54 protein-coding genes and 1 pseudogene (2 of these 55 only partly in view) are annotated in these 56,482 nt (G+C 68.6%); 30 read left to right on the forward strand and 25 right to left on the reverse strand.

The window, feature by feature from the left end; translation table 11 throughout:
• The 3 genes from ABD210_RS31200 to ABD210_RS31210 form a co-directional block, all read left to right on the forward strand.
• Positions 1-828, forward strand: partial view of a sugar-binding transcriptional regulator gene (locus ABD210_RS31200; protein ID WP_344116504.1) — the 3' portion only. The gene continues 150 nt to the left of window position 1, outside the view; the window shows 828 of its 978 coding nt (coding positions 151-978); its start codon lies off the left edge, out of view; its stop codon occupies positions 826-828.
• A gap of 2 nt (positions 829-830) precedes the next feature.
• The gene (gene xylB / locus ABD210_RS31205; protein WP_344116505.1) at positions 831-2,264 is read left to right on the forward strand and encodes a xylulokinase; all 1,434 of its coding nucleotides are present in this window, start codon (positions 831-833) and stop codon (positions 2,262-2,264) included.
• Positions 2,265-2,362: 98 nt separating this feature from the next.
• Positions 2,363-2,734, forward strand: coding sequence for a DUF5335 family protein (locus tag ABD210_RS31210; protein ID WP_344116506.1), 372 nt, complete (start codon positions 2,363-2,365; stop codon positions 2,732-2,734).
• Between the two features lie 172 nt (positions 2,735-2,906).
• Here ABD210_RS31210 and ABD210_RS31215 read toward each other — a convergent pair whose 3' ends face one another.
• Entirely contained in the window at positions 2,907-3,785 is an 879-nt protein-coding gene (locus ABD210_RS31215) for a Gfo/Idh/MocA family protein (protein ID WP_344116508.1), read from the reverse strand.
• Between the two features lie 489 nt (positions 3,786-4,274).
• Between ABD210_RS31215 and ABD210_RS31220 the strand changes: the two genes are divergently transcribed.
• Together ABD210_RS31220 and ABD210_RS31225 are read left to right on the forward strand one after the other, a co-directional pair.
• Entirely contained in the window at positions 4,275-4,841 is a 567-nt protein-coding gene (locus tag ABD210_RS31220; RefSeq protein ID WP_344116510.1) for a GAF domain-containing protein, read from the forward strand.
• 83 nt (positions 4,842-4,924) lie between these two features.
• Positions 4,925-5,305 (forward strand): S1C family serine protease, encoded by a 381-nt coding sequence (locus ABD210_RS31225; RefSeq protein WP_344116512.1) that lies wholly within the window; start codon positions 4,925-4,927, stop codon positions 5,303-5,305.
• A gap of 90 nt (positions 5,306-5,395) precedes the next feature.
• Here ABD210_RS31225 and ABD210_RS31230 read toward each other — a convergent pair whose 3' ends face one another.
• The gene (locus ABD210_RS31230; protein ID WP_344116514.1) at positions 5,396-5,992 is read right to left on the reverse strand and encodes an RNA polymerase sigma factor; all 597 of its coding nucleotides are present in this window, start codon (positions 5,990-5,992) and stop codon (positions 5,396-5,398) included.
• A gap of 14 nt (positions 5,993-6,006) precedes the next feature.
• Here ABD210_RS31230 and ABD210_RS31235 point away from each other — a divergent pair, with 14 nt between their 5' ends.
• The 3 genes from ABD210_RS31235 to ABD210_RS31245 all read left to right on the forward strand — a co-directional run bounded on the left by ABD210_RS31235 (position 6,007) and on the right by ABD210_RS31245 (position 8,525).
• Positions 6,007-7,008 (forward strand): serine/threonine-protein kinase, encoded by a 1,002-nt coding sequence (locus tag ABD210_RS31235; protein WP_344116515.1) that lies wholly within the window; start codon positions 6,007-6,009, stop codon positions 7,006-7,008.
• Positions 7,009-7,080: 72 nt separating this feature from the next.
• Entirely contained in the window at positions 7,081-7,842 is a 762-nt protein-coding gene (locus ABD210_RS31240) for a class I SAM-dependent methyltransferase (protein WP_344116516.1), read from the forward strand.
• A 65-nt stretch (positions 7,843-7,907) separates the two neighbouring features.
• Positions 7,908-8,525 (forward strand): hypothetical protein, encoded by a 618-nt coding sequence (locus tag ABD210_RS31245; protein ID WP_344116517.1) that lies wholly within the window; start codon positions 7,908-7,910, stop codon positions 8,523-8,525.
• Positions 8,526-8,542: 17 nt separating this feature from the next.
• Here ABD210_RS31245 and ABD210_RS31250 read toward each other — a convergent pair whose 3' ends face one another.
• The 6 genes and pseudogenes from ABD210_RS31250 to ABD210_RS31275 form a co-directional block, all read right to left on the reverse strand.
• Positions 8,543-8,956: a hypothetical protein gene (locus tag ABD210_RS31250; RefSeq protein WP_344116620.1), complete on the reverse strand. Its 414-nt coding sequence runs from the start codon at positions 8,954-8,956 to the stop codon at positions 8,543-8,545.
• 21 nt (positions 8,957-8,977) lie between these two features.
• Positions 8,978-9,064: pseudogene (locus ABD210_RS31255) on the reverse strand (LD-carboxypeptidase); the annotation flags it as partial.
• A gap of 24 nt (positions 9,065-9,088) precedes the next feature.
• The gene (locus tag ABD210_RS31260; RefSeq protein WP_344116518.1) at positions 9,089-9,964 is read right to left on the reverse strand and encodes an aldehyde dehydrogenase family protein; all 876 of its coding nucleotides are present in this window, start codon (positions 9,962-9,964) and stop codon (positions 9,089-9,091) included.
• On the reverse strand, positions 9,954-11,390 hold the full coding sequence (locus tag ABD210_RS31265; protein WP_344116519.1) for an aldehyde dehydrogenase family protein: 1,437 nt from the start codon (positions 11,388-11,390) through the stop codon (positions 9,954-9,956). Before ABD210_RS31265 ends, ABD210_RS31260 begins: the two co-directional genes overlap by 11 nt.
• A gap of 3 nt (positions 11,391-11,393) precedes the next feature.
• The gene (deoC, locus tag ABD210_RS31270; protein WP_344116521.1) at positions 11,394-12,350 is read right to left on the reverse strand and encodes a deoxyribose-phosphate aldolase; all 957 of its coding nucleotides are present in this window, start codon (positions 12,348-12,350) and stop codon (positions 11,394-11,396) included.
• Positions 12,351-12,452: 102 nt separating this feature from the next.
• Complete coding sequence (locus ABD210_RS31275; protein ID WP_344116523.1) at positions 12,453-13,358, reverse strand: alpha/beta fold hydrolase; 906 nt, start codon at positions 13,356-13,358, stop codon at positions 12,453-12,455.
• A 540-nt stretch (positions 13,359-13,898) separates the two neighbouring features.
• Between ABD210_RS31275 and ABD210_RS31280 the strand changes: the two genes are divergently transcribed.
• The 4 genes from ABD210_RS31280 (at position 13,899) to ABD210_RS31295 (ending at position 17,031) form a co-directional block, all read left to right on the forward strand.
• Positions 13,899-14,459, forward strand: a complete 561-nt coding sequence (locus tag ABD210_RS31280) for a PH domain-containing protein (protein WP_344116524.1) — start codon at positions 13,899-13,901, stop codon at positions 14,457-14,459.
• Complete coding sequence (locus ABD210_RS31285) at positions 14,459-15,340, forward strand: alpha/beta hydrolase (protein ID WP_344116525.1); 882 nt, start codon at positions 14,459-14,461, stop codon at positions 15,338-15,340. The genes ABD210_RS31280 and ABD210_RS31285 overlap by 1 nt, the downstream gene beginning before the upstream one ends.
• A gap of 129 nt (positions 15,341-15,469) precedes the next feature.
• Positions 15,470-16,387 carry a neutral zinc metallopeptidase gene (locus tag ABD210_RS31290; protein WP_344116526.1) on the forward strand — a complete coding sequence of 306 codons (918 nt, stop codon included), beginning with the start codon at positions 15,470-15,472 and terminating at the stop codon, positions 16,385-16,387.
• A 191-nt stretch (positions 16,388-16,578) separates the two neighbouring features.
• Complete coding sequence (locus ABD210_RS31295) at positions 16,579-17,031, forward strand: hypothetical protein (RefSeq protein WP_344116528.1); 453 nt, start codon at positions 16,579-16,581, stop codon at positions 17,029-17,031.
• Positions 17,032-17,090: 59 nt separating this feature from the next.
• On the opposite strand, the gene ABD210_RS31300 is transcribed toward ABD210_RS31295, so the two are convergent.
• Together ABD210_RS31300 and ABD210_RS31305 are read right to left on the reverse strand one after the other, a co-directional pair.
• Positions 17,091-18,743 (reverse strand): phospho-sugar mutase, encoded by a 1,653-nt coding sequence (locus ABD210_RS31300; protein WP_344116530.1) that lies wholly within the window; start codon positions 18,741-18,743, stop codon positions 17,091-17,093.
• A gap of 24 nt (positions 18,744-18,767) precedes the next feature.
• Entirely contained in the window at positions 18,768-19,229 is a 462-nt protein-coding gene (locus ABD210_RS31305) for a gamma-glutamylcyclotransferase family protein (protein ID WP_344116531.1), read from the reverse strand.
• Between the two features lie 31 nt (positions 19,230-19,260).
• On the opposite strand from ABD210_RS31305, the gene ABD210_RS31310 reads away from it, so the two are divergent.
• From ABD210_RS31310 to ABD210_RS31335, 6 genes are read left to right on the forward strand one after another with little or no spacing between them, the layout of a single operon-like run.
• Complete coding sequence (locus ABD210_RS31310) at positions 19,261-20,652, forward strand: NAD(P)H-quinone dehydrogenase (protein WP_344116533.1); 1,392 nt, start codon at positions 19,261-19,263, stop codon at positions 20,650-20,652.
• On the forward strand, positions 20,649-20,921 hold the full coding sequence (locus ABD210_RS31315) for a muconolactone Delta-isomerase family protein (protein ID WP_344116535.1): 273 nt from the start codon (positions 20,649-20,651) through the stop codon (positions 20,919-20,921). Before ABD210_RS31310 ends, ABD210_RS31315 begins: the two co-directional genes overlap by 4 nt.
• A 56-nt stretch (positions 20,922-20,977) precedes the next feature.
• Positions 20,978-21,358 carry a helix-turn-helix domain-containing protein gene (locus tag ABD210_RS31320; protein WP_344116537.1) on the forward strand — a complete coding sequence of 127 codons (381 nt, stop codon included), beginning with the start codon at positions 20,978-20,980 and terminating at the stop codon, positions 21,356-21,358.
• Positions 21,355-22,335: an extracellular solute-binding protein gene (locus ABD210_RS31325; protein ID WP_344116538.1), complete on the forward strand. Its 981-nt coding sequence runs from the start codon at positions 21,355-21,357 to the stop codon at positions 22,333-22,335. The genes ABD210_RS31320 and ABD210_RS31325 overlap by 4 nt, the downstream gene beginning before the upstream one ends.
• Positions 22,336-22,367: 32 nt before the next feature.
• Entirely contained in the window at positions 22,368-24,017 is a 1,650-nt protein-coding gene (locus tag ABD210_RS31330) for an ABC transporter permease (RefSeq protein ID WP_344116540.1), read from the forward strand.
• Entirely contained in the window at positions 24,010-25,092 is a 1,083-nt protein-coding gene (locus ABD210_RS31335; protein ID WP_344116542.1) for an ABC transporter ATP-binding protein, read from the forward strand. Before ABD210_RS31330 ends, ABD210_RS31335 begins: the two co-directional genes overlap by 8 nt.
• On the opposite strand, the gene ABD210_RS31340 is transcribed toward ABD210_RS31335, so the two are convergent.
• From ABD210_RS31340 to ABD210_RS31380, 9 genes are all read right to left on the reverse strand, one after another.
• Positions 25,058-25,861 carry a DUF6390 family protein gene (locus tag ABD210_RS31340; protein ID WP_344116544.1) on the reverse strand — a complete coding sequence of 268 codons (804 nt, stop codon included), beginning with the start codon at positions 25,859-25,861 and terminating at the stop codon, positions 25,058-25,060. The two genes, ABD210_RS31335 and ABD210_RS31340, sit on opposite strands and share 35 nt — an antisense overlap.
• Positions 25,858-26,106 (reverse strand): HypC/HybG/HupF family hydrogenase formation chaperone, encoded by a 249-nt coding sequence (locus ABD210_RS31345; RefSeq protein WP_344116545.1) that lies wholly within the window; start codon positions 26,104-26,106, stop codon positions 25,858-25,860. The genes ABD210_RS31340 and ABD210_RS31345 overlap by 4 nt, the downstream gene beginning before the upstream one ends.
• Before the next feature lie 107 nt (positions 26,107-26,213).
• Complete coding sequence (locus ABD210_RS31350) at positions 26,214-26,723, reverse strand: hydrogenase maturation protease (protein WP_344116546.1); 510 nt, start codon at positions 26,721-26,723, stop codon at positions 26,214-26,216.
• Positions 26,720-28,012 (reverse strand): hypothetical protein, encoded by a 1,293-nt coding sequence (locus tag ABD210_RS31355; RefSeq protein WP_344116547.1) that lies wholly within the window; start codon positions 28,010-28,012, stop codon positions 26,720-26,722. Before ABD210_RS31355 ends, ABD210_RS31350 begins: the two co-directional genes overlap by 4 nt.
• The gene (locus tag ABD210_RS31360) at positions 28,009-28,641 is read right to left on the reverse strand and encodes a DUF6084 family protein (protein WP_344116548.1); all 633 of its coding nucleotides are present in this window, start codon (positions 28,639-28,641) and stop codon (positions 28,009-28,011) included. The genes ABD210_RS31355 and ABD210_RS31360 overlap by 4 nt, the downstream gene beginning before the upstream one ends.
• On the reverse strand, positions 28,634-29,308 hold the full coding sequence (locus ABD210_RS31365; RefSeq protein ID WP_344116550.1) for a DUF5947 family protein: 675 nt from the start codon (positions 29,306-29,308) through the stop codon (positions 28,634-28,636). The genes ABD210_RS31360 and ABD210_RS31365 overlap by 8 nt, the downstream gene beginning before the upstream one ends.
• Positions 29,305-30,153, reverse strand: a complete 849-nt coding sequence (locus ABD210_RS31370) for a NifU family protein (protein WP_344116551.1) — start codon at positions 30,151-30,153, stop codon at positions 29,305-29,307. The genes ABD210_RS31365 and ABD210_RS31370 overlap by 4 nt, the downstream gene beginning before the upstream one ends.
• A gap of 1 nt (position 30,154) precedes the next feature.
• On the reverse strand, positions 30,155-31,960 hold the full coding sequence (locus ABD210_RS31375; protein WP_344116552.1) for a nickel-dependent hydrogenase large subunit: 1,806 nt from the start codon (positions 31,958-31,960) through the stop codon (positions 30,155-30,157).
• Positions 31,957-33,033, reverse strand: coding sequence for an NADH-quinone oxidoreductase subunit B family protein (locus tag ABD210_RS31380; RefSeq protein ID WP_344116553.1), 1,077 nt, complete (start codon positions 33,031-33,033; stop codon positions 31,957-31,959). Before ABD210_RS31380 ends, ABD210_RS31375 begins: the two co-directional genes overlap by 4 nt.
• 243 nt (positions 33,034-33,276) lie before the next feature.
• On the opposite strand from ABD210_RS31380, the gene ABD210_RS31385 reads away from it, so the two are divergent.
• Genes ABD210_RS31385 through ABD210_RS31395 form a run of 3 tightly spaced genes read left to right on the forward strand, consistent with a single transcriptional unit; the run spans position 33,277 to position 36,246 of the window.
• A complete protein-coding gene (locus ABD210_RS31385; protein ID WP_344116554.1) occupies positions 33,277-33,783 on the forward strand; it encodes a helix-turn-helix domain-containing protein in 507 nt (168 codons plus the stop codon).
• Positions 33,784-33,824: 41 nt separating this feature from the next.
• On the forward strand, positions 33,825-34,970 hold the full coding sequence (locus ABD210_RS31390) for a glycosyltransferase 87 family protein (protein WP_344116555.1): 1,146 nt from the start codon (positions 33,825-33,827) through the stop codon (positions 34,968-34,970).
• 37 nt (positions 34,971-35,007) lie between these two features.
• Complete coding sequence (locus tag ABD210_RS31395) at positions 35,008-36,246, forward strand: glycosyltransferase 87 family protein (protein ID WP_344116556.1); 1,239 nt, start codon at positions 35,008-35,010, stop codon at positions 36,244-36,246.
• Here ABD210_RS31395 and hypB read toward each other — a convergent pair.
• From hypB to ABD210_RS31410, 3 genes are all read right to left on the reverse strand, one after another.
• Entirely contained in the window at positions 36,136-36,945 is an 810-nt protein-coding gene (hypB, locus tag ABD210_RS31400) for a hydrogenase nickel incorporation protein HypB (RefSeq protein WP_344116557.1), read from the reverse strand. The genes ABD210_RS31395 and hypB overlap by 111 nt on opposite strands.
• 1 nt (position 36,946) lies before the next feature.
• Complete coding sequence (locus tag ABD210_RS31405; protein ID WP_344116558.1) at positions 36,947-37,276, reverse strand: hydrogenase maturation nickel metallochaperone HypA/HybF; 330 nt, start codon at positions 37,274-37,276, stop codon at positions 36,947-36,949.
• A gap of 100 nt (positions 37,277-37,376) precedes the next feature.
• Positions 37,377-38,249 carry a hypothetical protein gene (locus tag ABD210_RS31410; RefSeq protein ID WP_344116559.1) on the reverse strand — a complete coding sequence of 291 codons (873 nt, stop codon included), beginning with the start codon at positions 38,247-38,249 and terminating at the stop codon, positions 37,377-37,379.
• Between the two features lie 185 nt (positions 38,250-38,434).
• Between ABD210_RS31410 and ABD210_RS31415 the strand changes: the two genes are divergently transcribed.
• From ABD210_RS31415 to ABD210_RS31425, 3 genes are all read left to right on the forward strand, one after another.
• Complete coding sequence (locus ABD210_RS31415; protein ID WP_344116560.1) at positions 38,435-40,024, forward strand: N-acetylmuramoyl-L-alanine amidase; 1,590 nt, start codon at positions 38,435-38,437, stop codon at positions 40,022-40,024.
• Positions 40,021-41,232: a SpoIID/LytB domain-containing protein gene (locus tag ABD210_RS31420; protein ID WP_344116562.1), complete on the forward strand. Its 1,212-nt coding sequence runs from the start codon at positions 40,021-40,023 to the stop codon at positions 41,230-41,232. Before ABD210_RS31415 ends, ABD210_RS31420 begins: the two co-directional genes overlap by 4 nt.
• Positions 41,233-41,325: 93 nt before the next feature.
• On the forward strand, positions 41,326-42,480 hold the full coding sequence (locus tag ABD210_RS31425; RefSeq protein ID WP_344116563.1) for a glycoside hydrolase family 76 protein: 1,155 nt from the start codon (positions 41,326-41,328) through the stop codon (positions 42,478-42,480).
• A 9-nt stretch (positions 42,481-42,489) separates the two neighbouring features.
• Here ABD210_RS31425 and ABD210_RS31430 read toward each other — a convergent pair whose 3' ends face one another.
• Together ABD210_RS31430 and ABD210_RS31435 are read right to left on the reverse strand one after the other, a co-directional pair.
• Complete coding sequence (locus ABD210_RS31430) at positions 42,490-43,374, reverse strand: peptidylprolyl isomerase (protein ID WP_344116565.1); 885 nt, start codon at positions 43,372-43,374, stop codon at positions 42,490-42,492.
• A gap of 96 nt (positions 43,375-43,470) precedes the next feature.
• The gene (locus ABD210_RS31435; protein WP_344116566.1) at positions 43,471-45,243 is read right to left on the reverse strand and encodes an acetyl/propionyl/methylcrotonyl-CoA carboxylase subunit alpha; all 1,773 of its coding nucleotides are present in this window, start codon (positions 45,241-45,243) and stop codon (positions 43,471-43,473) included.
• 128 nt (positions 45,244-45,371) lie between these two features.
• On the opposite strand from ABD210_RS31435, the gene ABD210_RS31440 reads away from it, so the two are divergent.
• Positions 45,372-46,295, forward strand: a complete 924-nt coding sequence (locus tag ABD210_RS31440) for an SMP-30/gluconolactonase/LRE family protein (RefSeq protein ID WP_344116568.1) — start codon at positions 45,372-45,374, stop codon at positions 46,293-46,295.
• Here the strand turns inward: ABD210_RS31440 and ABD210_RS31445 are convergent.
• Entirely contained in the window at positions 46,282-47,721 is a 1,440-nt protein-coding gene (locus ABD210_RS31445; protein ID WP_344116570.1) for an Nramp family divalent metal transporter, read from the reverse strand. The genes ABD210_RS31440 and ABD210_RS31445 overlap by 14 nt on opposite strands.
• 252 nt (positions 47,722-47,973) lie before the next feature.
• Here ABD210_RS31445 and ABD210_RS31450 point away from each other — a divergent pair, with 252 nt between their 5' ends.
• The 5 genes in view from ABD210_RS31450 to ABD210_RS31470 are tightly spaced (each overlapping or abutting the next) and all read left to right on the forward strand, a layout consistent with a single transcriptional unit that may run on beyond the window.
• Entirely contained in the window at positions 47,974-49,356 is a 1,383-nt protein-coding gene (locus ABD210_RS31450; protein WP_344116572.1) for an MFS transporter, read from the forward strand.
• Positions 49,353-51,464, forward strand: coding sequence for a molybdopterin oxidoreductase family protein (locus ABD210_RS31455; protein WP_344116574.1), 2,112 nt, complete (start codon positions 49,353-49,355; stop codon positions 51,462-51,464). The genes ABD210_RS31450 and ABD210_RS31455 overlap by 4 nt, the downstream gene beginning before the upstream one ends.
• The gene (gene nirB, locus ABD210_RS31460) at positions 51,461-55,381 is read left to right on the forward strand and encodes a nitrite reductase large subunit NirB (RefSeq protein ID WP_344116576.1); all 3,921 of its coding nucleotides are present in this window, start codon (positions 51,461-51,463) and stop codon (positions 55,379-55,381) included. Before ABD210_RS31455 ends, nirB begins: the two co-directional genes overlap by 4 nt.
• A complete protein-coding gene (gene nirD, locus ABD210_RS31465) occupies positions 55,378-55,722 on the forward strand; it encodes a nitrite reductase small subunit NirD (protein ID WP_344116578.1) in 345 nt (114 codons plus the stop codon). The genes nirB and nirD overlap by 4 nt, the downstream gene beginning before the upstream one ends.
• Positions 55,715-56,482, forward strand: partial view of a uroporphyrinogen-III synthase gene (locus ABD210_RS31470; protein WP_344116580.1) — the 5' portion only. It continues 357 nt past the right edge of the window; the window shows 768 of its 1,125 coding nt (coding positions 1-768); it begins with the start codon at positions 55,715-55,717; its stop codon lies off the right edge, out of view. The genes nirD and ABD210_RS31470 overlap by 8 nt, the downstream gene beginning before the upstream one ends.

Consider the following 56,482-nt stretch of genomic DNA (forward strand, 5'->3'; position numbering starts at 1 on the left):
GCGAGGGGGATCGTCCAGATCCAGATCAAGAGTCCGAGCCCGATCGACCACACCCTCTCGGAGCAGCTGGCCGAGGCTCTCGTCGTCCGGCGTTGCGTGGTCACCCACGCCTCGGGATCACCCGAGCAGGTCCGGGACCAGGTCGCCGAGGCGGCCGCCCGGACGGTCGCTCCGCTGATCCATGACGGCGACCTGCTGGGCCTGACGTGGAGTCGGGCTGTCGACGCGATGGTGGATCACCTGGGGTCGTTGCCCGCGTGCACGGTCGTGCAGATGGCGGGCTCGTTGCATTCGCCCGCCGGCGGCGGCAGCACGATGGACCTGGTCCGCCGGGCCGCGGCACTCGCCGGCGGTACGGCGCACGCAGTACATGCGCCGTTGGTCGTCGACGACATCGCGGCGGTGACCGCATTGCGCCGGCAGCCCGGGATCGCTGACACCTTGGCGCTGGCGGATGGCCTGGACGTCTCCGTGATCGCGATCGGCGCGTGGCGGGCGGGTTGCTCCACGGTCTGGGACGCGGTGTCCCAGCAGGTCCGGGACGACGGTCTCGCCGGGGGAGCGATCGCGGAGGTCAGCGGGCATCTTCTCGACCTGGACGGCAAACTGGTCGAGTCACCCTTGGAGCAGATGATCATCGCGGTGTCCATGGACCAGTTGCGCCGGCCGGCCGAACGGGTGGCGCTCGCGGCCGGGGTCCACCGGGCCCCGGCGGTGATCGCAGCGGTGCGGGCCGGCCTGGTCAGCACGCTGGTCACGACTACCGACCTGGCCCGCGAAATGCTCCGCCTGCTTGCGTCACCTGACCGGATCGAGAGGAACTACTAGCTATGAGTCAGCCCAGACTGGTTGCCGGAGTGGACTGTTCCACCCAGGCGACCAAGGTCGTGGTGTGCGATGCGGCCACCGGAGAGGTGTTGCGCGAGGGTCGGGCGCCGCACCCCGACGCCACCCAGGTGGATCCCGCCGAGTGGTGGACCGCCTGGCAGACGGCGTCGGAGGGTCTGCTTGACGGCGTCGAAGCAGTCTCGGTCGGCGGCCAGCAGCACGGCATGGTCCTGCTCGACGGCGCCGGGGAGGTCGTCCACCCGGCCGTGCTGTGGAACGACACCAGTTCGGCTGACGCAACTGCCGAACTCGTTTCCGAGCTGGGCGGTCCAGAGGCCTGGGCGGCCGCCACCGGCTCGGTGCCGGTGCCGAGCTTCACCGTCACCAAGCTGCGTTGGGTTCGAACGGCGGCACCCGGTGCGGCCGCCCGCGCCGAGGCCGTGGCACTGCCCCACGACTGGCTGACCCACCGGCTGGCCGCGGATCGCGCCGGTATCGAGGACCTCACCACCGACCGTGGTGACGCGTCCGGCACCGGCTGGTGGTCCCCGACGACGAACTCCTACCGACCTGACCTGGTGGAACTCGCCTTCGGTCGCTCGCTCGCCTTGCCGCGCGTTGCCGGGCCGGCCGAGATCGTCGGCCAGACCTCCTTCGGCGCGGCTCTCGCGGCCGGCACCGGCGACAACATGGCCGCCGCACTCGGGCTCGACCTGCAGCCTGGCGACGTCGCCGTCTCATTGGGAACCAGCGGTACCGCGTTCGCGAGGTCGGCAGCACCAACGACGGACCCGAGCGGGTTCGTGGCCGGATTCGCGGACGCCACCGGTGGATATCTGCCGCTGGTGTGCACGTTGAACGCCGCCCGGGTGATGTCCGCGACGGCCCAGCTGCTCGGGATCGACCTCGCGGCGCTGGACGAGGCGGCGCTGGAGTCAGAGGGCAGTAAGGGGCTCGTGCTGCTGCCGTATCTCGACGGCGAACGGACTCCCGATCTGCCGCACTCGACCGGGCTGATCTACGGACTCACCCGGGCGACTTCGCAGCCGTCCACGATGGCCCGGGCCGCGGTGGAAGGCATGCTCTGCGGTCTCGCCGACGCCGTGGACGCGCTGCGAGCGCAGGGCCTGCCGGTCCAGCGGGTGCTCCTGCTGGGCGGAGCTGCCCGCTCCCGCGCAGTACAGGCACTTGCTCCTGCGCTGCTCGGCGCTCCTGTGGTGCTGCCCGAGCCTGGGGAGTACGTCGCTCTCGGCGCAGCGCGCCAGGCCGCGTGGGCTGCCTCTGGTGAGGACATCCCGCCCACCTGGGAGGTTGCCGTCGGCAAGCCGGAGTCCCCGGTGATGAGCGACTCCGAGGCCGCCCACGTGCGGGAGCTGTACGCCGCCGTCCTGGCCGGCTCCCGCCCGCTTCTGGCCCGCACCAAGAACTGGGGTTAGACCGCTCGTTCGCGGGATGTTGCGACGGCTGCCGCGGGCCAGGATCGAGGTGGATCTCGGGCGGCTCGGCCCGGGGCCAGGTGAAGGGACGGGTCACGATGGGCGAGAGCAGGACGATCGATCGGCCGGCGGAAGAGCGCAGCCAGTGGGAGTCGTCGCTGGACCAGCTGACCAAGGAGCACGAGGGTGAGGAGATCACCATCGAAGTGCTCGACCGGACCTACGGCGACCTGGAAGAGGTGGAGCGCCTGCCGTTCAGCTCCACGATGTACGACCGCCCGACGGACACCGTGATCATCGCCGTGGGTGGCAGGTCGGCCGCTTATCCGGTGGTGCTGCGGCACATGATTCGGAAGCCGGAGAAGCTGGTCATCGACGACCGCCCCGGCAGTGCCGCATTGATGGTCGTCGATTCGGACGGTACGTCGACGCTGGTGAGCTTCCTCGGCCAGGCGGACGCGAAGGGCTGATCCGCGGCTGAGCTCCCGCGGTGGAGTTCTTGCGCTGAGCCGCCGCGCCTGGTCCCCGCGGCGGCGTTCGTGCGCTGAACCCCGCCGCGGGGGTACCTGCGTTGGGTTCCTGCTCGGAGGCTCTGAGTCGGAGCCTCCGGGCAGGATTTGGTCAGGCCCCGGTCGGGACGGATCAGTCTCCGGCCAGGACCTGGGTCTCGGCTGCCTCGATCACGTGTTGCAGGTGCAGGCCGCGGGCCGCGTCCAGGTCGGGCGAGACGCCCTTCTGTACGGCTTCGGCGAACTCCCGGTAGAGGGTCGCGAAAGCGTCGGCGTCGACTACCTCAGAGCAGTCGACCTCGGCCGCGCCGCCCGAGCCGAAGACCTCCACGTCGGCCCTGTGGACCCCTTCCTGGCCGGTGGCGTACAGGGTTCCCTCGCTGTACTTGCCCACCTGGTGGTCCATCTGCAGGCCCACCCAGCCCTCCAGTTCGCCTCTGGCGTGGATGCCGACCACCGGTCCGAGTGCCGCGTCCAGCAGGTCTACGAGGTCGACGCCGTGGTCCATCAACAGGCCCCGGCGGACCCGCCACGGTGGCACGCCCGGCTTCGCGAGGGAACCTGAGACGACCCGACCGGCACCGCCGGCCGGGTGGATCCCGGGCACCTGCTGCTCGAGGAACAGCCGGACAGTCTCGGAGTACCGCCACATCAACGCGACCTGCGAGACCACTCCGGCCCGTTCAACGGCCCGGGCCAACTCCTCCGCGCCGGCCAGGTCGCCGGCGATCGGTCGCTCGAGCAGCATCGGCTTGTGCCGCTTGGCCGCGATGCTCGCGAAGTCGGGCTGAACCGCCGGCGGCAGCGCGAAGGCAACCGCGTCGCACTTGTCCAGCAGCTCTCCGAAGGTCCGGGCCGCCTCAACGTCGTACTCCTGCGCCAGCGCCTTGGCCGACTCGGTGGAGCGGCTCCAAACAGCCGCGAACTCGGCATCAGGCGAAGCCGCCAGCGCCGGAGCATGAAACTCAACAGCTCGACGACCCGTCCCAGCGAGCCCGATCCTCAGCGTCATACCCCGACGCTAGGCCCGCCCGCCGCCCCCCGGCATCGCCTGAATGAGTAGCCGTTCCACCCCACCCCAGCCCCGAGCCGCAGCCCGGGGACTGTCTCGCTGACGAGTGTGTGCGGGTCATTGCGCGGTCGGGTAGGGGTCGGGCGGTTGGTGTGCCGGGCTGGGTGAGTGCGCTGGTCGGGGCCGGCGCGCGTGGTGCGTGGTGGCGAACAGGGGTCGGGCCGAACCCACGTCCTGGGGCGCGCCGGCGCGTCGGATCCGGTGCAGCTGTCGGGGGTCCGGACACCCCGTGGGGACCTCGGACACGAAATGCCCTGACCCAGGTCCCCACGGGGTGTCCGAGGTCCCCAGATCTGGCCGCCGCCTGGCTGCAGCTCTGGTCCGCGAGTTGAGACGGGGGTGGCAGGCGACGGGATGAGTGGGAGCCTGGTGTTGACCTGGGGGAGTGGGCGACCATCGGGTGTAGGACTGTGCAAGCGGGGAGCGGGTATGCGGGTGGCTGCGGAGTTCCGCGAGGAAATGGACCGGGCGCGCGATCTGGGCGAGTTGACGCGGATCGTGCGGCGGGCGGCCCGGGAGGTGACCGGGGCGCAGGGTGCGACGTTCGTGCTGCGCGAGGACAACAACTGTTTCTATGCCGATGAGGACGCGATCGCGCCGTTGTGGAAGGGCCAGCGGTTCCTGCTGACCGCCTGCATCAGCGGCTGGGCGATGCTGCACGACGAAACCGCGATCGTGCCCGACATCGAGACCGACGACCGGATCCCGCTGGAGGCCTACCGGATCACGTTCGTCCGCAGCCTGGCCATGGTGCCGGTCGGCTCACCCGAACCGGTCGCGGCGATCGGTGCGTACTGGTCCCTGGCGCGCAAGGCGACAGCGGGCGAAGTCGCCGGACTCGAGCAGTTGGCCCGACTGACCGCCACGGCCGTCGAGCGCGTCGGCCTAAACAACGCCCCCTGGGCGCCGGCCTTCGGCCAGTTCCCTGACGATCCGCGCCACCTCGCTGCCATCGACAGCCTCGCCCCCAATCCCGGGTCGGGCGACCTCTACTAGCTGCGGGGGCCGAGCGGATCCTCGGAAGGCCGTGCGGGGGCTCGGCGGCCGCGGCACCTCAGGCCGGGGTGCTGCCCGGTGTCGTGTCCGTACGTGCCGGGCGTGCGACCGGTTCGGGTTTCGCCATCGATCAGCAGGGACATGTGGTCACCAACGCCCATGTCGTGGAAGGAGCCGACAGTGTGTCGCTGGTCCTGTCGACCGGCCGATCGATCGACGCCGACATCATCGGCGTCGACTCGAACAACGACCTCGCAGTACTCCAGGTCGCCACAGCGGATGCCGCGGGACTGCGGGCGCTCACGCTCGGCCGGTCCTCCCAGCTCCGCGTCGGCGACCCGGTGCTCGCGGTCGGCTCACCACTCGGCCTGGAGGGGACGGTGACGGCCGGCATCAACATCGGCATCGGCTTCGCCATCCCCGTCGACCGCATGACCACCATCGTGAAAACCCTGATCAACTGACGGCGGCGCTTGCTAGCGTCTGCGCGTCGCGAAGTCGGGTGGCGGCCCTTACGCTCTTGAGGGAGTGCCGCCCTACACCCGAGGAGCGGGTCAGCGCACGGTGAGCAGTTCGGCGACTTCCTTGCGGGCCTGGTGGATCCGGGCCTTCACGGTGCCCAGGGGGACGGACAGTTCCTCGGCGATCTCGGCGTAGCTCAGGGCGCCGAGGTCGCGCAGTACGAGCGGCTGCACGAGCTGCGGGTGGTTCGACTCGAGCGACTCGAGGGCTTCCAGCAGGTCGAGGCGGGAGCCGGCGATCACCGAGGTGGTCCGCGGATCGATCGCCTCCGGCAGGACCTCCGCGGACTGCTCGACGGAGCGGCGTTTCAGCGAACGGTAGGTCTGCCGGGCGCAGTTCGTCGCGACCACGGTCAGCCAGCCGGCGAAGCTGCCGGTGCCCTTGAAGGTGTGGATCTTGGTCGCCACTGTGAGCAGCGTGTCCTGAGTGGCTTCCTCGGCGTCCTCGCGGAACGGCAGGAACTTGGCCACCCGGCGCTGCACCTGCGGCCGGATCGCCTGCAGCAGCTCGGGGATCGCGGTCTGGTCACCGGCTGCCGCGCGGGCTGCCAGTGCTTCCAGCTCGTCGTTCATGCTCCCCCAGGCCTGGACACCCAAGGCGCCGGTATTCGCCTTGATCCATAGTGTCACCGACAATAGCCGGGATGGACGTCATCGGAAGGTACCGGCTGCAGTCGAAGATCGGCGCGGGCGCCTTCGCCACGGTCTGGCGCGGATACGACGACGACCTCGACATCGACGTGGCCGTCAAGGTGCTGGCGGACAACTGGGCCTCCCGGGCGGATGTGCGCGAGCGGTTCCTCGCTGAGGCCCGGCTGATGCGCCGGATCGCCAGCGATCGGGTGGTCCGGGTCTTCGACCTCGGCCAGTTGCCGGACGGCCGCCCGTACTTCGTGATGGACCACGTCAGCGGCGGCACATTGGCCGACATCATCAAGCAGGGACCGCTGGCACCCGCTGACGCGCTTTGGTGGGGTGCAGACCTCGCCCGCGCCGTGGCAGCCCTCCATGACGAAGGGGTCGTGCACCGCGACATCACCCCGGCGAACCTGCTGCTGCGGCCGTTGCGGGCTGATCACCTCGACGGGGGGACACACAGGATCGTGCTCGCCGATCTCGGGCTGGCGAAACGCATCGCTGAGGCGTCCGGAATGACCCAGGCCGTCGGCACCCCGTCGTACATGGCGCCGGAACAGGGCACGGAAGCAGGTGGTTTCGACGAGCGGGCGGATGTCTACGCGGTCGGCGCGGTGACCTATGCGCTGCTGACCGGGCGACCGCCGTTCGTCGCCTCGTCGATTACCGATGTGATCGCGCGGGACCCGGACAGCGATCCGCCCAGCCTGCTGACCACTCTGGGCGAATCGGTCGGCGACCTCGACGGCATCCTGGCGCGCGCCCTGGCCTATCGGGTCGACGAACGCTGGCAGCGGGCCGACACCTTGGCGGAACGCCTCGAATCGGAGGCCTACCGGGTGGAGCAGGAATCGCCACCGCCGCCCTTGACCGTTCAGGCGGTGCCTGAGTACGAGGGAACGACAACTCAGCGGGCGGGTCGTCGACGGAGTCGCTGGCCATTGCTGCTGATCCTGCCGGTGTTGTTGGTCCTCGCCGGTGCCGGTGGTTGGTACTTGTCCGGTCGATGAACCACGGCTGATCCAGGTGCCGTTCCGCGACGGGGGTTTTGTGGCGTGGACCACCAGCCATACACTCGGGCGATGACTGCGGCTGGACCCACAGGCGGATATGACCCCCGGCACTTCGAGCAGCTCTTCGAGGTGGAGGCGGCCAGCTTCTGGTTCCGGGCCAGGAGCGATCTGATCAACTGGGCGCTCGACAGCCAGTTCCCGTCCGCGCAGTCCTTCCTGGAGCTGGGCTGCGGCACCGGCTACGTCGTCGACCGGGTCCGGCAGCTCCACCCGGACTGGCGGCTGGTCGGAACGGAGCTGTTCGAGGAGGGTCTGGACAAGGCCCGGATCCGGATGCCGGAAGGCGTCGAGCTCCGCCAGCTGGATGCGACCCAGGTCCCCTACGAAGCAGACTTCGATGTGGTCGGCGCCTTCGACGTGATCGAGCACATCCCGGACGCCCCAGCGGTGCTGGCCGGTATGTATCGCGCGGTCAAGCCGGGCGGCGGCCTGTTGATCACTGTTCCGCAGCACAAGTGGCTGTGGAGCGAGGCAGACGTCGCGGCTCACCACGTCAAGCGCTACACCAAGCGTGAGCTGACTGCTGAGATCAAGGACGCCGGCTTCGAGGTCATCCGGGTGGCGTCGTTCGTGTCCCTGCTGCTGCCCGCGATGATGGCATCGCGGCTGCTCAAGAAGGACGCGGGCAACGTCGAGGAGGAGCTCGACATGGCCGCGCCGATCAACAAGGCCTGCTACGCCGCGATGCGCCTCGAAGGCGCCCTGATTCGCGCCGGGATCAACTTTCCGGCCGGCGGTTCATTGCTCGCCATCGCTCGCCGCCCTGCCTGACGGACCGTCTGGTCACCTGGCGAGACAGGGGTTCACTTCTCCGGATGACTCCATAGAGTAGTCGTATGACTACTCGCCGCATCATCATGTGCTTGTCGTCAACTGGCCTTCTTCTCGCCACCCTGCCGGCGGCAGCCACTCCGGCGGCGGTCAGCTATGCGTGCCGGGCCGACACGAAGTTCGGCGAGCAGCAGTTCTCGCTGCGCCAAGGCGTGCAAGCGAAGGCGCCGGCCAGGGTGTTGCCGGGCCTGGTCTTCGACGTGGTCGTCGACATCCTGCCCGGCTCGCTTCCGGCTGAGGTCAAGGGCTTCAAGCTCAAGGAGGTCCGCGACCTGTCCCTACGGATCCCGATCCCCGCGAACTCCAGCTACGTGAGCTCCCACCTGAGCGGCGGGTCCGGTCTCGGGTCGACGCCCACACTGGAAGTCGCGAACGGCGTCGCCACGATCCGCGTCTCCGGTCCGATCCCAGGTGGCGCCGGCTACCAGTTGCCGTCCCTGACGGTGAAGCTCCGGGCAGGCAGCTCCGGCGTCATCGAGACCAAGCTGCAGGGCTCGAGCTTCGACGACCCCGGCCTGAACCTCCAGGCGACGATCAAGTGGAAGTTCGTCACCATCAAGTCCGCGGTGGTCTGCTACCCCGACCCGAACCCGCCGCTCACCCGCACCGAGATCCGCACGTAGGTCGCTCAGCAGGTCCGTCAGTAGGTGACGGTGATCCGGCGGCTTGCGGGGTCGATGTCGACGTTACCGCCGTAGGGGAGGACGACCTGCGGATCCGTGTGCCCGAAGTCCGGCCCCGTCACGAGAAGAGCCTTGGGGTTGTACTCCGCGAGCGCGCTGTCGGCCGACGAGAGCTGGTTGTCGAGCGACCACGCTTTCGGCCGTGCCCACAAGACGGCCGAGAAGCGTTCGAGCAGGCCGCGTTCGCCGAGGTTGCGCAGCATCCACCGTCCGTCCGGCTCGGTCTCCAGGAACTTCGGTTCAGCCCAGTCCCGCTCCCGATCGCTCCACGCCGACGACGTCAGCTGGAACTCGCCGGAGGTGAACAGTGCGGCCCGTAGCGATCGCTCGCTGTCGGGATGCATCGCGCCGCCCCGACCGAACTGCACCATCACGCTGACGCCATGAAAGGCCGGAAGTCCCAAGAAATAAAGAAAGTTCAGCAGGTTGGTGTTGTCGCTGTAGCCGAAGAAGGGCTTCGGGTCCGCCCGGAACACCGCGGGCTCGAGCTGCCGCCAAGCCTGTCAGATGCCGATCGGGTGCCAAACGGTTTTCAGCTCGAGGTACTGCGTGAGTCGCGACAGCCCGGGTGATTCCGTCCAGTCCTCCGCGGCCGGGCGGCGCACCCGCTTCAGGTTCTCCGCGGCTGCGACCTCCAGCTCGCGCGCCTCGTCGGGATCCGAGATCCCGGCCAGGTCGATCGCGTTCACGTCCAGGTGGCCGGCCAGCCAGGGGCCGATCTCGGACGCGGAACCGGTCAGGATGTTGACCACGCCACCGGGCACGTCGGAGGTCGCCATCACCTCGCCGAGTGTCACCGCGGGCAGCGGCCGCTCGAACGAAGAGACCACCACGGCCGTGTTGCCGGACACGATGGCCGGCGCGATCACGCTGGTGAGGCCGAGCAGGCTGGAGTCCTGCGGAGCCAGCAGCGCTACCACACCCGTTGCCTCAGGCAAGGAGAAGTCGAAGTACGGGCCGGCCACCGGGTTGCTCGAGCCGACCACCTGGGCCAGCTTGTCCGCCCAGCCGGCGTACCAGACCCAGCGGTCGATCGACTGGTCCACCAGTGCCCGGGCCTTGCTGATCGACAGTCCCTCGGACGCGGCGACCTCCGAGCTGAACTGCTCGTGCCGCCCCTCCATCACCTCGGCGATCCGGTAGAGCACCTGACCACGGTTGTACGCGGTCTTGCCGGACCAGCCGCCGAACGCTTTCCGGGCCGCGACGACCGCGTCCCGGGCGTCCTTGCGGGAGGCCTGCGAGGCGTTCGCGAGGAACTTGCCCTTGGCATCGTTCACGACGTACGAGCGGCCCGACTCGCTGCGGGGGAAGGCGCCGCCGACGTACAGCTTGTAGGTCTTGCGCACGTCGAGACGAGACGAGTCCTTAGTGGGCAAGGTAGGCCTCCAGACCATGGCGGCCGCCCTCGCGACCGTAGCCCGACTCCTTGTAGCCGCCGAACGGCGAGGTCGGGTCGAAGCGGTTGAACGTGTTGGCCCACACCACGCCGGCGCGCAGTTGGTTCGCCATCCACAGGATCCGGGAACCCTTGTCGGTCCAGACGCCGGCGGACAGCCCGAACGGCGTGTTGTTCGCCTTCTCCACGGCCTCGGCCGGGGTACGGAAGGTGAGCACGGACAGCACCGGGCCGAAGATCTCCTCGCGGGCGATCCGGTGCGCCTGGGAGACGCCGGTGAAAACGGTCGGCGGGAACCAGTAGCCCTGCGGCGGCAGCTCGCACTCGGGGGACCAGCGCTCGGCGCCCTCGTCCTCGCCGACCTGCGACAGCTCGCGGATCTTGGCCAGCTGCGCGGGCGAGTTGATCGCGCCGATGTCGGTGTTCTTGTCCAGCGGGTCACCGACTCGCAGGGAGCCCATCCGGCGCTTCAGCCGGGCCAGCACCTCGTCGTACACACTTTCCTGGACCAGCAACCGCGAGCCGGCGCAGCAGACGTGGCCCTGGTTGAAGAAGATGCCGTTGACGATGCCCTCGATGGTCTGGTCGATCGGCGCGTCCTCGAAGACGATGTTCGCCGCCTTGCCGCCGAGCTCGAGGGTGACCTTCTTGTTCGTCCCGGCGACCGACTTGGCGATCGCACGGCCGACCGCGGTGGACCCGGTGAACGCGACCTTGTCGACATCGGGGTGCTCGACCAGGGCCTGTCCGGTTCGGCCGGCGCCAGTGACGATGTTGACCACGCCCGGCGGCAGATCCGCCTGCTGGCAGATCTCCGCGAACATCAGCGCAGTCAGCGGTGTGGTCTCGGCCGGCTTCAGTACGACGGTGTTGCCCGCCGCGAGGGCCGGGGCGATCTTCCACGCGAGCATCAGCAGCGGGAAGTTCCACGGGATCACCTGACCGGCGACACCCAGCGGCTGCGGGTTCTCGCCGGCGCCGGCGTACTCGAGCTTGTCGGCCCAGCCCGCGTAGTAGAAGAAGTGCGCCGCGACCAAGGGGATGTCGACGTCGCGGGACTCGCGGATCGGCTTGCCGTTGTCGAGCGACTCCAGCACCGCGAGCTCTCGCGCGCGTTCCTGGATCAGCCGCGCGATGCGGAACAGGTACTTCGCGCGGTCCCGGCCAGCCATCGGCCCCCAGACCTTGTCGAACGCTTTGCGGGCGGCCCGGACAGCTCTGTCGACGTCAGCCGGTCCGGCCTCGCTGACCTCGGCCAGCACCTCCTCGGACGCCGGGCTGATGGTCTTGAACGGCTTGCCGTCCGTCGCCTCGGTGAAGGCGCCGTTGATGAACAACCCGTACGACGACTTGATGTCGACGATCGCCCGGGACTCCGGGGCGGGTGCGTACTCGAATCTGCTCATCCCTCAGTCCAGCGTGAAATAGTCGGGGCCCGGGTAGTTCCCGGTGGCCAGCTTGGTGCGTTGCATCAGCAGGTCGTTCAGCAGACTGGATGCGCCGATTCGGAACAGCTCCGGGTCCAGCCAGTCCGGTCCGGCCGTCTCGTTGACGGTGACCAGGTACTTGATCGCGTCCTTCGCGGTGCGGATCCCGCCCGCGGCCTTGACGCCGATGTGCAGGCCGGTGGTCTCGTGGTAATCGCGGACGGCTTCCAGCATCACCAGGGTCACGGGAAGCGTCGCGGCAGGGGACACCTTGCCGGTTGAGGTCTTGATGAAGTCCGCGCCGGCGAGCATCGCCAGCCAGGACGCGCGCCGCACGTTGTCATACGTGACCAGCTCGCCGGTTTCCAGGATCACTTTGAGATGCGCATCACCCGCGGCCTCGCGGATCGCGGCGATCTCGTCGAAGACCAGCCCGTACCGCCCGGACAGGAATGCTCCCCGGTCGATCACCATGTCGACCTCATCGGCCCCGGCCGCCACTGCCTCCGTGGTGTCCTGCACCTTGATCGCAAGGCTGGAACGCCCACTGGGGAAGGCGGTTGCGACACTCGCCACATTGATACCGGTCCCTCGCAGCTCGTACTTCGCTGTCGCCACGAGGTCGGGGTAGACGCAAACCGCGGCCACCTGCGGCGCGGTCGGATCCGCCGGGTCGGGCCGTTTCGCCTTCGCGCACAGCGCCCGCACCTTGCCCGGGGTGTCCTGTCCCTCCAACGTGGTCAGGTCGATCATCTGGATCGCAAGGTCCAGAGCGTAGGCCTTCGCGGTGGTCTTGATCGACCGGGTACTCAAAGTGGCGGCCCGCGCTTCGGCGCCGACCTGGTCGACGCCCGGCAGGCCCAGCAGGAAGCGGCGCAGCCGGTCCTCGGACGAGGTCACGTCAGCGAGACTGTCGACGCCAGTGTCGGTAGTGGTCACCCTCGGCAGTCTACTGCGATTCCGACCCTGCTCCTTCGTCGCTGTTCCTCGGCCGCAACCCAACGAAAACGCGGCGGACAGAGCCGAGTGGGTCCACCGTCGCTAGCCGAGACCCCGACGCGGCACCTGCTCCCGCAAGGTGGCGAGCATGTCGTCCCAATACGAGAAGATGGTGCTGCCATGGCCCATGCCGGGACGGATGACGAGCGTCGAGTCGGGAAGCCGTTCGGCTAGCCAGCGGCCGTGTGAAGCCGGGACCATGCGATCTTGCTCTCCGTACCAGAGCCAGGTGGGAACGCGAAGCTGTGCCGGGTCGATGTCCCACTGACCGCCCCACGAGACGTTGTCGCGGGCATACCCGTCGTAGGTCTGCAGGGCGTCGCGTAGGTCCGCAGCCCAGCGTTGTACCGCATCCGCAGTGAGCCATCCGACGTCCGACTGGGGTGCACCCTGGAAGAACTCCTCGATCATGGCCTCGTCGGGCAGCGTGAGCATTCTGTCGAAGGCGACACGACCCTGAAGTCGGAAGCCCTTCAACGCCCCGGACACGTCGCCGGCGTCGGCGAGCGCGAGCAGCGGGAGGTCGGGGTCAGCACTGTCCGGCGGTTCTATCAGCCGCCACGGACCGACGCCGGCTGCGATCCCGACTGCCCGAACCCTTCGCGTGTCGGCAAGTCCGGTCGCGAGCGCATACGGGCCGCCACCCGACGCGCCCAGTACGGCGAATTCGTCGATCCCTAGGGCTTCGGTCAGCTGGAGCGTGTCGAGGCCGACGGACGCCAGGCCAGGTGGGCTGTCGGTCGAACGCCCATAGCCGGGCCGGTTGAACGAGACGAGCCGTACGTCCTGCCGAAGGGCCGCGTCCGCGCCGAGCACCGCCTGCAGCCGCCCTGAGGGAGTTCCGTGCTGAAACACGACCGGCACACCGTCCGGGTTGCCGCCCTCCCAGACCTCAAGCTGCCGCCCACCAGGAAGGCTGATCAGGCGACTCGCCAAGTCATCTGCCATGCCACCGAAGATAGCCCCCACGTCTCCTCCCGAGCGGCCTACACCCAGCCGGTTCACGGCCCAGGGGTCGCGGCGGGGCGGCGCGGCGGCCGCGGGGCGGCGGGGCGCGGCGGCGTCTGGGCAGGGGTTACCCACTGAGCTTGTGGGTTACCCACCGATAATCCGAGGGGTCAACCCACAACTTGAGTGGGTAACCCCCGCCAAACCCAGCGGGCGTTGACCGCGCGCAGCTTGGAAGAGGGGCGGGTGAGGGGTTACCCACTGAGATTGTGGGTTGTCCACCGATAGTCCGAGGAGTCAACCCACAAGCTGAGTGGGTAACTCCGCCAAAGCCCCAGCGGGCGTTGACCCGCGCGCAGGTTGGGGAAGGGGGCGGGTGAGGGCGCGGCAGGTCGGGCTTAGGTGGCACTGCCTCGGGCGCCGCGGGCCTGGGGCGGGAGTGCGGTGATGCCGGGGCCGGGTGTGGACGGGGCCCATGGACGGCCGGATCGTGACGGCTGGATTCTTTGCCGGGAACCAGGCTCCGGTTAGTTTGTCCGGGTGAAGTCGAAGACCAGTGAGAGCGAGCAGTACCTGTCCACGTCGAACCGGATCACCGGGGTCGTGGTGATGGTGATCGGCCTGATCGGGCTGGTCGACATCGTGCTGGAGTGGCGCACCGCGGGCGGCTTGTTCGTCGGGGCCCTGATCGGGCTGCTGATGATGCTCGCCTACACCGGCCTGGTGCGGCCGTCCGTCACGCTGCGCCCCGAGGGGCTGCTGATCCGTAACCATCTGCGCGACCACCGGGTGCCCTGGAACCGGATCAACGACGTCGATGTGACGGACATCCTGCGGGTGCACACCGAGCAAGGGACGCTGCGCGCCCCGGGCGTTCAGTTGGTGATGCGGGACCTGCGCAAGCAGCGGGTCGGCGGGCGGAAGCTCAGTCCGGACAGTTCGATCTCCCGGGCGGACTTCGTGGTGGACCGGATCGAGAGCCACGTGGAGTTGCACGGCCCGAAGTCGGAGGGCGGGCTCGTCACGACCTGGGCGCGGCCCGAACTGTGGGTCATCGGTGCGCTCGTCGTCGTCGCGCTGATCGCGGAGTTCCTGCGCTGATGCCGCGGCCTTCCCGCCGCAGCCTTCTGATCACCGCAGCCGCGGCGGGCGTTGCGCTGGCCGGCGGTGCCGGGCTCGTCGAGACTGGGGTGGTCCCCGGGCGCACACGGCTGCACGGCGTAATCGGGTTGACGGGTGAGGACGGTATCGTGCCGGATGCTGCGAGCGGGCCGGTGGAGTCCGGGAGTTTCGAGTCGGTCGCACGTCGTGCGACGGTCGGGTGGACGGTGATCTACCCGCACGGGCAGACGGCGGATGCGCGACTGCCGGTGGTGCTGGTCTTGCACGGGCGAGGTGGCGACCACAAGTCCGCGATCAACGACCTCGGCGCCGACCGCTTCCTCAGCGCCGCGGTTCAAGCCGGTACTCCGCCGTTCGTGCTCGCCGCGGTCGACGGGGGACAGGACAACTACTGGCACCGACGCGCATCCGGCGACGACCCGCAGCGCATGCTCACCGCGGAACTGCTTCCCCTGTTGGCGAAACGCGGCCTGCGCACGGAGCGGTACGGCGTACTGGGCTGGTCGATGGGTGGGTACGGCGCGCTGCTGCTGGCGGCTGATGTCGGGGCGCCGCAGGTGGCTGCCGCGGGCGCGATGAGCCCGGCGCTCTGGCATCAGGCTTCGCAGACGGCGGCGGGTGCGTATGACGGGCCTGCGGACTTCCAGGCGCATCAGGTCTTCGGTCGCGCGGCCGCGCTGAAAGACGTTGCCCTGCGCATCGATTGTGGCCGGGACGACCCGTTCGCCCCGGCGACGAGGGACCTGCGTGAGGAGGTCCGGGCCGACGGCGGTCTGCAGGCCGGTGCGCACACCGGCGGCTACTGGCGGCGCATGCTCCCTGACCAGTTGCAGTTCCTCGGCCGGAAATTGGCGACCTGAGGGGAACGTCACGCCGACCAGTGGCGTCCGACCCAGGGCTCGTGCCCGGATGAACCTTCCGGTGCACAAGGATGTGCAGGTAAGTCCCCCGAATCCTCGAGAGTGGAGCGCATGTACAACCTCTCCAGCATGAAGCTGCGTGGTCTGGTCGGCGTGATCGCCCTGGCCGGCTGTGCGGCCCTCGCCTTGCCCAGCGCGCAGGCCACCCCGGCCGGTGCGACGGATGGTTTGCCGATCCCCGTCCCGGGCGCGGCCGCGAAGCCGGCGGACTCCGGCCGGCGGAGCATCGAAGCGACCTCCGGCTGGAACGCGTCGAGCTCCTACAACGCGGTCCGCTACGCAAAGCTCTACAACACGCCGTACGTGCCTGCTTCGGGGTGCAAGCGACCGAACGTGGCGCTCAACACCGAGGCCAGGGTCCGGTACTTCGAGACCGAGCTGGCGCGCTGCTTGTACGCCGCCTGGAACCCGATCGTCTGGCGGGCCGGTGGTCGCTACAACGTCAAGCCGACCCTGGTCGTGCACGGCTACACCACCATCAACACGTCGTGCGGCAAGGTGACCGGCCCGACCTCGTTCTACTGCAGCACCGGCAGCGGCACGATCTACATCCCGTGGCGGCAGATCGTCACCTACTACGGCCAGGACCCGACGTTCGCCGTCGCGTACGCGACCAACACGATCGCGCACGAGTACGGGCACCACGTGCAGTCGATGACCAGCATCCTGACCGCGTCGTGGTGGCGCCAGCAGCACATGACCGGGGACGCGGCGCTGGCCGAGAGTCGTCGCCGTGAGCTGCAGGCCTCCTGCCTCGGCTCGGCCTACATCGGGGCGAACAAGGTCGCCTACCCGATGTCGGGCGGGCTGCTGACCCAGTGGAAGTACGTCGTCTCGCACTCCGGCGACATGGCAGGTCAGCCGCGCGACCACGGCTCCTGGACGAACCACAACTTCTGGTCGCTGGCCGGCTTCAACGGCGACGGCCACGGAACCCACGCGGGCAGCTGCCAGACCTGGGCGGCGGCCGCGACCCGCATCTCCTGATGCAGTTCGATAACACTGCACGGCAACCTCGGCCGACCGTGTAACGAAGGCGCCCGGAATGCGTTCTGCATTCCGGGCGCCTTCGGGTTTTGCCGACACGAGCACGATCTGCGATCGTGTGGTTACCGTGTTTCGGGTCCGCACGCCTTACAGTCTTGTGTCGAACGACGAACGGCAGGAGTCAAGGGATCGTGAACTACGACGAGTTCAACACCGAGTACACCCGGGTGCTGGACAAGATCAAGAGCGGTAACTGCAGCTGGTCCGAGCTGTCCGGGCATGTCACCCGGCTGCGCAAGGCCACCGCAGGGCTGCAGCAGCCGGCGGAGCGGGCCCAGGTGGACAAGGATCTGGCCGCGCTCGGTCAGATGGTCGAGCTGTCCCGTCGCACCAACGACCGGGAGGACGTCTGGACGGTCACGTCCGAGGCGGTCCGCCGGGCCAGCAGCGGCGAGGGCACGGTCGCGGACCGGATCGGCCGGATCGAGGCGAGCATCAACGAGATCACCTCGCTGGCGAACCGGAACCCGGACGAGCGCGAGGCGCTGATGCAGTCGACCAGCACGCTGCGCATCCTGCACTCCTCGCTGCAGAGTTCGCTGCGCGCGGAGGAGCGCGAGGCGGAAGCTGCCGGCGCGCGCTGACACAGACCTGAGCAAGGGCCCCTGGTCGCCCAGGGGCCCTTGCGTCGACAACGCTCTGCTCAGATGCCGGCCGCGACAGCCAGATCCTTCTTGATCGCGGCAAGTTCCGCAGCCGCCTGCGCCCGAGCTGCGGCGACGTCCCCGCCGGCTACCGGGATCACCACCTCGAGGTAGCACTTCAGCTTCGGTTCGGTCCCTGACGGTCGCACGACCACCCGGGCGCCCGCCGACAAGTGGTACCGCAGTCCGTCGGTTGGCGGCAGTTGCTCACTGCCTTCGCTCAAGTCGTCGACCTGCTCGACCTCATGCCCACCCAGCGAGGTCGGCGGCGTCGCCCGCAGCCGGTCCATCGCCGCGGCGATCAGGCTCAGATCCTCAACCCGCGCGGAGAGCTGGTCCGTCGCGTGCAGCCCGTACTTCTTGGCCAGATCGTCCAGCAGCTCGAGCAGCGTGCGTCCGTCGGCCTTCGCCCGCGCCGCGAGTTGCAGGACCCGGACCAGCGTCGACACGCCGTCCTTGTCCTTCACCGCCGCCGGATCGACGCAGTACCCGAGCGCCTCCTCGTAGCCGAAGACCAGGTCCGGCACCCGCCCGATCCACTTGAACCCGGTGAGCGTGTCGACGTACCGCACGCCGTACGCGGCGGCGATCTTGCTCAGCAGCGACGACGACACGATGGAGCAGGCGGCGACCCCGTCAGGCCGCGACGAGAGCAGGAACTCCCCGAGCAATCCGCCCAGCTCGTCCCCGCGCAACATCCGCCAGCCACCCTCCGCGGCCGGATCCGGTACTGCGACGGCGCACCGATCGGCGTCCGGGTCGTTCGCCACCGCGAGGTCGGCACCTTCGGACCGGGCCAGCTCCAGCGCCGCGTCGATCGCGCCAGGCTCCTCCGGGTTCGGAAACGACACGGTCGGGAAGTCCGGATCCGGGTCCGCCTGCGAGGCCACCACCGCCGGTACTGCGAAGCCGGCCCGCTGCACGGCTTCCTCCACCAAGGCCCGGCCGACCCCGTGCAACGGTGTGTACGCGGCGTTCAGCGATCGAGGTGCGTCCGCAGGGACGAGCGTGGCGATCCGGTCGAGGTAGGCCCCCAGCAGGTCGTCCCCGGTGGTCTGCCAGTCGTCGGCGCGGGGCACGGACGCGAGCGGGCCAACCGCGTCGATCGCCGCGGCGATCTCGATGTCCGCCGGCGGCACGATCTGCGAGCCGTCGCCGAGGTAGACCTTGTACCCGTTGTCCTGCGGGGGATTGTGCGAGGCCGTGACGACGACACCCGCGACCGCCTTCAGGTGCCGGATCCCGAAGGCCACCACCGGTGTCGGCGTGGGCCGGTCCAGCAGTACTGCGTCCAGCCCGGCGCCGCGGACCACCGCGGCCGTGTCCTGGGCGAACACGTCGGACTTGTGCCGCGCGTCGTACCCGATCAGGACCGCGCCGTCGGTGAGACCGTTCGCCTTCAGATAGGCGCACAACCCGGCGGCGGCGCGGATCACCACCACCCGGTTCATCCGGTTCGGTCCGGCGCCGACCGCCCCGCGCAGACCCGCGGTACCGAACTCGAGCTTGCCGGCGAAGCGGTCGGCCAGCTCGGTGGCGGCCTCCGGCGTGTCACTGGCCAGCAGTTGCTGGAGCTCGGCTCGCGTGTCGGGGTCTGGGTCCTCGCTCAGCCAGGCTTCGGCGGCGGCACGAACATCATCGTTGACGGTCACGCCCGCACGATACCGTCGGCCAGGCTAGTGGCCTGAGGACTGACAAGGACGGGCGCGGAGGTCGGCGACGTAGTCGTCCGGGGCGCCGGCCTTCTCCGCGGCCTCGGCCAGGATGCCGAGGTAGCGTGCGGAGGGCAGACCGCCCTCGTAGGCGTTCAGCACGTACATCCAGGCGAGCTGTTCGCCGTCCAGGGTGGCCACCCGGACCTGGATCTTGCGATAGACCCCCTGGTCGATCCATTCCCACTCGTCCAGGCGCTCGACGTCCTTGGGGTGCACGTCGTACAGGGCTACGAAGACCTGGTTGGTCGGGTCGGCCGGGTCCTCGACGACGGTCGCCATCGAGCCCTCCCAGCCCAGTTCCTCGCCTCCGAAGGTGAGGCGCCAGCCCACGATCCACCCGGTCCCGCGCAGGGGGGAGTACGGGCACCGCTCGGCCATCAAGTTCGGGTCCAGATTCGACGCAAACGCGGCGTACAGGGTCACGACGTCACAGGATACGGAACAATGGCGTCTCGTGGCGCGAGTTGTGATCATCGGTGGCGGTCCTGGCGGGTACGAAGCGGCGAGTGCGGCCGCCCAGCTCGGGGCGGAGGTGACAGTCGTCGATTCCGACGGGATCGGCGGTTCCTGCGTGCTCACGGACTGCGTTCCGAGCAAGACGTTGATCGCCACCGCCGAGGTGATGACCGAGGTGGAGGAGGCCGGTGAGCTGGGCGTCAGAGTCACAGGTGACGGGGCCTCTGACAATTCTGATCCGGCGAATTCCGTGCGTGTCGATCTCTCAGTCGTCAACAAACGGGTCAAGGCGCTGGCGGCGGCCCAGTCCGAGGGCATCAGCCGCCGGCTGGCCGACGACAAGGTCCGGGTGATCCACGGCCGCGGTCGGCTGGACGGTCCGGAGACCGTGGTCGTCGACGACCAGCGGCTCGAGGCCGACGTGGTGCTGATCGCCACTGGCGCAAGGCCTCGCATCCTCAAGGGCTCCGAGCCGGACGGCGACCGGATCCTCACCTGGGAGCAGCTCTACGAGCTCGAGGAACTGCCCGAGCGGCTGATCGTGGTGGGATCCGGTGTCACCGGAGCCGAGTTCGCCAGCGCGTACGACGCGCTGGGCAGCGACGTGGTGCTGGTGTCCTCGCGGGACCGGGTGCTTCCGGGCGAGGACCAGGACGCGGCCGCCGTACTGGAGGACGTGTTCAAGCGACGCGGCATGACGCTGCTCGGCAAGTCCCGCGCGGAGTCGGTCAAGCGACAGGGCGACGGAGTGGTGGTGACGCTGACCGACGGCCGGAAGATCGAGGGGTCGCACGCGCTGCTCGCGGTCGGGTCGCTCCCGAACACCGAGGACCTGGGACTCGTCGAGTCGGGCGTGTCGCTGGACGACGGCGGCTTCGTCAAGGTCGACCGGGTCTCCCGGACCACGGCCCGCGGGGTGTACGCGGCCGGCGACTGCACCGGCGTGCTGATGCTCGCCTCGGTGGCCGCCATGCAGGGCCGGATCGCGATGTCCCACGCGCTCGGTGACGCGGTGGCGCCGCTGAACCTGTCGACCGTCTCGTCGAACGTCTTCACGGCGCCCGAGATCGCCACGGTCGGCCTGACCCAGGCCGTGGTCGATGCCGGCAGCAGTACGGCGACGGCGGTCAAGGTGCCGCTGGCGGACAACGCCCGGGCCAAGATGCAGGGCGTCCGGGACGGTTTCGTGAAGCTGTTCTGCCTGCCGAACACCGGGATCATCGTCGGCGGTGTCGTGGTGGCACCCCGGGCCAGTGAACTGATCCACCCGATCGCCCTGGCGGTCGGGGCCCGGCTGACCGTCGACCAGATGGCCCAGTCCTTCACCGTCTACCCGTCGGTCTCCGGCTCCATCGCCGAGGCCGCCCGCCGTCTGCACCTGCGCGCATGAAGTTCCTGGTGATCTGGCAGATGGAGCTGAGCCTGCTCTCCCCGGAGATGGCGCGGGCGGTCGGCGCCATGCCGGAGTACGGGGAGCGTCTGCAGCGGGAGGGCAAGGTGCTGGCCCGCTACCACGTGGTCGGATCGCACGGCGGCGCGTGGATCTACGAGGTCGATTCGCACGAGGAGTTCGAGCGACTGCTCGGCCGGGCACCGGTCTTCAACTTCGCCCGGTACACCGTCCATCCGCTGGCGGACATGGACTCCACAACGACGTAGTTCGGTGATTGACGGACTTCCGGACCGAGAGGATGGTAGGGGGACGGGAGGTTCTCATGTTCAGTGACCACGACGATCTGACCGTCGACCGTCATCTGATCGTCAGCCATCGGCTGCGTGCCCGCCGGGTCCAGCTGGGGCTGACCCAGAAGCAGGTGGTGAGCCGGCTGGCACGGCGCGGGATCCGCACCACCAACAAGACCCTGAGCAGCTTCGAGCACGGAGCCGGCGTCGACGTCGTCCGGCTGCCGGAACTGGCCGCCGCCCTCGACTGCACGGTCACCTACCTCCTCGGCCTCACCGAGGACCCAGGAGCCTGGGAACCGGATCGGGCGGGCGGGTCGGTCCACGACCGCCGCGGGGCCTCGATCGCCGAGGGGAACTGGATCCTCGGGCCCGACGTGCCGTCGCGGCTGTCCAGGCCGGCCCGGACATGAGAAGGCGGCTCGCCACCGCGATCCTGCTGGTCGTGGCCCTGGTGGCGCCGGCGGCCTGCGGGAGCGGCAAACCGCGGAGTACCACCGGTGCGATCACCCTCTACACCTGCGTCGGGGATCCGACGGCCAAGGCCGTGATCGCGGCCTTCACCAAGGACCACGCCGGCACCAAGGTCGAGCTGTTCCGGGCGCCGACCGGCCAGCTGAACGCCCGGGTCGCGGGAGACCTTCGCATCGGCGGCATCCAAGCCGACGTGCTGTGGGCCTGCGACCCGTTGACCATGCACCAATTCGACACGCAGAAGCTGCTCCGCTCCTGGTCCGCACCGAACGCGGCCGACATACCGGCGCAGTACCGCTCGGCTAACTATGTCGGTGTGGATCTGCTGTACCTGGTTGCCGTCGTCCGCAACGGCGTGCCTGTGCCGAAGACCTGGCACGACCTGACCGGGCCGTCCTATCGCGGCACGGTGGCACTGCCGGATCCGGGCTTCGCCGCGTCGGCGCTCGGTATGCTCGGCTACTTCGCGTCCACCGCCGAGTACGGGCTGGGCTACTACCGGGCGTTGAAGGCCAACGGAGCCGTTCAGGTGAAGAGCCCCGACGACGTGCTGACGGGTGTTGCCAAGGGCACCTACGACGCCGGCTTCACGCTGGCGAACTCGGCGTACCTCGCGAAGCAGAAGGGTTCCCCGATCCAGGTCGTCTGGCCGCAGCCGGGCGCCGTCGCGATCTATGCGCCGATCGCCGTGACGACGAAGGCCGGCGACCAGGCTCTGGCCGAGCAGTTCGCGGCGTACGTCGCGAGCAGGGCCGGCCAGCAAGTGGTTGCCAAGACCAACGTCTATCCGGTGCTCCCTGGTCTCGGCGGACCCGAGGTACCGGCCGGAGCGCCGGTGGTGGTACCCGACTGGTCGAAGTTGTTCGGGAGCGGCAAGGCTCTGTACGACAAGTACCGGACGATCTTCCCCGGCTGACCGACCGGGGCCGGTGAGCAGAGATGGCACCGATGCGGCTGGTCAGGCACAGCCGCGCGAACCGGCCCGAGTGGGCCGAACTCTGCGCCGCTGCCCTGGTCGCGTTGCTGCTGGTCGGCCTGGTGCTGTTGCCCGTACTCCGGTTGGTTCAGGCCGTCCTCGTCGAAGACTCCCCGTTCCGCGTGCTGGCTACCGCGGACACTCGGCACGCCGTGATCAACACGGTCGTCCTCGCGGTCGTCGTGACGGTGATCAGTGTGCCGATCGGAGCCGCGATGGCGCTGGTGCTCCGGCGAAGCGACGTACCGGGCCGTGGTGCGCTGCGGCTCGTCGTCCTGCTGCCGTTGCTGGTTCCCCAGTTCGTGCTCGGCTACAGCTGGACGCAGGCCTACGGGCGGGCGGGGTTCACTGACGCTGTCCTGGGACTCCGCTGGCCGGCCGTGCTCGGTCCGGTCGGGGTTGCCGTCGTGCTGGTGGTGAACGCAGTACCGCTGGTCTACCTCGTCTCGGCAGCTGGCCTTGCCGTCCGCGCAGAGCCGGACCTGGAACGCGCTGCCAGGCTCAGTGGTGCCGGGCCCGGGACGGCCCTCCGGACGGTGACGCTGCCGTTGTTACGCCCGGCACTCGCGGCCGCTGCGGTGTTGACGTTCGTCGCGACCCTGGAGAGTTTCGCCGTACCGCAGGTGATGGGTTCGCCGGCAGGCTTCAGCACGGTGACCACCAGAATCTACTCGGCGCTGTCGCTCGGCAGCGATCCCGCGTCGTTCACCGAAGCGGTCACGCTGGCGTTGGCGCTCGTGCTGCTCGCGGCGGTGGTCATCACTCCGGCCGATCTCGTACTCGGTCCTCGCCTGAGGTTCCGTCGTACCGGTCAACAGGCCGGAGCCGGCGTGGTGCGGCGGCCGACTGCCGGTGGACGGGCTGCGGCCGCGGTGCTCTGGGTCTACCTCGGCTTCGCCGTTGCGATCCCGACGGTGGCGCTGTTGACCGCGGCGTTGACTCGGGCGGTCGGGCTGCCGCCTACCCCGGCGAACTGGACGCTGGACAACTTCGTTGCCGTGGTCGACCCGTCGATGCTGGCTGCTGTCGGCAGGAGCCTGTGGCTCGCCGCCGCGGCCGCAACCTTGCTGACGGTGCTGGGCGGCCTGGTGGCGGTCGTCGAGCGGCGCCACCGTGCGGGCGGCCTGGGCAGCGTGGTGACGTTCACGCTGGTCCTGCCGGGGTCCACACTGGCCCTCGCCGTGCTCATCGCGTACGGGCGATGGATCGGCGGCAGCTTGTCGATCATCCTGATCGCGTATCTGGCGAAGCTCTGGGCGCTTGCGCACCGCCCGGTCGCCGGAGGTCTCGACCGGTTGCCACCAGAGGAGTTGCGAGCCGCTCGCTCCAGTGGCGCGTCGTTGCTGACGGCCGTCAGGACGGTCGCCCTGCGTCCGCTGGCTCCGGTCCTGCTCGGCGGCTGGTTGCTGGTCTTCGTCACCGCTCTGCATGAGGTGACCATGTCGAGCCTGCTGTACGGACCGCGCAGTGAGACGCTCGCCGTGGTCGTGTTGAACAGTCAGGAGCTCGGCCAGGTCGGAGCTACGGCCGCGTTGTCGGTTCTGCTGGCGCTGTTGCTCCTGTTGCCCGCTCTGGCACTCTGGCCGGTGCTGCATCGCCTGAGGCGGGTGAGCCATGGCTGAGCCGGCACTGCAGTGCATCCGGGCGAGCGTCGCACACGGTTCGAGGATCGTGGTCCACGAGCTGGAGTTGACCGTCGCCGATGGTGAGGTGCTTGCTCTGCTCGGGCCGTCCGGCTCCGGCAAGTCGACGTTGCTGCAGGCGATCGCGGGATTCCTCCCGGCGGCGGCCGGTGAGATCAGGTTGGCCGGCCGGACGGTGGCGACACCTCACCTCCAGGTGGCACCGGAGGACCGGGCCGTGGCGATGGTCTTCCAGAACCACGCCTTGTGGCCGCATCTGTCGGTGCTCGACACCGTTGCCTACCCGGCCCGTCGGCGCGGCATCCGGCGGCGGCAGGCCCGGGCCGATGCCGCCGAGCTCCTCGAGCGGCTGTCGCTCGGAGAGCTGGCGGATCGTCGACCCGCGGAACTGTCAGGCGGTGAGCAGCAACGGGTAGGTCTGGCCAGGGCGCTGGCGCGGGAGGCGGGGTTATACCTCTTCGACGAGCCGACCGCGCACCTCGACACCCACCTGCGAGCCGCGTTCCAGTCCGAGGCGATGGCGCGCCAGCGGGCCACCGGAGCGGCCGCGGTCTACGCGACGCATGACGCCGGCGAGGCGCTGGCCATCGCGGACCAGGTCGCCCTGATCGACGCGGGTCGACTGGTCCAACTCGGACCACCCGGCCAGGTGTATGCGGAACCGGTGAGCCTGTGGGCGGCGCGCCTGACCGGCCCGGCGTCGGTGATCTCGGCACAGCTCGTTGCTCTGGGCAACGGAACGGCCAAGGTCACGGTCGGTGGCGCCGAAGCTAAGGTGGCGATCTCCCGCCAGGTTGAAGAGCACGAGGGCGACAGGCAATTGCTGGTGCGCCCGGACTGGACCACCGTGGGTGGCCCGCTTCCGGGCGTGGTGCTGGCGAGCTGGTTCCGTGGCCCGCACACCGACCATCTGCTCGACACCCCGGCAGGCGAGGTGCTGGTCCGGGAGCCGGGTCTGGAAAGTCGTCCGGCCGGCAGTCGGCTGTCCTGGGACCTGCGCCGGGTCTGGCAAGTGCAGCTCAGCCCAGGGCGATCTTCGCGCCAGGATGGCTGAGGCGATCGTTGACCATCGACAGATGGAAGACCGTGTAGCGGCGGAGCGAGGTCAGTTGCTCCGGGGTCAGCCGGTCGCAAACCCACTCCCAGTGCATGGCGACCCATTCGCCGGGCTGCAGTGGCGCCAGCAGGCTCATCCCGTCGGCGCCGCGGATGACGGTCTCCTGCTGCGGCTCGCCGAGCTCCAGACGACGGCCGTCCCACGTGAGCGGCCGCGACTCCACGACCACCTGGTCACCCGTGTCGATGATCACCTTTCCCCAGCGGATCCGGCACTTGTCCAGCACCGTGAGCGCCTGACCGGACCGGCGATCGTCGCCGAGGAGGCCGACCCATGGGTAGATGCAGAAGACGTGGAAGCTGTGGTGGGGCATGCCGCCCGCCACCACACCCTCGGCGAGATCGGCGAACTGGTGCCCGGTCTTGTACCGGAAGCGGTCTTCCATCGAGTTGCCCAGCGCACAGGCACCGACCTTGTCGAGCAGGGCATTCCCCACCCAGTACGCCTCGACCACGCGGTGATCGAGCGGATCCGCGATCCCGGTCGCGCCGGCGATCAGCTCCAGGTACGGCCAGGCCCCGGCGAACTCCATCGCCAGTGAGCGCAGACCGTTGTCCACCTTGCCGGTGACGCCGTACTCGAAGAAGGACGTGTTGTCGTCAGGCCCGCAGTACCCGTGCCGGTTCGGGCCGAGGGCATAGCGGACGAAGAGGATGGGCCCGGGCGTCTGCTGCCGGACCGCGGCACCCCGTACGCCCGTGCTCATCCGTCCGCCCGGAACGGCACCGCGTCATCGGCTTCCGGACCGAAGAACGCGAGCGCGTCGGCGGCTCGCTCGGGCGACATCCGCTCGAGGGCGAAGCCCGAATGGATCAAGATGAACTCACCCGGCACGAAGGGCCCGTCCAGCAGCGCGAGGTTGATCTCGCGCACCACGCCGGCCACCTCGACCTGTCCGAGGTCGAGGCCTGGCGTGGTGCTGACGATCCGGCCAGGAATACCGAGGCACATGAGCTGCTACATGGCCCTCAGCCGGAGGTACCGCATGACGTCCGGCACTACGGCGTAGGCCGCCCCGGCGGCAACCAGGGCAACGACTCCGAGAACGACGAAACGCATCACAACTTCCCTTCTGTAACCCCCACCGGCGCCTGGGCCGACGAAGTGTTTCCGATGACCAGGTCGGTCACCAGTTGTGCTGCGGTCTCGACGGCAGCCTCCACCGCGGGACTGAGCCCGATCCCGGTACCCATTTCGGCCGGCTCGCAGCCGACCACCACGACTGGTCCCAAGATCCCACCGAGTCGTGGAACAAGCGAGAGCACGGCGTCCGGACCGAGGTCGTGGGCGTCCATGCTGACTTCTGGCCCAGGCTCTGGATCCGGTTCCGCCTCCACCACATAGACCGTCCCTGGCGGACCGTCGCGCTGCACCGTGTCGACCAGTACGACGAGGTCGTACGGTTCGAGCAGTTGGTAGGCCAGGTGGATGCCGCGGATGCCGAAGTCCTGCACCTCGACGCCCTCCGGCCAGGTACGCCCCACCAGCTTCTCGATCACCGAGACCCCGAAGGCGTCATCGCTGCAGAACATGTTGCCCAGTCCGGCGACCAGGATCCGCGCGTTCATCCCGCACTCACCAGCGGCTCGATCTCGTCCGGGCTGAAGTAGAGGTAGCGGCCGTGTGACCGTTGCACCTCACCCTCCTCGCCGTCCAGGGCCACGGCGACATGCGTCTGGCCGTCCACATCCGACAGCACCGCCACCACCGTCCCGACCCGGTCGGCGAGGAACATGTCCTGCGCATCGGCCCGCCGTACGCCGGGACGCAGCCGGACGCGTACTCCGCTGCCGACCGGAACGTCGCCGACCATCACCGTGTCCGTCTCGGGGGACACAGTGGCGTCGTTGCCGGGGTCCCACCACGGCGCGTCGGCAGGAGCAGGCTCCGGCTCGGTCACCTTGCGCACGTAGCGGAGCGTGCCGTGCAGGCGGTCGAGAATCTCCTGCGGCATCGAGTCGACCCGGTCCAGCATCGCTGCCGCCCGCGGATCCGTCCCACGGACCTCGCGCTTCTCGTCCTCGGTGAGGGTCATCGTGCGCAGGCTGAGGATCTCGTCGATCTCGGTGGCGTCGAACAGGTCGCCCTGGCTCTCCGGCGCGATCCGCGGGTGGTCGTACAGGATGATCGGCGACGACAACAACTGCTCACCGGCCAGGACCGGGAAGATGCCGAGGTTCTCGCACCCCGCCACGTAGCCGGTCGCCCATTCAGGAGGTTCGAGCAACGACAGGAAGCGGGCGCCATCGGCCGCGACGAGCACGTGATGGGCGATCAATGCTTGCCGCAACGCCTTGGATCGTTCGGTATCGCTGCCCACACTGGTGTTCTCCACCCGCAGCCGCAACCGCACCACGCCGTACGGGCCGGGCAACGTCTCGGTGCTGAGGGCAAGGATTCCTGCCAGCGGTTGCCGGGTCCGTTGCAGGAAGCCCGCCTCGCCCACCGGCTCCAGTTCGGTGCCCCCGGGAACTTCGAAGGGCACTTCGCGCGGCAGGTCGGCAAGGTCGATCGTGACGTCGATGTGCTGCTCCACCGCCTCGTCCCAGGCGACGTAGGACGTGTCCTCGGTCTGCAACGACTCCACCTCGACCCGCTCGGCGTTCAGCACCGTACGCCGCTGAGCCTGGAGGAAGCGGATCCGCACGGTCAGCTCGGCCTCGTCGCCGTCGAGCAGGCAGTCAGTCTGCGACCAGGTCCGCTCGGACGGGTCCACGGCGCCGTAGGAGGGCGGCATCAGGACGCCGAACTGCCAGCGCACCCGGTTCTTCCCGTCGGACGCGCGGTAGGGATACAGCACGTACCCCTCGAACAGCAACGCGTCGGCGACCTGCTGGATCCCTTCGAACGAGGTCATTCCAGACTCTCCTTCAGCAGCCGCTCGATCGCGTCGTCCCAGCCGGGCAGTGCCTCCCGGGCGCGATAGCTGTAGAGCTTGTCGAAGGTCTCCCGCCGCAACCTCAGCCACGCGGCGCCGGGGAAGTGCTGGTCCATCGCCTCCCGCCAGACCGGCACGGGCAGCGCGTACGACGTCTCCTTCTGCCAGGCGACGGGTGTCACGGACAGACTGCCGGAGCTCCCGGTGAAGATCGTCCCGTTGAAGAGCAGCAGCAACGGCACCCCACCCTCACGGAGTGCGTAGAGATACTTGTGCGCGGCGACGTCGAAGTCGTAGCTGCAGGGCAGCTGCAGCTCCACCTCGGTCGAACCCGTGAATCCCGGCACCATCTGCGTGACGAACGCCAGCTGCAGCGGCTTGAGGGTCTCACCCCAGCGGGCTCTGTCACCGAAGAGGTCCGCCAGCGCCTCGCCTTCCTCGTCGTCGTAGCGCCGGCGGATCGGCTCGATCCTGATCTGACAACGCAACGCCAGCGCATGCACCGGCGTACCGGTCGTCTCGGTGACGCGCAGCTGCAGCAGCACGGTCGGCGTTGCGGCGTACCGGTCGGCGTCCGAGCCGATACAGGTGAAGTCGAGGTCAACCACGGCAGCGCTCCTTCACGCCGGCGAAGAACTCGTCGATCCGTCCCCAGACCTCCTCGCCGCCGGCGAAGCCCTCCCAGTACTGCCGGACGATGCCGACCAGCTCGTAGCACGAGTCGATCGGCACGAGATAGCACTCGAACGCGTCCTCCAGCCGGCGCAGCAACACTGCCTCGACGTCCGGGATCAGCTTGCCCAGCAGGGGATCGGCCGCGACCACCTCGTCCCAGCTCGCCAGGTCCAGCAGCGACTCGGTCGCCCCACCCGGGCTCGGGTAGAAGGCGACGTGACGCGCCTGATCGGTCTGGTGGAACAGGAAGGCCAGGTTCACCGGGATGCCGAGCGCCTCCCACTGAGCCGCGGACATGGCGAAGTCCTTGTTGAACCGGTACTCCTCCGGTACGGCGCGGTAGTGGCCGCGCGACGCTGCCTCGGCGTTGAAGAGCAGGTAGCACGGCCGGCAGGTGCACAGCAGCCGGTGGTCCGGCACATCCGCGATGTGCGGGTGCTCCGGACCGATCGGCACCGCGCACATCTCACACTGCTCACCCGGCGCGAGCTGCTCCCGTACGCCTCCCGTGTAGCCGCGCAGGACCGCGACCGGGTCCACGGGGGCCGGTGGTGGCGGCTTGTCCCGCGCCAGCGAGCGAAGCCCGGGTGAGGGCCTCACGCGAGCTGCCTTCCTGGTACCGCGACCTTCCAGCCGGTGTCATCCGGCAGCAGCGGCAAGGCCTCGAGCGGCGGTGCCCCGACGGGTGCAAGTGCTCGCCCGGCCAGGCGCACGTCGTACACGGCAGTGCACCGTGGGCAGGTGAGCTCGTCGCCGTCCAGTCGGCCGTGTTGCAGGACGGACGAGCAGGTCGGGCAATTGTTGCGATAGGCAAAGAACGTGCCGGCGAGGTTCGCCACCAGCAGTTCCAGGTCGGCGACGACCAGCTTCTGGACCTGGCCGGGCGCCGTGGCCAGGTCGAGCCGGTGCCAGCCCTCGGTGTCCTGGCTGGCGCGGAAGGGTTCGATCGTCAGCAGGGTCTGCTTCTTGGCCGCGACCATGCCTTCCACGTCGACGGCGACCGCCTCGGGGGCCGCGTCGAGCACGGCGTTCTCCACCGTCAGGCGGACCGTGGCGGTCGACCCCGGGCAGCCTTCGCAGCTGCCCTGCAGGCGGAGATGGACGATGCCCTCGTCATCGATGCCCAGGTAGTCGATCCCGCCCGCGTGCGAGCCGAGGTAAGGCCGCACGCTGTCGAGCGCGCCCTGGATCCGGGTCGCCACGTCATCGGGGTGCAGGTCGTGCAGCAACAGCATCCCGGCGACGAGGTCGTCCTCCAGCAGGTTCCGGACCTGCGTCTCGTCCAGCCGCGCCAGCAGCTGCTCGAGGCCCGCGCCGTGCAGGGAGAGCACAGCGCGCATCAGCTCCTCGACCTTGTCGGTCACCTCCGGCTCGGCACGCCGCTGGACTTCATCCAGCAGCACGTCGATCCGTTCGCTCAACGCCTGCGCGTCGCGGCGGTTCATGCTAGTAGGGCTTGACCGCGATAGTTGGCGAGTGCAGGTGGGTCTTCTCTGTCCCGTTGCCGACGAACATGTGGACGCCACAGGGCAGGCAGGGGTCGAAACTGCGGACCGCCCGCATGATGTCGATGCCCTTGAACCGCTCGGGTGGGTTCTCCTCGAAGATCGGCGTGTTCTGTACGGCGTCCTCGTACGGCCCGGGGGTCCCGTAGGAGTCGCGCACGCTGCCGTTCCACGGGGTCGGCGGGTACGGGTGGTAGTTCGCGATCTTGCCGTCGCGGATCACCATGTGGTGCGAGAGCACGCCCCGCACGGCCTCGGTGAAACCGCAGGAGATCGCGTTGTCCGGCACCTTGAACGGGGTCCAGGTCTCGGTCCGTCCGGCCCTGACCTCGGCCATCGCCTTCTCACAGAAGTGCAGCGCCAGCGCGGCGGCGTAGGCCTGGAAGTAGGTCCGGGCCCGGTTCCGCTCGAGCGCGTTGCTCCACTGCGGGATCTTCCACTCGTACTCCGTGGCCGGCTTGAGCGCGGTCCGGGGGAGCTGGATCTTCACGCTGTGCCCGGTGGCCTGGACATAGTCGGTGTTGACCAGGCCGGACAACGCCGTCGACCACAGGCGGGCGATCGGGCCGCCGCCGGTGTCGAGTGCCAGGTGGTCCTTGCCGTCGAACCAGCGCGGCGACATGGTCCAGCTGTAGGCGTTGGCGAAGTCGCGCTTCTGCGGCTTGGGAATGGTGTGCTGGTTCCACGGGTGCCGTACGTCGATCGGGTTGCCCAGCGGGTCCCTGTCGACGAACTTCTCGTGGCTGCCGTCGTCCCAGTCGTCGTAGTACGAGCTGCCGAGCAGGATCCGCAGGCCCAGGTTGATGTCGACCAGGCTGTTGGTGACCAGCTTGCCGTCCACCACCACACCGGGGGTGACGAACATCCGCCGCCCCCAGGCCTCCATGTTCTCGTACTTGAAGTCGCAGATCGCCGGGTCGTTGAGGCTGCCCCAGCAGCCGAGCAGAATGCGCCGCTCGCCGACGTGCTCGTAGCCCGGCAGCGCCTCGTAGAAGAAGTCGAACAGATCGTCGTGCAACGGCACGACCTTCTTCATGAACTCGATGTAGCGCATCAGCCGGGTCAGGTAGTCGGTGAACAGCTGGATCGTCGCGACCGTGCCGACACCACCGGGGTAGAGCGTCGACGGGTGGACGTGGCGTCCCTCCATCAGGCAGAACATCTCCCGGGTATAGCGGCTGACGTGCAGCGCCTCGCGGTAGAAGTCGCCCTCGAGCGGATTCAGCGACCGCATGATGTCGCCGATGGTCCGGTAGCCGTGGTCGCCGGCGTGCGGCGCCTCGGTCCGGTCCGCCAGTTCGAGCACGCCCGGGTTGGTCTCCTTGACCATCCGCTCGCAGTAGTCCACCCCGACCAGGTTCTCCTGGAAGATGTTGTGGTCGAACATGTACTCCGCGGCCTCGCCCAGGTTGATGATCCACTCACCCAGGTGCGGTGGCGCGACGCCGTAGGCCATGTTCTGCGCGTAGACCGAACAGGTGGCGTGGTTGTCACCGCAGATGCCGCAGATCCGGCTGGTGATGAAGTGGGCGTCCCGAGGGTCCTTGCCCTTCATGAAGATGCTGTAGCCGCGGAAGATGGAGGAGGTGCTGTGACACTCCTCGACGGTCTTGGACTTGAAGTTGACGTTGGCGTAGATGCCGAGGCTGCCGACGATCCGGGTGATCGGGTCCCAGGCCATCTCCACGACGTCGGAGCTCCTCGTCTCCTCGGTAGCCGGGCTGACCTTCGGTTCTGTGGTGGTCATGGCTGCAGCACCTTCTCGTAGCCGGTGGTCAAGGTCGATCCCTTGTGCCGCCATTTGGGTTCCTTGTTGGCGGTGTTCATGGTGATCTTCCGCAGCCTGCGGATCACCGTGCCGTAGGCGGTGCTCGCGGCGACGGACACCTTGCTGCCGGGTGGTTCGTCCATGAACGGCATGAACTTGTCCGGGAAGCCGGGCATCGTGCAGGCGATGCAGATGCCACCCACGTTCGGGCACCCGCCGACGCCGTTGATCCAGCCCCGCTTGGGCACGTTGCAGTTGACCACCGGTCCCCAGCAGCCCAACTTCACCAGGCATTTCGGCGAGCCGTACTCCTTGGCGAAGTCGCCCTGCTCGTAGTACCCGGCGCGGTCGCACCCCTCGTGCACCGTCCGCCCGAACAGCCATTGCGGTCGCAGTTCGGCGTCGAGCGGGATCATCGGGGCCTGGCCGGCGACCTGGTAGAGCAGGTAGACGAGCGTCTCGGACAGGTTGTCCGGGTGGATCGGACAGCCAGGCACGCAGACGATCGGCAGTCCGGCCTTCGACTTCCAGCTCCAGCCCAGATAGTCCGGTACACCCATCGCGCCAGTGGGGTTGCCGGCCATCGCGTGGATCCCGCCGTACGCCGCACAGGTGCCGACGGCAACCACAGCGGTCGCCTTCGGGGCCAGTCGATCGAGCCACTCCGAGGTCTTCATCGGCTGCCCGGTCGAGGGGTTGTTGCCGAAGGCGGCCCAGTACCCCTCCGACTTGATCGCCTCGTTCGGGATCGACCCCTCCACGACCAGGACGAAGGGTTCGAGCTCACCGCGGTCGGCCTTGTGCCACCACTCGATGAAGTTGTCGGCACCGGTCTCCGGGCCGCACTCGAAGTCGATCAGCGGCCAGTGCACCGCGATCTTCGGAAGCCCCGGCAACGCCCCGAGCACGATCTCCTCGATGCTGGGCTGGGTCGCCGCGGTGAGGGCGACGGAGTCCCCGTCGCAGCTCAGGCCGCCGTTCATCCAGAGGATATGTACGACACCTTCGTCGGCCGCTTCCTGTGCTTGCTCAGGTTCCAGGGTCATCGACATCGTCCGAGCCTCCTCAAGGAGTTCTTCTCGGACAGTACGTCCGGAATCCGCACCGGGACAGACACTTGTGTCGGGTATTAATGGGGCTCTCGGGAAATCCCGGAATCGGCGATCTCCGGACTTGCCGCCGCACTTGGGGAACCATCGCTCAGACAATCTCGGCCGCCGGGTCAGGTCATCGACGTGCTGCCTGCGCGAGGTTACGGTTGAGCACCTAAGCGTTCTCCGAAAGCCCGTGCCGAGATGTCCGACGATCCCCTGCCGGTCGGCGACGACAACGGTCCGTTCGTCTCGCCGGTGGTCGTCGTCTCCCACATGTTCCCGGCCCGGCCGGGCGCACTTCCGGACGCCGAGCTCTTCGTCCACGAGGCGCTGGCTCCGGTCGAGCTGGAACCGGCGGAGAAAGGCGCCCTGTACGACGCGATCACCTCGGCGATCCTGGCCGCCGCGGGCCCGGCTGAAGGCAGCTTCGACGTGACCGTGCGGATCTTCCCCGACGGGGTGGAGGTGGAGGTGCTGCACGGAGCGGGGACCAGGCGGCTCGGCTTGGGACCCCGGGTGGGCGAGGAACCGTTCGCGGACTGGCTGACCAGCGTGCTCCGCCGGCAGGGACTGTCCCAGGAGGCGGCCGCCCAGCGCATCGGCGTTTCGGTCCGGACCGTGAGCCGCTGGCTGAGCGGCACCACCGAGCCCCGACTGCGGGACCTCCGCCGGGTTCACGCAATCTTCGGCCCCTCGCCGGCTGAGTGAGGCTGAAGTTGGTGAGCCCGGTGGCATGCCAGGATCGAGGCATGCGGAGCAGGGTGCGGTGGGGGACGGCGGTCGGGGTTTGTGTTGTTGCCGGCATCGTCCTGCCGATGCTCTGGCAGCACTCGCTGGTTGATCTGAAGGTCTACCGGCTGGGTGGATCGACGCTGCTGGACGACGCATCGGCGCTGTATGACGCTCGCTTGGCGGGGTTGCCGTTCACCTATCCGCCGTTCGCCGCGATCGTGATGGTTCCGTTCGCGCTGGTTCCGTGGCCGGTCGCCGTCACCGTCTGGACTGTTGGCACGTTCCTGTCGCTGGTTGCCGTCTGGCGGATGTCCGTCCGGCTTTCGTCAGCCTTGCTGCTGGCGGTGATTGCGGGATCGCTGTTGCTGGAGCCCGTCCGCGAAACCCTCGGCTTCGGTCAGATCAACCTGATGCTCTGTGCCTTGATCCTGTACGACGTACTCGATGCGCGGCATGCTCGTCGCGGACTGTGGATCGGGATCGCCGCGGGAATCAAGCTGACCCCGCTCGTCTTCCTCGGCCTGCTGGTGGTCACGCGTCAGTGGCGGGCTCTGGCCCACGCCTCGGCGGGGTTCGCCGTCACGGTGTTGGCCGGATTCCTGGTCAGCCCGCACGCCGCCACGCAGTACTGGACGTCCCTGGTCTCCGACACCACCCGTATCGGCGGCCTCGCCTTCGCCGGCAACCAGTCGTGGAACGCCTTCCTGATCAGGCTGACCGGCAACCTCGAGGGCGGCGGCGCGATCTGGCTGGCCCTGGTCGCGGTCACCGTCGCGGGCGGGCTCTGGCTGTCGCGATTCCTGTGGGTTCGCGGCGATCACCTCGCCGGGATTTCCGTCTGCGCCCTCGTCGGGCTGCTGTGCTCGCCGGTCTCCTGGAGCCACCACTGGGTCTGGGTGATCCCGCTCGGAGTGTCGTTGCTGAGGTCATGCCACGGCCGCCGGCGGATCGTCGTCGGGATCGCCTGGTTCGGCCTCTTCACCATCGCGCCGATCTGGTGGCCGCCGAATCACGACAACCGCGAGCTCGACTGGTCGTTCGGCGACCAGTTCCTCGGCAACGCCTACCTCATCGCCGCGCTGTTCGCCGTGGTCGTGCTCGCGGTGTCACGCCAACGGGTGAGCGCACCGCATTCGGTGGCCACAAGTTGCCACGTGGCATAGACCGGTTTTGGCCTGTCCTGGTGCCAGGCTGGATGGAGTGACGGGGAGATTGGGGAACCCGGCCAGGCTCTGGTGGCTGGCCGGCGCGGTTTGCGTCGCGATAGCGATGCTGCTGCCGTTGGTATGGAACCACACCGGTGCCGATCTGAAGGTGTACCGGCTGGGCGGTTCGGCGATCCTGGCCGACCCGTCGACGCTGTACGGCGCCCGGCTGCGCGACATCTCGATGCCGTTCACCTATCCGCTGTTCGGTGGTCTGCTGATGGTGCCCGTCTCCTTGCTGCCCTGGCCTGTTGCCTACGCCGCCTCGATCGCGGCATCACTGGTCGCCCTGGTGGCGATCTGGCGGCTGAGCCTGCGGAAGGTCCTCGGCCGCACGCACCCCGCGGTACTGGTCGCTCTGGTGGCCGGGTCGTTGCTGCTGGAACCGGTTCGCGAGACCCTCTCGTACGGTCAGATCAACCTGATCCTCTGCGCGATCGTCCTGTACGACGTACTCGACCAGAAGCATTTTTCCCGGGGGGTCTGGATCGGGATCGCCGCCGGGGTCAAGCTGACCCCGCTCGTCTTCTTCGGCCTGCTGCTGGTCACCAGGCAGTGGCGAGCGTTGCTGCAGGCAACGGCCGCGTTCGCCGCCACGGTGGCACTCGGTTTCCTCGTCGCTCCTCGAACCGCGCTGGACTACTGGACCCACCTGATCGGGGACACCGGGCGGATCGGAGGCCTGGCCTACTCCGGTAACCAGTCCTGGAACGGATTCCTGATCAGGCTGACCGGCGACCTCGCAGGAGGCGGCCGCGCCTGGCAGGCAATGGTAGGTCTCACGGTGATCGGTGGCCTCTGGGTGACCTGGCTGCTCTGGCGCCGCGGCGAACAACTCGCCTCGGTCTCCGCCTGCGCCCTGATCGGCCTGCTCTGCTCGCCGGTCTCGTGGAGCCACCACTGGGTCTGGATTCTGCCGCAGGGCATCTCGCTCTTGTGCGTACTGCGGGGCAGGTGGCGGGTCATCGTCGGAGCGCTGTGGTTCGGGCTGTTCCTGGTCGCCCCGATCTGGTGGCCACCCCGCCGGAACAACCTCGAGCTGAAGTGGACCCCGCTGGAACAAGTCGCGGGCAACGCCTACCTCTGGCTGGCCCTGGCAGGCATTGCCCTGCTGGTGGTGGCGTCAAAGAGCGGCGAGCCAGTCGAGCCAGCTGGAGAGGTTGTCGCCTCGGGTGGCGGAGATCTGCAGCACCTGGGCGTCGGGCTTGAGCTGGCTGATCAGGCCGAGACATAGGTCCACGTCGAAGTCGACGTACGGGAGCAGGTCGATCTTGTTCAGCAGGACGAGGTCGGCGGTACGGAACATGTACGGGTACTTGGCCGGCTTGTCGGCGCCCTCGGTCACCGAGATGATCACCACGCGCGCGGTCTCGCCGAGGTCGAACAGCGCGGGACAGACCAGGTTGCCGACGTTCTCCACGAAGACCAGCGAACCGTCCGGCGGAGCCAACTCGGTCAGGCCGGAGCCCAGCATGTCCGCATCCAGGTGACAGCCAGCGCCGGTGTTGATCTGGACGACCTTGCTGCCGGTCGCCATGATCCGCTGCGCATCCAGCCAGGTCTCCTGATCGCCTTCGATAACAAGGGTTTCGCGCTTGCCTGCCAACGCGTGCACGGTGTTCTCCAGCAGAGTCGTCTTGCCGGAGCCGGGCGAGCTCATCAGGTTGACCGCGGTGATGCCCTGCTCCTGCAGCCGATGCCGGTTGGCCGCCGCGAGACTGTCGTTCTTGCTCAGGATCTCCTGCTCCAGCAGGATCGTCCTGGTCTGCTCCACCGTCGGCGCATGCCCGTGCCCATGCCCATGCCCATGCCCATGCCCATGGCCGTGCTCTTCACCGTGGTCGTGGTCATGGGGGTGCTCGTGCTGCTGACTCTCGACCAGGTTGACCCTGGTCCCGCTGCCCTCGCCGGAACAACCACAGGTGCTACACACGTCAGCGCACCTCCACGGAGATGATTCTCAGCTGCTGGCCGCTGAGCACTTCGAGATCCGCGCTACCGCACGGGCACAGCATGATCGGGTCGTCGAGTCCGAACTCGTCACCGCATTCCCGACAGTACGCCCGCCCGGGCGGCTCGTCGATGTCCAACCGCGCATCCTGCAACCCGGTGCCCGCGGCCACGATCTCGAAGCAGAACCGCACCGAGTCCGGAACCACCCCCGACAACTTCCCGATCTCCAGACGCACCCCTGCCACCGGCCCATCCCCGACCTTGTCGACGATCGCCTCCACCACGCTCTCGGTAATAGCGAGCTCGTGCACCCTTGTGACGGTAGATCCACCCGCCACCTGTCACAACCCACCGGCCGCGTGGCCGCCTGGCCGCTCCGAGCTGCGACGCAGGAGCTGCGTGGTCGCAGTACTAGAAGTCGAAGCCGCCGAAGTCGCCGCCGCCGCCGTCTCCGCCGCCGAAGTCCCAGCCGCCGGAGTCGCCGCCGCCGCCGTCGCCGCCCGAGTCCTGGCTGAAGTCGAAGCCGTCGCCGCCCCCGTCGCCACCACCGCCGTCGCCCCCGTCGAAGCCGCCTCCGTCGAAGCCCCCCGCGTAGTCGCCGTAGCCGCCGCCTGCGAACATGCCGCCGAGCATCGTGCCGAGGAACATACCCGTCATCACGCCGCCGAGACCGCCGAACAAGCCTTGTGCGTAAGGCGAGTAGGCCGGGCCGGCTTCCCAGTACGGGACGCGCTGCGGGCCGACCATGACCTTGCGGACGTCCGGCTCGGCACCCGCGCGGACGCGCTCGGCGTCCGCCGCGCAGGCCGGCACCTCGCGGGGCGCTCCGCCGGGCGGGGCCCACATCACGTCCTCGACGGACGGGCCGTGCTGCGGGTTGAAGAAGCAGGAGGGGCGCCGCTGCGGTAGCGGTTCGCCGTTCACCCGGGCGCGGACGTTGGCCATCGCGTACCGGCCGTCCTCGAGGATCTCGATCACGTGCTTGATCTGCTCGGCCTCGGTGACGTTGGTGAGCGCCTCCTTGGCTGCCTCGTACGAGTCCAGGGCGCGCTGGTAGTCCTGCCGGGCGCCGTCGCCGAGGTCCTTGCCGACCATGTCGAGGTCGAGGTCCTGCAACTCCTCGCCGAACTTGGTGATGTCCTCGTCGGCGGTGCGCTTCACCGACTCGAGCTCAGCCGAGGTGATCTCGTCACGCTTCTTCGTCTCCAGCTGCGTTCGCCGGTACGAACGGTAAGCCAGTACGCCGATCACGACGACCGCGATCAGCAAGATGGTGGTGAACATGGCGAGCCTTCCTCCACGAGTGTTGCGTCGAGCCTACCGGCGTAACCCAATCGTGCGGAAAACCGAGGGTCACCCTCCCCGTCGCCACGCAGGGTGAACGGAATACCACGAAATTCGGTCACTGTGTGTAGATAATCGATCACTGCCGCCCTCAGTCGCACGCTGCCCACGCACAGGGATGACCCATGAGACAGACCCGACTTGCGGTGACCGCGGTGACAGGCCTGGCGCTGTTCGTCCCGCTCGGCCCACCGACCTCCGCCGCAGCACCCGCCGCATCCGGCACCCAAACGGTCGACCCGTCCTACCAGGAACTGCCACTGCAGCAAGGTCCGGGAACGACGTCCGCGACCGCGGCGGCTCCGGAGACGAAGCCGTTCGGGCTCGTCGGTGTCACCTGGCCGCATCGCGCGAGTTCCCGGCAGGTGGTCGCCAAGGTCCGGGTCCAACGCGGCGGCGTGTGGTCCGCGTGGGAGACGCTGCCCGTCGAGGATGAGCACGGACCGGACCCGGCGCAACCCGAGGGCCAGGAACGATCCGGCACCGAACCGTTCTGGGTCGGCAACGCCAACGGGGTCGAGGCATCCCTGGCGACGCTCGACGGTACGACGATCCGCGACGCCAAGGTGGCTCTGATCCAGCCCGGCACGAGCCCTGCCGACGCGAACCCGCCGACGGGAGTCGCCGCCGCTCAGGTGGACAGCCGCGCGCCGTACCCGATTCCCGCGGTCATCGGCAGGCGCGGTTGGGGTGCGGACGAGCGGCTGCGGAGCCACAACGGCACGGCCTGCGCGAAGCCGAAGTACACCCAGTCCGTGCAGGCGGCCTTCGTTCACCACACGGCCGACCGCAACGACTACACGCGTGCGCAGGTCCCGGCGATGATCCGCGGCATGTACGCGTACCACGTGAAGAGCCGCGGCTGGTGCGACCTCGGGTACAACTTCCTCGTCGACAAGTTCGGCCGGGCCTTCGAGGGTCGCTACGGCGGTATGCAACTGCCGGTGCTCGGCGCGCACACCGGCGCGTTCAACAGCAACTCGTTCGGCGTCTCGCTGATCGGCAACTTCGAGAAGGCGACCCCGACGTCCTCGATGCTGGAGACCACGGCCAGGATCATCGCCTGGAAGCTCGACGCCAACTACCGCTCGCCACTGGCCACGGTCGTCCTGGCGGGCACCAACTTGCACACCGTCTCCGGCCACCGCGACACCAAGGCGACGGCGTGCCCGGGCAACAACCTCTACTCCAAACTCGGTTGGCTGAAGCAGCGGATCAACGTGCTGATGGGTAGGAGTGTCTCCACCGAGATCTATCAGTACGCCCAGAAACTCGGCGGCTATCGCACCATCGGCCAGCCCTTCTGGGGCGAACATCCGACCAGGAAAGGCCGAGCCACGTACTTCGGCGCCCGCGACATCTACTGGTCTCCGGCCAGCGGCGCCCGCAGCGTGCAGGGTGGTTTCCGTACCTACTTCCGCCGGTTCGGCCCGGACGGCCTCCTCGGCATGCCTGTCGCCGAACAGGGCAACGGACGTGTGCCGGGAAGTCGGCTGCAGCGGTTCCAGGCCGGAGCGATCTACTGGTCGCGGGGCGTCGGCATGCATGCCGTGAGCGGCCAGATCTCCCGCAAGTACGGGGGTCTCGGCGCGGAGCGGTCCCGTCTCGGCCTGCCCATCTCGGAGCCGTTCAAGGTGAGCGGCGGTGTACAGCAGAAGTTCCAGCACGGCCGCCTCACGTTGAGCCACCGCACCCAGAAGGTCTACGTCACATGAGACGAGCGATCCTGGTCGTCCTGGTGCTGGCGACCCTTCCCAGCGGACTCGCGGCGGCCCGCGACGCGGAACCACCGCAAGCGCAGGCGACGACCACGATCAGCGGCCGCGGCTTCGGCCATGGACGCGGAATGTCCCAGTACGGCGCCCAGGGCGCGGCCATCGCGGGCAAGAACCTCCAGCAGATCCTCGACTTCTACTACCCCGGCACCGCGGTCGGCAAGGCGACCGGGAACCTCCGCATCCGGCTGACGGCCGACTTCACCGACGGGGTCCGGGTGGTTGCCGCGAACAACCTCCGGCTGCGCGACCTCAAGGCCGGCAAGGTCTACACGTTGCCCAAGGCATCAACCCGCAACCAGTGGTCCATCGACCCGTATGGCGAGCACGGCACCCGGGTCAGCTCGTTCGACGCGAAGAAGCGGACCTGGACCGTTTGGCGCACCCTCAAGGGGATGGCACAGTTCGAAGGACCGGGCGTGATCGCGCTCATCCTGCCCACCGGCCGGCAGGCAACCTACCGCGGCATCATCCGGGCGACCGATACTGCCGGGTCCCACCTGGACACGGTCAACGTGCTGTCGCTGGAGACCTACCTGCGAGGCGTGGTCCCGCGGGAAGCCGTGGTGACGTGGCGTCCAACCGCACTACAGGCGCAGGCTGTTGCCGCGCGCACCTATGCGGTGTACCACCGGAAGCGGGCAGGGAATCGCGCCTACGACTTGTGCGACACGATCGCCTGCCAGGTCTACGGCGGCTACGCCGACGAGGAGCCCTCGACCAATGCGGCGGTCACGGCGACCGGGGGACAGATCCGCCTTTACCGGAACACCCCGATCATCGCGGAGTTCTCCTCCTCCAACGGTGGAGCCACCGAGGCCGGCGACGCGCCGTACCAGCTCGTCAAGACCGACAGTTGGGACGCGTATCCGGGCAACCGGAATCCCAACGCCAGTTGGACGGTGACCAGACCGACGGCCCAACTCCAGGCGGCGTTCGGGGTCGGCGCGATCCGCAGCCTGCGGGTGATCGCCCGTACCGGTGTCGGCCCGGGCGGTGGGCGGGTGCTCAAGGTCGAGGCAGTCGGCGCGTCCGGCAAGAAGGTGCTCACCGGCGACCAACTGCGGGGGAAACTCAGCCTTCGATCGGCGTGGTTCAGCTTCGTCCCACCGCAGCCGATTGCGCTTGATATGCCAACCACTCCGTAAAATCCGCTGATCGTGAAGCATTGACGCCGAATCCCTGCGACGGTTAGAACGTGACATCGATGTCAACCGCTGCCGCCCAGGAGGAGCACCTCGATGCGCCCAAAATTTGGTATATCAACTGCAAGGATCACCGGCGGATTGCTGGCGGTCTCGATGCTCGGCGCGCTGCACGCCCCCGCAGCCGATGCCGTGGCTAGCCCGGCCGCCCGCGCCGCGGCGTCGTACCAGGCGCTGAACAAGTACTTCGACGCCGGCCAGGGCCTGCTGCTGGAGGAGTACCCGAACACCCAGCAGAACCCCTACTCCTACGTCTGGCCGTACTCGCAGGCCGCGGTCGCCGCGGAGAACCTGGCGGGTATCCCGGGGTCCGGGCTGAAGGCGTCCGCCGAGGCCCAGCGCAGGCTCGACGCCTACCAGCCCTACTGGAACGCCACCACCACGCCGAAGGGCTACGACTCCTATCTCCGGCCGCCGCTCGGTCAGGGTGGCGACAAGTTCTACGACGACAACGAGTGGATCGGCCTGAACCTCGTCCAGCACTACCAGCGGACTGGTGACCGCTCGTCGCTGGCGCGGGCCAAGGAGATCTTCGCGCTCGTCGTGCACGGCTGGGACACCGATCCGGCGCACCCGTGCGCGGGCGGCGTCTACTGGACCCAGGCGCCCTGGAGCCAGGACCGCAACACCGTGTCGAACGGCCCCGGCGCTGAACTCGGCGCACACCTCTACCTGCTGACCCGGGACAAGTCGTACCTGACCTGGGCGAAGCGGATGTACGCCTGGGCGCAGGAATGCATGCTCGCCCCGAACGGCCTGTACTCCGACCACATCGACCTGGCCGGGAACGTCGAGAAGACCCAGTGGAGCTACAACCAGGGCGTGATGCTGGGCGCCGGCACTTTGTTGTTCAAGGCAACTGGTGAGAAGAAGTACCTGGCGGACGCGAAGTCGGTCGCGAAGGCGTCGCTCGCCTTCTACGGCAGCGAGGACCGGCTCTGGAAGCAGCCGACCCGGTTCAACTCGATCTACTTCAAGAACCTGCTGATCCTCGACTCGGTCGCGCCGGACCGCAGCTACAAGGCGACCATGCAGGCCTACTCGGACCGGGCATGGAAGGAGGCCCGCGATCCTGCCACGGGCCTCTTCCACTTCGCTGACGGGCCGGTCCAGCTGCTCGAGCAGTCCGGCATGGTCCAGATCGACGCGCTACTGGCCTGGCCTCGCAGCCGGTACGACGAGCTGGCCTGATGGTCCGGCTCAGGTTGCGGCAGTAGCGGTCTTGATGTTGACCGGGGTGGCGGGCTTGCCGTCGGTAGGCCCGCCCTCCGGGATGACGCCTGCGTTGGCCACCTTGTCGATCGCCTTCAGGCTCGTCGCGTCGACCGTGCCGAAGGCCGTGTACGCCGGGGTCAGCGCGGACGCGTCGCCGTACACGATGAAGAACTGGCTGCCGTTCGTGTTGGGACCGGCGTTCGCCATCGCCAGGGTGCCCCGGCCGTACTTCAGCTGCGGGTAGACCTCGTCGTTGAAGCTGTAGCCGGGACCGCCGCTGCCCGAGCCGGAGGGGTCACCGCACTGGAGCACCTGCAGGCCGGCGCCCACGGTCAGGCGGTGGCACGTGGTGTTGTCGAAGTACTTCTGGCCGACCAGGCTGAGGAAGCTCTTCACCGCGCAGGGGGCCAGGCTGCTATCCAGCGTCAGGTGCAGGTCACCGATCGAGGTGCCGAGCGTGACCGCCGAGGTGCCGCTGGCCTTGACCTTGCCGTTGGCCGGCGGGTTCACCGTCTTGCTGGCCGGCGTGGTCGACTTCTTGTAGGTGCAGTCCACCTGGGCGGGGAGCGCGGTCGGCCGCTTCGGCGGGGCCGCGAGAGCGGTCGGGATCGACTTCGGCTTGTTGTCCGGCCCGGCTGACGACGGCAGTGCCGTCGGCGCCGACGGCGAGGGAGAGCCGCTCGCGGCCGGCGTGTCGTTGCCGGTGTTGCGCAGCACCACGAAGCCACCTCCGATCACCACGACCACCGCGACGATGGCCGAGATCGTGATCGTCAGCATCCGTCGCTGGCGGCGGCGCTCGGCCTCACGTTCGGCCTGGCGCTGCGCCTTGCGCTGCGCGAGCTGATGCTGATGGGTCTTCTTGGACATGCAGGTCTCTCCTCAACCTCGCGGCAACACAGTGTGCCGTGAGCGATAGTAGAGCCGAACCTGCTAGCGGTACCTGAGAACAGCCTGTAAATCCTCTCAGTCCTTGATCTCGCAGATCGCGGCGCCCGCGGCGACGGTCGCGCCGACCTCGGCGGACAGGCCGGTCACGGTGCCGGCCTTGTGCGCGTTCAGCGGCTGCTCCATCTTCATCGCCTCGAGCACGACGATCAGGTCGCCCTCGGCAACGACAGCGCCCTCCTCGACCGCGATCTTGACGATCGTGCCCTGCATCGGCGACGTCAGCGAGTCACCCGACGCGGCCGCGCCCTTACCGCTGCCACCGGCCCGCTTGGCGGGCTTCTTCTTGGCGTTGCCGCCGGCTGCGACCGCGGAGGCCCCGAGCCCGGCGGGCAGCACGACCTCCAGGCGCTTGCCGCCGACCTCGACGGTGACCCGCTCCCGTTCGGGGGTCTCCGCGCTCTCCGCGACACCGTCGTACGGGGGGATCTTGTTGTCGAACTCGGTCTCGATCCAGCGGGTGTGGACGGCGAAGCCGTTCTCACCGGTGAAGGCCGGGTCGCTGACCACGGCCGCGTGGAACGGCACCGCGCTCGGCATGCCCTCGACCACGAATTCCTTCAGCGCGCGGCGGGACCGCTCGAGCGCCTGGGTGCGGTCGCGGCCGGAGACGATCAGCTTGGCGACGAGCGAGTCGAACGAGCCGGGCACGGTCTCGCCCTGGTCGTAGCCGCCGTCGAGCCGGATGCCCGGGCCGGACGGCGCGTGCCACTTGGTCAGCGTTCCGGGCGCGGGGAGGAAGCCGCGGCCCGGGTCCTCGGCGTTGATCCGGAACTCGATCGAGTGACCGGACACCGCCGGGTCGTCGTACCCGAGCTCCTCGCCGTCGGCGATCCGGAACATCTCCCGGACCAGGTCGATCCCGGTGACCTCTTCGCTGACCGGGTGCTCGACCTGCAGGCGGGTGTTCACCTCGAGGAAGGAGATCAGGCCGTCCTGGCCGATCAGGAACTCGCAGGTCCCGGCGCCGACGTAGCCGGCCTCACGCAGGATCGCCTTGGACGACTTGTAGAGCGTCTCGAGCTGCTCAGCCGAGAGGAACGGCGCGGGCGCCTCCTCGACCAGCTTCTGGTAGCGGCGCTGCAGGGAGCAGTCGCGGGTCGAGATCACCACGACGTTGCCGTGGGCATCCGCCAGGCACTGGGTCTCGACGTGTCGCGGCTTGTCCAGGTACCGCTCGACGAAGCACTCGCCGCGACCGAAGGCGCTGATCGCCTCACGGGTCGCGGACTCGAACAGCTCCGGCACCTCTTCCATGGTCCGGGCCACCTTCATGCCGCGACCACCGCCGCCGTACGCCGCCTTGATCGCGATCGGCAGACCGTACTCCGCGGCGAAGGCGAGCACCTCGTCAGCGTCCGCGACCGGGTTGGGCGTGCCGGGCACCTGCGGGGCGCCGACCTTCTCGGCGATGTGCCGGGCCTTGACCTTGTCGCCGAGGGAGTCGATCGCGCTCGGCGGCGGGCCGATCCAGATCAGCCCGGCGTCGATCACCGCCTGGGCGAACTCGGCGTTCTCGGCCAGGAAGCCGTAGCCCGGGTGCACCGCGTCCGCGCCGGAGCGGGCCGCGACGTCGAGGATCTTGGCGATGTTGAGGTAGGAGTCCGCCGGGGTGGCACCGTCCAGCGAGTACGCCTCGTCGGCGAGCCGGACGAACAGCGCGTCACGGTCGGGGTCGGCGTACACGGCGACACTGCCCAGGCCGGCGTCGGCGGCGGCGCGGACGACCCGGACGGCGATCTCGCCCCGGTTCGCGACCAGCACCTTGGTGATGCGCTTGCTGTCAGACACAGCTGAACTCCCTTCGGCAACGCCTGAGTCTAGGGTCAAGCCGCCCGCTGGAGCACAGGGCCTTGCTCACATCGCCGTAGGATCGCGGGTGACAACGCAGTCAGCCGAACGATCGCGAGGAGTGCCGCATGCTCGAGCCGTTGGCCGGAACCGTTCCCGCCGTCTGGGAGAAGCTGGACGACCGCTTCGCCGGGATCCGCGGTGATGCCCACCTCGAGCGGTTGTGGACCGGCGGGCGCTGGCTGGAGGGACCGGTGTATTCCCCGGGCGGTCGGTACGTGCTGTTCAGCGACATCCCGAACGACCGGATGCTGCGCTGGGACGAGACGTCGTACCAGGTCTCGACCTTCCGGCACCCGGCCGGCAACACGAACGGGCACACGCTCGACCAAGAGGGCCGGCTGGTCAGCTGCGAGCACGGCAACCGCCGGGTCACCCGGACCGGACACGACGGCCGGGTCCGGGTGCTGGCCGACAACTGGGAGGGCAAGCGGCTGAACAGCCCGAACGACGTGGTCGTCCGGCCCGACGGATCGGTGTGGTTCACCGACCCGGCGTACGGGATCGACAGCGACTACGAGGGGTACAAGGGCGACATCGAGACCGGTGGTTGCCATGTCTACCGGATCTCCCCGGGCGGCGAGCTGAGCATCGTCGCGGACGACTTCAACCGGCCGAACGGGCTGGCCTTCTCCAACGACGGCCGTCTGCTCTACATCACCGACACCGAGGAGGCCACGATCCGCGTCTTCACCGTCGAGGGCGACCGGCTCTCGGGCGGTGAGTTGTTCGCCGAGTGCGGCAACGGCGCCTTCGACGGCATCCGCCTCGACAACCAGGGCAGGGTCTGGGGAGCCGCTGCGGACGGTGCCCACGTCTACCACCCCGACGGCACCCTCCTCGGCAAGCTTCACGTCCCCGAGACGGTCTCCAACCTCTGCTTCGGCGGCCAGAAACGTAACCGTCTGTTCCTGACCGCCACCACCTCCTTGTACTCGCTCTACACCACCGTCAACGGTGGTCCCGAGGCTTACGACCTCACAGCTTCTTGACCTGGTCGATGATGGTGAAGACGGCCAGGAAACCGAAGGCCAGGAACGAGAACAGCATCACCGCGGCGCGCAGGGGAGTGATCCGGATGGCGCGGGGCAGCGCCGTGCGGTTCATCCACCAGAGCAGGATGGAGTAGAAGAACATCATCGTGCCCGCGGTGCAGGCCGAGATCACCAGCAGCACCAGCGGCTGGGTCAGGCCGGCCAGCAGCACGATGATGCCGAAGGCAACCAATCCCCAGACCAGCCAGAAGTACAGCTTGGACTCGCTGACGGTCGACGTGCGCAGGTAGCGGGCCTTGATCATGTCCGAGGCCAGCCGCGAGGTGTAGTCCACGATGCCCGCCGCCGCCGCGAACAACGCGAACGCGCCGATCGCCCAGAAGAGGTAGCCGAACCAGCCGCCCACCAGGGACTGCAGGGTGACGCCCTCGATCTTGAGGAAGCTGATGTTGTTCTTCACCGCGGGATTCCCGAACAGGGTGGCATGCGCGAGCATCGAGGTGAAGACGATCGTCAGCACGGTGATGAGGACGAACGTCATCGCCTGCTCGACGTTGGCGAACTTCCACCAGCGCCGCCAGCGGGCAAGGTTCGCCTCGTCGGGCGGGAACGTGTATCCGTTCGCGGTCGGGTCCGCCTCCTTCTCACCGGTGACGGGCGAGGTCAGCCTCGGCACGTGCACGCCCATGCCGAATCCCTTGTCGCGGATCCAGTTGCTCTGGCACAGGTTCTGCCCGCCACCGGCCCCGGCGTACGCGATCGCACCCATCATCAACGCGAAGCCGAGCGTCCCGACCGGGAACTGCGGCTGGGTGACGGCATCGCCCAGCGCGCTGTAGGTCTTGCCGCGGATCGCGAAGATCAACGCCAGCACCACCAGCAAGGCGACGGCCGCGATCTTGACGAAGATCAGCCGCTCCAGCATCACGTAGACGACCGGTGCCAGGGTCAGCATCAGGCCGATCACGACCAGGATGCCGATCGCGATCCAGCGTGGATCGCCGGCGCCGAACAGATAGGTCAGCATCGAGGCCGAACTGGTCGCCCACCCCGGCCAGAGGTTCGCGAAGTACGTCATGACCGCGAAGAACAGGCCCCAGTGCTTGCCGTAGCGGTTGAAGCCGGTCAACGCTGTCTCACCAGTTGCCAGCGTGTACCGCTCGATCTCCATGTTCAGGAACCACTGGATCACGACGCCGACGACGGCGCCCCAGAGGAACACCAGGCCGACCTGGGAGGAGATGTACGGCCAGAGGATGAACTCCCCGGAAGCCAGCCCGACGCCGGCCCCGACCATGCCGGGGCCGACGATCCGCCAGGCCTGGGACGGTGGTTCGGGCAGGTCGCGGACCTGTGGTGCGGGCAGATTCTTTGTCGGCAGGTTGAACCGATCAGCGCGGTCTGTGGTTGTGGTCTCAGCCATGGGCTCCTCACTCCCTCGACCCCCTTTTGCCGGACCATAACGGCTCCACCGGCGACGGGCGACTCGACACGATCGGACGGCCAGCCCCCGGCCTCCGTGACCGCCGCGGCGACGCGAACCGACTTCTCTCACCACCCGCCGGGAGGTGTGCGGTACCCGTTTCGACGGCGTAACAACGAGATGACCACTCGGAAACACCCCGGTCATAGCGTCCTGGCCTAATCAGTGAGGTCGGATGATCGGAGACGAACGATGACGCTCGACGCACGGCCGGACGTAGTCACTCCGCGCGAGCACGCCGGTGCGGTGGGTACTGTCGAAACACCCCGCCGCGGGCGGTGGGTCGACGTCTGGGACCCGGAGGACGCCGGTTTCTGGGCCGGGAAGGGGCGCCGGGTGGCGCGGCGCAATCTGTGGCCCTCGATCTTCGCCGAGTTCCTCGGCTTCTCGGTCTGGCAACTGTGGAGCATCGTGGTGGTCTCGCTGCCCGCGGCGGGGTTCTCCTACAGCACCGACCAGATGTTCTGGCTGGTGGCGCTGCCGAGTCTGGTCGGAGCCACCCTGCGGCTGCCGTACACGTTCGCTGTGCCGAAGTTCGGCGGTCGCAACTGGACGATCGTCTCCGCGCTCCTGCTGCTGATCCCGTCGACGGGTCTCGCGTACTTCGTCAGCAAGCCGGACACGCCGTTCTGGTTGATGGCGCTGGTCGCGGCCACCGCCGGGGTGGGCGGCGGCAACTTCGCCAGCAGCATGACGAACATCTCCTTCTTCTTCCCCGAGCGGGACAAGGGCTTCGCGCTCGGGCTGAACGCGGCCGGCGGCAACCTCGGCGTGGCCGTGGTCCAGCTCCTGGTGCCGATTGTGATCGTCGCGGGAGCCGGTCTGTCGCTGGACCGGGCCGGGCTGATGTGGCTGCCGCTGATCGCGCTGGCTGCCGTCCTGGCCTGGAAGCTGATGGACAACCTGTCCGTCGCGACCTCGTCGTTCCGCGCCTCGATCGCAGCGGCGAAGCGGCCGCACACCTGGGTGATCTCCTTCCTCTACATCGGCACGTTCGGCTCGTTCATCGGCTTCTCGGCGGCGTTCCCGCTGCTGATCAAGACCACCTTCCCGGAGCTGGCGGCGGTCAAGATCGCGTTCCTCGGCGCGCTGGTCGGATCGGTCGCGCGGCCCTTCGGCGGCAAGTTGTCGGACCGGGTCGGCGGCGCCTGGGTGACGGTCTGCGCGTTCGTGGTGATGGGACTCGGCATCCTGTCGGCGATCGTCGCGCTGAAGGCGGGCAGCTTCCCCGGCTTCCTGATCAGCTTCCTGGTGCTGTTCGTGGCCAGCGGCGCGGGCAACGGCTCGACGTACCGGATGATCCCGGCGGTGTTCCGGCGGACCACGCTGGACCTCGACGGCAGGCCGGACCTGGTCCGGGCTCGCCGTGAGGCGGCCGCCTGCATCGGGATCGCGTCCGCGGTCGGCGCGTACGGCGGGTTCCTGGTGCCGCGCGGTTTCGCGATGTCCAGCAGCCACTTCGGCTCGCTGATCCCGGCGCTCTACAGCTTCTGCGGCTTCTACCTGATCTGCCTGGCCCTCACTTACTTCTGCTACCTGCGTCGGGGTGGCCCGCTCAGCCAGGAGCGCGTGTGACGGCAGTAGGCACTCATTGCCCGTACTGCGCGTTGCAGTGCGCGACGACGCTGCACCCGGTCGGGCGGCCGGGTGCGGTTGCCGTGCAACCTCGCGACTTCCCCACCAACCGGGGCGGGCTGTGCCGGAAGGGCTGGACGGCTCCGGAGGTGCTGACTGTGCCGGACCGGCTGACTCGTCCGCTGGTCCGCGACGCCGCCGGCGAACTGGTCGAGACGAGCTGGGACGAGGCGCTGGATTTCGTTGCTGACCGGATCCGCGTGCTGCAGGCCGCGCACGGGAATGACGCGGTGGCGGTCTTCGGCGGTGGTGGTCTGACCAACGAGAAGGCCTACGCCCTGGGGAAGTTCGCGCGGGTGACTCTGAGGACCTCCAATGTGGACTACAACGGCCGGTTCTGTATGTCGTCCGCTGCCGCCGCGACGAATCGCGCTTTCGGGGTCGACCGTGGACTGCCCTTCCCGCTGGAGGACCTTGGCGGTGCTGGCGCGATCCTGCTCGTCGGCAGCAACCTGGCCGAGACGATGCCGCCCGCGGTCGCGCACTTGAAGGCCGCCCGGGCCGCCGGCGGCTTGATCGTCGTCGACCCACGCCGTACTGCGACCGCCGGGCTCGCGGAGGACGGCGCCGGGGTCCACCTGCAGGCGACTCCGGGGAGCGACCTGGCGTTGGTGCTGGCACTTACTCACGTGATCTTGCAGGAAGGGCTTGGCGACACGGCCTACCTGGAAGCGCGCACGGATGACCCGGACGGGCTGTATCGGTCCACCGCGGCCTGGTGGCCGGAGCGCGCCGAGCGCATCACCGGCGTACCGGCTTCGACCATCAGGCAGGCAGCGCGCGTGCTTGCGGCGGCTGCGCCGATGCATGGTGGTGCGGGTGCCTTCATCCTGACCGGGCGTGGCGCCGAGCAGCACAGCAAGGGCACGGACACGGTCACGGCCTGCATCAACCTCGCCTTGGCGCTCGGGCTTCCTGGTCGGCTCGGTAGTGGCTATGGCTGTATCACCGGCCAGGGGAACGGCCAGGGTGGTCGCGAGCATGGGCAGAAGGCTGATCAGCTTCCGGGGTACAGGAGCATCGCCGATCCCGCGGCACGGTCGTATATCGCCGGCGTCTGGGGAGTCGAGCCGGACGAGCTGCCAGGGCCTGGGCGTAGTGCGGTTGAGCTGATCAACGCACTCGGTACGCCGGACGGCCCGCGTGCGCTCCTGGTGCACGGCAGCAATCTGGTGGTGTCCGCGCCGCGGCTGGCCTCGGTCCGGGAACGCCTTGCAGCGCTGGATCTTCTGGTGGTGGCGGACGTGGTTCCGTCCGAGACCGCGTTGCTCGCCGACGTGGTCTTCCCGGTGACGCAGTGGGCCGAGGAGGAAGGCACGATGACCTCGCTCGAGGGACGCGTGCTGCGGCGGCGGGCTGCCGTACCAGCGCCTGGTGAGGTGCGGAGTGACCTGGCGGTGTTCGCCGGGCTTGCTGAGCGGCTGCGGCCGTCGATTCCGTTCTCCACTGATCCGGCGGAGATTTTCGAGGAACTGCGGGCTGCCAGCGCGGGCGGGATCGCGGACTACTCCGGGATCAGCTGGTCTCGACTGGATGCGGGCGAGGCGCTGTTCTGGCCTTGTCCGGCCGAGGACCACCCCGGGACGCCTCGGTTGTTCGCGGACACCTTCGGTACGCCGGATGGCCGGGCGCGGGTTATAGCCGTTGACCATCAGCCGGTGGCGGACGATCTCCGCGACGACGCACCGTTATATCTCGTCACCGGGCGGCTGTTGCAGCACTACCAGAGTGGGGCGCAGACGCGTCGTGTTGCGGAGCTGACCGAGGCCGAGCCGGAGGTGTTCGCCGAGATCCATCCGCGGGTCGCCGCGCAGTTGGGTGTCGCGGACGGTCGGCCGGTGCGGCTCGCGACGGCGCGGGGTTCGATGGTTCTGCCCGCGCGGGTGACCGCCGACGTACGGCCTGACACGGTCTTCGTGCCGTTCCACTACGGCGGCGAAGGCAGCGTGAACGAACTGACCAACGACGCCCTGGACCCGATCTCGCGCATGCCCGAGTTCAAGGTCTGCGCAGTCGACCTGACGCCGGCGTGGGCGGTTGTCAGATGACCGCGCGGGTCGTGATCATCGGCGGCGGCATGGCCGGCACCCGGCTGGCCGAACTGCTGGGGGACAAGTACGACGTGGTTGTCCTCGGCGACGAGGGGTTCTACAACCGCAGTCGGCTGACCGAATACCTCGCAGGGCGGGCGCCCGAACCCGTTATAACCAAGGGCGATCTCGCCGCCGTGGTCAGCGTCGACCGGGCCGCACAGGTTGTAACGGACGACCGCGGTCGCGAGTCGGCCTACGACCACCTGGTCTTCGCCACTGGCGCGGAACCGGTCGTTCCTCCTGGGATCGAGGGCTTCCAGACCCTGCGGACAGCCGCCGACGCGACCGCGATCGTTCAAGCCGCGGAGCACGTACGCCGTGCGGTGGTTCTCGGTGGTGGTGTGCTCGGAGTGGAGACGGCTTGTGCTCTGCGCGAGCGCGGCATCGCGGTGACGCTGGTCCACGACGGCGAATCCCTGCTGGACAAGACTGTCCGGCCCTCCGCGGGCCGACGAATCACCCGCGAAGTCCGCGAACTCGGCATCGAAGTACTCCTCAACACCACCGTCACCTCCACTGACCTACGGCAGGGTCAGTTCCGGGCGGCTCACCTGAGCAGTGGCAGCACCGTCTTTGGTGAGCTGTTGGTGGTTGCCTGTGGTGTGAAGCCCCGTGTTGACCTGGCAATCGCTGCAGGACTGACGATCGGTTCCGCCTGCGGCATCGTTGTCGATGACAGGTTGACGAGCCCGGCGGATCCTCGCGTGCATGCCATCGGCGACTGTGCCGAGTTCGACGGGCTGATCTCCGGCACAGTTGCTTCCGCCTGGGACCAGGCGCTCGCACTTGCGGACTACCTCGCCGAGGGGGCGTCGTACCAGCCTGGGCCGGAGGTCGTTCGGCTGACGGCAGGTGGGCTGGATGTGTTGGCGCTCGGGCGGCTGGATGGCGAGTGGGCCCGGGATGAGGTTGTTCGCCTGGTTGATGAGCGGCGGTCTGTGCGGGCGGTGGTCCGGGATGGGGTGGTTCAGGCTGCGGTGGTGGTCGGGGCGCCGGAGGTTGCGGCTGAGTTGATGTTGTTGGCCGATCGGCGAACACCCGTGGCCGCTGAGTCGTTGCTGACGGCACCTGAACCGCCGAGGAAGAGGTTGTTGACAGTTTGCCGGTGCAACGGCGTGACCCGGGCCGCGATCGAGACTGCTTGGAAGGCGGGTGCCGACAGCGTGGACGGCATCGCGGCGAAGACCAGAGCTACCACAGGGTGCGGCAGCTGTGTGGGGGCTGTCGGCAACGTCCTCGGCCAGTTGCGGCGTGGCGAGACCGAACCCGTTCCGACCAGGAGGGCAACCATGACAGAGCTGAACCAGGCCCGGCACTTGGTGATCGTCGGGGGCGGCATGGTCGCGCACCGGTTGGTGGAGGCGCTGCGCTCCCGCGATACCGGGATCGATTGGCGCATCACTGTCCTCGCCGAGGAGCCACGGCAGCCCTACGACCGGGTGGCCCTGACGAGCTACTTCTCAGGTCGCGATCCCCAGGACCTGTCTCTCGGTGAGCCCGACCTCTGGACGGACCCGGCGGTGACGTTGCGCAAGGGCGTCACGGTGGCTGCCCTCGACGTCGACAATCGGACTGTCCGGACCACCCGCGACGAGCTGATCCGTTACGACGAGCTCGTCCTGGCGACCGGGTCGAATGCGTTCGTGCCGCCGGTCAAGAACAGTGACGCGACCGGGTGCTTTGTCTACCGGACGATCGACGACGTCGCCGCGCTGCGCGTCTATGTGGAGCGGCTGCGATCCGAGGGCAAGGACGTCCACGGTGTCGTCGTCGGTGGCGGTCTGCTCGGTCTCGAGGCGGCCGGCGCGCTCAGGGCGTTGGGTGCCGCGACCAAGGTGGTCGAGTTCGCGCCCCGGCTGATGCCGTTGCAGGTCGACGAAGGTGGCGGCAGCGCGCTCGCGAGGCTGATCCGCGAACTCGATGTCGACGTGCTCACCGCCACCCAGGTCACCCGGGTGAAGACGACCTCCCAGGGTGCCGCCCGCGCGATGGCCGTTGCCGACGGCCCGGATCTCGAAGCGGACGTGGTCGTCTTCGCGACCGGCGTCCGGCCGCGCGACGAGCTCGGCCGGGCCGCCGGGCTGGCGATTGGCGAACGCGGCGGTGTCGTCGTGGACGACAGCTGCCGTACTTCGGTACCGGGCGTCTGGGCGATCGGTGAAGTCGCGTGCATCGAGGGGCGCGTTTGGGGCTTGGTTGCCCCCGGCTACGCGATGGCCGAGATCGTGGCGGACCGCCTGCTGGCTGGCGAGGCAACCTTCCCCGGCGCGGATTCCTCGACGAAGCTGAAGCTGCTCGGTGTCGACGTGGCCAGCTTCGGTGACGCGTTCGGCGCCACTGAGGGCGCACTCGACATCGTGTACGCCGACCCGGTCGCGGGGGTCTACAAGAAGCTCGTGCTGTCCGACGATGCCCGCACGCTCCTCGGCGGAATCCTGGTCGGCGACGCGTCGGCGTACTCGGGTCTGCGGCCGATGGTGGGGCGTGAGCTCGGCGCCGACCCCGGATCATTCCTGCTACCGGAAGGCTCCCGGCCCACCAAGCTGGAGCTCCCCGACGATGCGCCGGTCTGTTCGTGCAACAGCGTTTCGGCCGGCACGATCAGGTGCGCGGTTCGCGACGACGGTTGCGATGAGCTGAAGTCGCTCTGCGGCAAGACGAGGGCCGGCACCAGCTGCGGGTCCTGCCTTCCCATAGTCAAGAACCTGCTCGACTCCGAACTCGCCGCCGCTGGTGTCGAGGTCAGCAAGGCGTTGTGCGAGCACTTCGCGTTGTCTCGCGCCGAGTTGTTCGACGTCGTACGAGTGACCGGGCTGCGGACCTTCAGCGAGATCGTCGAACGGCACGGAAACGGACGCGGCTGCGACATCTGCAAGCCCGTGGTCGCGTCGATCCTGTCGAGCCTCGACCCGGCCGGGCACGTGCTCGACGGCGAACGCGCCACCCTGCAGGACACCAACGACCACGTGATGGCGAACATCCAGAAGGACGGTACGTACTCCGTCGTGCCGCGGATCCCGGGCGGCGAGGTGACACCCGAGGGGCTGATCACGATCGGCGAGGTGGCGCGGGACTTCGGCCTGTACACGAAGATCACCGGCGGCCAGCGGGTCGACCTGTTCGGCGCGCGGATCGAGCAACTGCCGGCGATCTGGAAGCGGCTGGTCGATGCCGGGTTCGAGTCGGGCCATGCCTATGGCAAGGCGCTGCGCACCGTGAAGTCCTGCGTGGGATCGACCTGGTGCCGCTATGGCGTGCAGGACTCGGTCGGGCTGGCGATCGCACTCGAGCTCCGCTACCGCGGGCTGCGATCGCCGCACAAGCTCAAGCTCGGGGTCTCCGGTTGCGCCCGCGAGTGTGCTGAGGCGCGCAGCAAGGACGTCGGCGTGATCGCGACCGAGAACGGCTGGAACCTGTACGTCGGGGGCAACGGCGGGATGACACCGCGGCATGCGCAGCTGCTCGCGTCCGACCTGACCGAAGACCAGTTGCTGCAGGCAATCGACCGCTTCCTGATGTACTACATCCGCACCGGGGATCGGCTGCAGCGCACTGCCGTCTGGATCAACGAGATCGAGGGCGGCCTGGACCACGTCCGCGACGTCGTGCTCAACGACAGCCTTGGTATCGCGGCCGACCTGGACGCGGCGATGGCCGCCCACATCGACTCCTACGTCGACGAGTGGCAGGCCACCTTGCGGGATCCCGAGAAGCTGGCCCGGTTCGTCTCCTTCGTGAACGCCCCGGACCAGCCCGACGCCGACCTGCGCTACGTGGTCGAACGCAACCAGCCGCGGCCGGCGACCCCGGCAGAACGCGGACAGATGGGACCGGTCCCGCTGGCCGGTCCCCGACTGGAGGTACGCCGATGAGTGTTCCGACGATGGCTGCCACAGCAGTTTGCGGGTACGCCGCGCTGCTGCCGGAGCGAGGTGTCGCCGCCCTGATCGGGCAACGGCAGATCGCCTTGTTCCGCACGCATGACGGCACGGTCTATGCGCTGGACAACCATGACCCGTTCAGCGGCGCCAACGTGATGTCGCGCGGCATCGTGGGAAGCCGCGGCGACGTGCCGACGGTGGCATCCCCCATGTTCAAGCAGGTGTTCGACCTGCGCACCGGGATCTGCCTGGACGACCCGGACGTGACGATCCCGACGTACGGAGTACAGCTTGTCGACGGCCAGGTGACGGTGAGCATCGGTGATGACTAGGCCGGGTCCGTTGAGCGGGTGCACGCTGGCCGTGACCGCTCATCGCCGGGCGGACGACCTGATCGCGTCGTTCGAGCGGCGCGGCGCGAAGGTGCTGCACGCGCCCACCCTGCAGATCACGCCGGTCTCCGACGACCACGCGCTGATCGAGGCGACCCGGCGGGTGATCGCGAACCCACCGGACGACGTCATCGTCACCACCGCGGTCGGATTCCGCGGCTGGGTGGAGGCGGCGGACACCGCAGGGCTTGCCGCTGACCTGCTCGGCACGCTCGAGCAGTCGCGGCTACTTGCCCGAGGCCCGAAAGCGCGCGGCGCGATCCGTGCCGCCGGATTGGTCGAGCACTGGTCGGCCCGGTCGGAGACGACAGCCGAGGTGGTCGACTGGCTGCGGGACCAGGGCGTGGTCGGCCGGAAGATCGTGGTGCAGCTGCATGGTTTGTCGGATCCCGCGCTGCAGGATGCGCTGCGATCTGCCGGCGCTTCCGTGCGCGGGTTGGAGGTGTATCGCTGGGGACCGGCGCCCGATCCCGCTGTGGTCGAGCGCGTGATCGGGCTGATTTGCACCGGCAACGTCGATGCGGTCGTGCACACGTCGGCGCCGGGCGCCCAGGCTCTGCTGGATGCTGCTGCTCTGACCGGGCATTACGACGCACTGGTGACTGCTTTGCGAACGGGGCGGGTGCTGAACGCCTGTGTCGGGCCCGTCACCGCGCAACCCTTCGGGGCGTTGGGGTTGGAGCCGCTCATCCCCGACCGC

The sequence above is a fragment of the Kribbella alba genome (genome assembly GCF_039529635.1).
Taxonomy (GTDB): Bacteria; Actinomycetota; Actinomycetes; order Propionibacteriales; family Kribbellaceae; genus Kribbella; species Kribbella alba.

Coding starts and splice junctions, on each gene's coding strand:
- ABD210_RS31275 (WP_344116523.1), bottom strand. CDS start 13,358: ATGGCAGATGACTTGGCGAGTCGCCTGATCAGCCTTCCTGGTGGGCGG.
- ABD210_RS31335 (WP_344116542.1), top strand. CDS start 24,010: ATGGCTGAGCCGGCACTGCAGTGCATCCGGGCGAGCGTCGCACACGGT.
- ABD210_RS31350 (WP_344116546.1), bottom strand. CDS start 26,723: ATGAACGCGCGGATCCTGGTCGCCGGACTGGGCAACATGTTCTGCAGC.
- ABD210_RS31380 (WP_344116553.1), bottom strand. CDS start 33,033: ATGTCGATGACCCTGGAACCTGAGCAAGCACAGGAAGCGGCCGACGAA.
- xylB (WP_344116505.1), top strand. CDS start 831: ATGAGTCAGCCCAGACTGGTTGCCGGAGTGGACTGTTCCACCCAGGCG.
- ABD210_RS31285 (WP_344116525.1), top strand. CDS start 14,459: ATGCCGCGGCCTTCCCGCCGCAGCCTTCTGATCACCGCAGCCGCGGCG.
- ABD210_RS31250 (WP_344116620.1), bottom strand. CDS start 8,956: ATGGTGCAGTTCGGTCGGGGCGGCGCGATGCATCCCGACAGCGAGCGA.
- ABD210_RS31325 (WP_344116538.1), top strand. CDS start 21,355: ATGAGAAGGCGGCTCGCCACCGCGATCCTGCTGGTCGTGGCCCTGGTG.
- ABD210_RS31415 (WP_344116560.1), top strand. CDS start 38,435: ATGAGACAGACCCGACTTGCGGTGACCGCGGTGACAGGCCTGGCGCTG.
- ABD210_RS31440 (WP_344116568.1), top strand. CDS start 45,372: ATGCTCGAGCCGTTGGCCGGAACCGTTCCCGCCGTCTGGGAGAAGCTG.
- ABD210_RS31390 (WP_344116555.1), top strand. CDS start 33,825: ATGCGGAGCAGGGTGCGGTGGGGGACGGCGGTCGGGGTTTGTGTTGTT.
- ABD210_RS31330 (WP_344116540.1), top strand. CDS start 22,368: ATGCGGCTGGTCAGGCACAGCCGCGCGAACCGGCCCGAGTGGGCCGAA.
- ABD210_RS31410 (WP_344116559.1), bottom strand. CDS start 38,249: ATGTTCACCACCATCTTGCTGATCGCGGTCGTCGTGATCGGCGTACTG.
- ABD210_RS31425 (WP_344116563.1), top strand. CDS start 41,326: ATGCGCCCAAAATTTGGTATATCAACTGCAAGGATCACCGGCGGATTG.
- ABD210_RS31375 (WP_344116552.1), bottom strand. CDS start 31,960: ATGACCACCACAGAACCGAAGGTCAGCCCGGCTACCGAGGAGACGAGG.
- ABD210_RS31220 (WP_344116510.1), top strand. CDS start 4,275: ATGCGGGTGGCTGCGGAGTTCCGCGAGGAAATGGACCGGGCGCGCGAT.
- ABD210_RS31355 (WP_344116547.1), bottom strand. CDS start 28,012: ATGACCTCGTTCGAAGGGATCCAGCAGGTCGCCGACGCGTTGCTGTTC.
- ABD210_RS31245 (WP_344116517.1), top strand. CDS start 7,908: ATGACTACTCGCCGCATCATCATGTGCTTGTCGTCAACTGGCCTTCTT.
- ABD210_RS31345 (WP_344116545.1), bottom strand. CDS start 26,106: ATGTGCCTCGGTATTCCTGGCCGGATCGTCAGCACCACGCCAGGCCTC.
- ABD210_RS31215 (WP_344116508.1), bottom strand. CDS start 3,785: ATGACGCTGAGGATCGGGCTCGCTGGGACGGGTCGTCGAGCTGTTGAG.
- ABD210_RS31290 (WP_344116526.1), top strand. CDS start 15,470: ATGAAGCTGCGTGGTCTGGTCGGCGTGATCGCCCTGGCCGGCTGTGCG.
- ABD210_RS31445 (WP_344116570.1), bottom strand. CDS start 47,721: ATGGCTGAGACCACAACCACAGACCGCGCTGATCGGTTCAACCTGCCG.
- ABD210_RS31210 (WP_344116506.1), top strand. CDS start 2,363: ATGGGCGAGAGCAGGACGATCGATCGGCCGGCGGAAGAGCGCAGCCAG.
- ABD210_RS31315 (WP_344116535.1), top strand. CDS start 20,649: ATGAAGTTCCTGGTGATCTGGCAGATGGAGCTGAGCCTGCTCTCCCCG.
- ABD210_RS31450 (WP_344116572.1), top strand. CDS start 47,974: ATGACGCTCGACGCACGGCCGGACGTAGTCACTCCGCGCGAGCACGCC.
- nirB (WP_344116576.1), top strand. CDS start 51,461: ATGACCGCGCGGGTCGTGATCATCGGCGGCGGCATGGCCGGCACCCGG.
- ABD210_RS31235 (WP_344116515.1), top strand. CDS start 6,007: ATGGACGTCATCGGAAGGTACCGGCTGCAGTCGAAGATCGGCGCGGGC.
- ABD210_RS31320 (WP_344116537.1), top strand. CDS start 20,978: ATGTTCAGTGACCACGACGATCTGACCGTCGACCGTCATCTGATCGTC.
- ABD210_RS31430 (WP_344116565.1), bottom strand. CDS start 43,374: ATGTCCAAGAAGACCCATCAGCATCAGCTCGCGCAGCGCAAGGCGCAG.
- ABD210_RS31240 (WP_344116516.1), top strand. CDS start 7,081: ATGACTGCGGCTGGACCCACAGGCGGATATGACCCCCGGCACTTCGAG.
- ABD210_RS31340 (WP_344116544.1), bottom strand. CDS start 25,861: ATGAGCACGGGCGTACGGGGTGCCGCGGTCCGGCAGCAGACGCCCGGG.
- ABD210_RS31265 (WP_344116519.1), bottom strand. CDS start 11,390: ATGAGCAGATTCGAGTACGCACCCGCCCCGGAGTCCCGGGCGATCGTC.
- ABD210_RS31385 (WP_344116554.1), top strand. CDS start 33,277: ATGTCCGACGATCCCCTGCCGGTCGGCGACGACAACGGTCCGTTCGTC.
- nirD (WP_344116578.1), top strand. CDS start 55,378: ATGAGTGTTCCGACGATGGCTGCCACAGCAGTTTGCGGGTACGCCGCG.
- ABD210_RS31370 (WP_344116551.1), bottom strand. CDS start 30,153: ATGAACCGCCGCGACGCGCAGGCGTTGAGCGAACGGATCGACGTGCTG.
- ABD210_RS31420 (WP_344116562.1), top strand. CDS start 40,021: ATGAGACGAGCGATCCTGGTCGTCCTGGTGCTGGCGACCCTTCCCAGC.